Raw genomic sequence first — 55,421 nt, forward strand, 5'->3', positions numbered from 1 at the left:
AGACGGCCACGGGTAACGGTCGAGGAATGGCCATCGCCATCGACCTGCAGCGTCGCGCCGATGAACAGATCCACCGCGTACTGCCCGGCCAGTTGGCAGAACATCCGGTTGGAACGCAGCGAGCCGTCGCGGCCGGTGAAGAACACGTCGGGGCGGGCGGCGATGTAGTTTTCCATGCCCAGTTCAGTGCCGAAGCAATGCACGCTTTCGACCCAGCCGCTCTCGATCGCCGGGATCAGCGTCGGGTGCGGGTTGAGGGTCCAGTTGCGGCAGATCTTGCCTTTGAGGCCGAGGGATTCGCCGTAAGTCGGCAGGATCAGTTCGATGGCGGCGGTGTTGAAACCGATGCCGTGGTTGAGCGACTGCACGTTGTGTTTTTCGTAGATCCCGCGAATCGCCATCATCGCCATCAGCACATGCACAGGCTTGATGTGCCGTGGGTCGCGGGTGAACAACGGTTCGATGTAGAACGGCTTGTCGGCGACCACGACAAAATCGACCCATGAGGCCGGGATATCGACGCGGGGCAGTTCGCTGACGTCGTCGACCAATTGGTTGACCTGGACGATGACGATGCCGTCGCTGAACGCGGCCGGTTCGATCAGTGCGGGAGTGTCTTCGGTACTCGGGCCGGTATAGATGTTGCCGGCGCGGTCGGCCATGAAACCGGCCGAGAGCACGACGTTGGGGATCAGGTCCACCACCAGCCGCGCATAGAGTTCGATGTAGGTGTGGATCGCGCCAATTTCCAGCAAGCCGTCTTCGAGCAACTGGCTGATGCGCAGGCTCTGGGTGCCGGCGAAAGAGAAATCGAGCTTGCGGGCGATGCCGCGTTCGAACAGATCAAGGTGCTCGGAGCGACCGACGCTGGGCATGATCATGTGCAGGTCGTGGAGCTTTTCCGGGTCGGCCTTGGCCAGCGAGCGCGAGAGGAAATCCGCCTGCTTCTGGTTGTTTCCCTCCAGCACCACACGGTCGCCGGGATGGATCAGCGCTTCGAGCGCGGCGACGATCTTGTCGGTGGGCAACACCACACCGTCGGCCAGCCCGCGCACCTTGTCGAGACGCCGCTGCTTCTCGTCACGCCGCCGCGTCCAGCGCGAGTCGGGGGAAATTGTTGTTGTCATGCTCACTCCACGGGGTTCGCTGTCGTGGAGCAAAGTTAGGCGTGTGGGGTTGGAGCATCAATCAAGCGCAGTGGTGAATCATTACGCTGAGCGTAACGTTCACCGCCGCCTTCGCGAGCAGGGTCGCTCCCACAGGGGATTTCTATCGTCCGCGAAAACCGGGGGGCACTGAAGATCTAATGTGGGAGCGAGCCTGCTCGCGAAGAGGCCAGCCCAAGCGGCGTAAGTTCTGGATAAGTCCGCCGATGAGTCAGGGGGTTGGCCGGCAGGAAGTTGCTGATGCCACTGGCCCCATCGCTGGCAAGCCAGCTCCCACAGGGTTTTGTGTGGTTTACAAGATTCGAACACAACTCGGACCCTGTAAGAACCTGCAGGCCAGCTCCCACAGGATTCTGCGGCGTTCACAGATTTGAATACGACTCGGACACCGTGGAAGCTGGCTTGCCAGCGATGGGGTCTGTCAGATCACTGAAAGCTCTGGATCAATGGACCAGGCCAGCCTCCACCAACAACTTCTCCAGCCCCAACAAATCCGGCACCTTCGCTACCTGCTCTCCGACCTGCACCGCCGCCTGCTCCAGCGCACACAGCGGTACATCGACATAACTCAACTGGCTATCGAGCTTGTAAGACCGCGGAATCCCCTGCACCAGCAAGGCAATGAACTTCAACTCCGGCAATCCACCGAGCGCATTGAGAATCACGATCCGCGCCCGCTCGCCGATAACGATTTTCTGCCCGCACGCCGACTCGAAACTCAGCAGCGGAATCTGCCGCTCGCGCCACATCACCCGCCCCAGATACCAAGGAGGCGTGTCCAGGTCGAAGGCGCTGGCCTGATAGTCGATCAGCTCGGCCACCGCGACGTTGGGCAGGATCAGATTGCGATCCGCCAACGGCAGCAGCAAACCGGTGAGTTGACTGCTGCGCTGATTGTGCCGGCGCTCATGCATGTTTCTTGCTCCAGTGGGCAATGCTTTCGAGCAACACCGATTCCTGATACGGCTTGCCGAGGTAGTCGTTGACGCCGATGGCCATGGCGCGGTCGCGGTGTTTCTGGCCGGTGCGCGAGGTGATCATGATGATGGGCAGGTGTTGCAGGCGTTCGTCGTTGCGCACTTGGGTGGCGACTTCGAAGCCGTCCATGCGCGGCATTTCGATGTCGAGCAGCATCAGGTCGGGCATGTGTTCTTCGAGCAGGAGCATGGCGTCGACACCGTCCTTGGCGGTCAGCACGTTCATGCCGTGGCGTTCGAGCAAACGACTGGTGACCTTGCGCACGGTAACCGAGTCGTCGACCACCATGACCAGCAACGGCTTCTGCGGCTCGCTGTCGATGTCCGGCAGCGTCGGATACTGCGCAACTCGCGCCTGCATTGCGCGGATCGGCGCCAGCAAATCGAGAATCAGCACCACCCGGCCATCGCCGAGAATCGTCGCGCCGGACACGCCCTGCACCGCTGCGAACTGCGGGCCGAGGCTCTTCACCACAATCTCGCGAGTACCGGCCATGGTGTCGACCTGCACCGCTATGCGTCGGTCGTTGTACTGCACCAGCAACACTGGCAACGGCAGGCTCTGCCCCAGCAGTTTCGGCCGCGATGAAGTTTTCAGCAGTTCGCCCAGATAGCACAACTCATAGCGTTGGCCACCGTATTGATAGCTCGGCGGATCGAGACGGAAATGGCCGTCCAGATCATTCGGCAAGACACGGACAATACCGTCGATGGTGTTCAGCGGAATCGCATATTGATCCTCACCGCACTGCACCATCAACGCACGGTTGACCGACACGGTGAACGGCAGGCGAATACGGAAATGCACGCCCTGCCCCGGCACCGAATCAATGCTCATGCTGCCGCCCAACTGGCGGACTTCTTCGTGCACCACGTCCATGCCGACGCCACGCCCGGAAATCTGGGTGATTTTCTCGGCGGTGGAGAAACCCGGCTGAAGGATGAACTGCAATACGTCGCGGTCGCTGATCTCGGCGTCCGGCGCGAGCAATCCGCGCTTGATCGCCTTGCGCCGTACGGCGTCTAACGGCACGCCGGCTCCATCGTCGCGGATGTCGAAAACGATGTCGCCACCCTCGCGGGACAGGTCCAGCGTGATAGTACCCTGCGCCGGTTTGCCCGCCGCCAGGCGCACTTCGGCAGACTCCAGACCATGGTCGACGGCGTTGCGCAGCATGTGCTCCAGCGGTGCGGCCATGCGTTCCAGCACATTGCGATCCATCTCGCCTTCGGCATTGCCGACGACAAACGCGACGTCTTTGTTCAGCTCTTCGGCGACCTGACGGACGATGCGCTTGAGGCGCGGCAACATGCGTTCGAACGGCACCATGCGCGTACGCATCAGGCCTTCCTGCAATTCGGTGTTGATGCGGCCCTGTTGCTGCAACAGGTTCTCGGCATCGTGGTTGCGGCGGTCGAGGGTTTCCTTCAGATCAAGCAAGTCGGAAGCGGACTCGAACAACGCCCGCGACAGTTGCTGCAGCTGCGAATGCCGATCCATTTCCAGCGGATCGAATTCCTCGTAGCCGAGGCGCTCGGCATCGACTTGCTGACGGCTGAGGATACGCCCCTGGGTTTCAGTGTCGAGCCGGCGCAATTGATCGCGCATGCGCTCGATGGTGGTTTCCATCTCGTTGAGCGCGACTTGTGCGTCATTGACTTGCTGTTCGATACGACCACGGAAAATCGAGGTCTCCCCGGCCAGATTGACCAGTTCGTCGAGCAGCTCGGCAGAGACCTTGACCATGTCCGCCGCCACCTCGGCAGCGGGTGGCGCAGGCTCGGTTTTAACCGGCAAAGGCAACAGTGGCGGCGCTTCAGGCGTCAGCGGATGGCTGAAACTCTGGATCGCATTGATCAGCCGATCCGCTGGCGGACACGGTTGCCCGGCGCGCACGGCATCGAGCATTTGCGCCAGTCGGTCATGCCCGCGCTGCACCAGCGCAAACAGCTCGGTCGACGCAGGCAGCGTGCCGGCAGAAATGCTTTCGTAAAGGTATTCGAGTTCGTGAGCGAGGTCGCCGATCGGGCCGATCTCGACCATCCGCGCGCCACCCTTGAGGGTGTGCAGATCGCGCAGCAGGGTTTCCACTTCCTGGCGATTGCCCGGCTCGGCCTGCCAGCGCAGCAGCGCGGCGCCGGAGTTCTCGATGATGTCGAAACCTTCTTCGAGGAAGATTTCCAGCAACTCCGGGTCATGCCCGGCGCCTTCGTGATCGATGGCCGGTTGCGCCGTTTCGGCCGTGGCGGATGAGCCCTGACGCAGCTGTCGGATCGATTCGATCAGATCCAGCGCCGGGTTCAGCGGTTGGTGGTTTTGCAGCTGTTCAAGCAACAACGCCAAGCGGTCATGGCTCTTGTGCAGCAAACGGCCAAGGGCTTCGCTGTGACTGTAACGCCGATCAAGCAAACCTTCGTAAAGGCTTTCCAGCTCCTGGGCCAGATCGCCGATGGTCTCGACTTCGGCCATCCGCGCACCACCCTTGAGGGTGTGCAAATCGCGCTGCAACGACGACAGCGGCGCGACGTTGTCCGGGTCATTCAGCCAGCGCTGCAAGGCTTGCCCGGCGCTGTCGAGAATATCCACCGCTTCTTCGAGGAAGATCTCGACGATCTCGTCGTCAGGTTCGGACGTTACGGTTTTCTGCGCAAGCTCGGCGGTCGCCGCGCCCAGTTCGCGGATGCTCAAGGTGCGGCTGCCATCGCTGCGGATCAGGCCCATGGATGACGGATCGAGGCTTTCGTCGAGTAGCTCATGCAACGCACGAATCCGCGCAGGCTGCGGCGTGACTTCCTGGCCGGCGGCCAGTTCGTCGAGCATGTTGATCAGCGCTTCGTGGGCGTTTTGCGCCTCATGGAAAAACCGGTCGCTGACCGCGAGGCTGCTTTCTTCCACGGCGCCATAAAGATCGAGCAACGCTTCGCAGAGCACATCGACCGGCAGCAGATCCGCCAGGTGCGCACCTTCGCCGAGGGTGGTCAGTTCATCCAGCAGCGCACTGAGTTCCTGGCGTTCGCCGGGATGCTGCTGCCAGCGCTGCAAAAGGTTTTCGGCATCGAGCAGGATGTCCATGCCCTGGGCGAGGAAGTTGTTGAGCAACTGCGGATCACGCTTGATGCGCAATCCGGTGTTCGGCGCATTGAGGATCGATTCAAGACGCTCGGCGAGCAGTGTTTCGGTACGTTTGATCAGCGATTGCGCGCCGACAATCGGCGCCAGCGGATCGTGTTTGAGCTGACGCAAACCGACGCGGAACAGGCCTTCGGCTTCGAGGAGCAATTCCACTTCATCGAGATCGAGCGGCAGTTGATGCGCCTTGAACTCACGGGCCAATTGATCGAGCGGCGCTGCCAGTTCGGCAATCGGCAGTACGCCAGCCATCGACGCACTGCCCTTGAGGGTGTGCAAGGCGCGCTGCAATTCGTCGCTGGCCGGCAGCGGCACATGCTCGGCGGCTTGATCGAGGAAGCGGTTGAGACTGGCCAAGTGCGTCTCGGCTTCGTTGCGGAAGATCTCCAGCAACAACGGATCGAGCGCCGCGACATCGTTGACGTCTTCGGCGGCCAGCGGTTCATCACCCTTGGCCAAGGCGTGGGCGCGGGCGGCGAGTTGATCGACATCGCTGCGCTGGCGCTGGCTGTTGGTGGCGAATTCGCTGATCAGTTCCGGCAGCAACAGCACCGTATCGGTGAGCAGTTGCGGCACCACTGCGCCCGGCTCGACGCTTTGTTCAAGCACGCGGTTGAGCAGGTTTTCCACAGCCCAGGCCAGTTCGCCAAGAATCAGCGCACGGACCATGCGCCCGCTGCCTTTCAAGGTGTGAAAGGCGCGGCGCAGTTCGGTCAGAGCGGCGCGGTCCTGCGGATTGGCCGACCAGCGCGGCAGGTATTCGTGGAGGACTTCGAGGACCTCGTCGGTCTCTTCGAGGAACACTTCACGCAATTCGTCATCGACCGGCTCTTCATCGGCCGGCGGCGGCATCAGGCTGCCGGGGGTGATCAGCGCCGGCGGATTGACCGCCGAGACCGGGCTGGCCAACACGTCGGCCAGCGACTGCACAATCTCGGGATCGTCCAGCGCCTGCATGTCCTGCATCACCAGCGCTTCGCTGGGGCTGAGGACCTCCTCGAGAACCGGCACGTCGGGCTCTTCATCCGGAAAATAACCGAGACGGGCGAGGCTCTTTTGCGCGACGTCGAGCAATTGTTCGCTCGGGGCCTGCGGGTCGTCGCTCAGGCGTTCAAGGTAATACTCAAGGCTGCTGATGACATCGGCCAGGTGATCGAGTTGTTCCCAACCCGGCTCGTGCGGATCAAGCAGCAGATGTTCGCGGATAAAACCGTTGCAGGCCTCGACCAGGCTCGCCGCACGATTCAACGGAATCATCGCCAATGCACCGCGCACCTGAGTCAACAGCTCAGGCAACGGTTGCAGGTGCTGGCGGTCCCAATCGGCGTCGATGTAGTCGACGATCATGTCCTTGGCCTGTTGCAGGCAGATGCGCGCTTCCTTGATGACGATCTGATGGATCTGCGTCAGGTCGGTGGTGGGCAGGCGTGAGTCTTCCGGACTTTCCGGCTCGACCGTGCCAACCATTCCGGCGAGCGTCGCCTCGACATAAAGCAGCGCGCCGGCGACGTCCATCAACGTTGCATCGTTGGGTTCGCGGTGGCCCTGGGCGAGGCTTAGCACCACCGCCAGTTGATCGATGATGACCTTGCGCGGCTGGCCGAAACCGAGCACCGCGAGGGTGTCGGCGATCTGCCGCAGCGGCGCCAACAGACTTTCCAGATCCGACGCATGTTGACGGTCGCTGCGCACGAACAGATCGAGGCGTTCCTTGACCCGTACCAGTTCTTCGCACAATGCCGCCAGCACCGAGCGCATCGCATCGCGGTCGGGGCCGGCCAGGCGCGCGCGTTCTTCGTCGACCATCGCGCTGTCGGGCAACGCGTCGTCCAGGGAGTAGCGATCTTTCATGGTCAGCATCTGCCCGGTGGGATGTTCGGCCTTGGCAATATAGAACAACAGGCTTTTCAAAAGCTCCGGCGGTGGCGGCTGATTGAGGCCGCGCATGCCTTGGTCGAGCAGGCGTTTGAGTTCCTTGTCGGCGTCCTTGAACAGGCTGCGCAGCGCCGGGCTGTTGGCGATGGCGCCGTCGCGCATGCCTTCGACCAGCGCCGAGGCGACCTGCCACAACGGGCTCAGCGGCGCCTCGCCGCTCAGCGCTTCGAGGCGGCTGAAGACTTTAGCCAAGTATTCCAGGTGCGTCTGGTCATCCTGCTCACGCAGCAGACCGACCAGAGCCATTTGCAGCATCTGGCGTAATTTGCGCAGCACGTTCGGCAGCTCGGCCGGTTCCAGCAGTGCCAACGCGTCTGCACTCAGCGGCGGTAACTCGGGCAATTGCGGGCTGAACAGACTGGTTTCCGAGAGCAGGCTTTCGCCGCGAGCGCTGCGCAGATCATTGATCAGCGGCAGAACCACCAGCGGCAAATCTCGGCGAGCGCTCTGCACGCGATCGAGGTAGATCGGCAATTGTCCCAGCGCTTGCAGCAACAGGTGCAACGCTTCATCGCGATGACTGACGCGTTCGTGTTGCAGGGCTTCGACCAGATGCTCCATTTCTTCGGCGAGCAGCGCTGCGCCGTAGAACTCGACGATCTGCAGGCTGCCGTGAACCTGATGGATGTAATCCAGACACTCGTCCAGCCCGGGGAAGGCCTGCGGATCATCGAGCACGGCTTCTATCGCCTGATGCGCCAGTTTCAGCGTTTCGGCAATTTCACCTTTGACCCACTCGAGGGCCACATAGTCGTGCCGATTACCCATAACCACTCCGCTTACGCTTTATCCGTCGTCGGCGCTGCCGGCAAGGTGAAACCGGAGACCGAACGGCGCAACTGGCTGGCCATTTTCGTCAGGTTGCCGATGCTCTCGGCGGTGGCAGTGGAGCCCGACGACGTTTGCGTGGTGATCTGCTGGATCACGTTCATCGTCAGCGAGATCTGCCCGGCCGATGTCGTCTGCTGCTGCGCCGCGTTGGAGATGCTCTGAATCAGCGCCGCGAGTGTCTTCGACACGCCTTCGATTTCTTCCAGGGCCACTCCGGCATCCTGCGCCAGTCGTGCGCCGCGCACCACTTCGGTGGTGGTCTGTTCCATGGAAATGACCGCTTCATTGGTGTCGGTCTGGATCGCCCGCACCAGCGTTTCGATCTGCCGGGTGGCGGCAGACGAGCGCTCGGCCAGTCGCTGCACTTCGTCGGCAACCACGGCAAAACCGCGCCCGGCATCACCGGCCATCGACGCCTGAATCGCCGCGTTGAGGGCAAGGATGTTGGTCTGGTCGGCGATGTCGTCGATCAAGCTGACGATGTCGCCGATTTCCTGTGACGACTCGCCCAGGCGCTTGATGCGCTTGGCGGTGTCCTGAATCTGTTCGCGAATGTTGTCCATGCCGTGGATGGTGTTGTGCACCACCTCGTTGCCCTTGTTGGCGATTTCTACCGACCGCTCCGCCACCGCCGAAGACTCGGCAGCGTTGGCCGAGACCTGATCGATGGACTGGGCCATGTCGCTGATCGCCGTCGACGCTTCAGAAATCTGCTGCGCCTGATGCTCCGAGGCTTGCGCCAGATGCATGGCGGTGGCCTGGGTTTCCTGTACCGCTGCGGCGACCTGGCCGGCGGTGAGGTTGATCGTCGCGACCAGATCACGCAGTTGATCGACGGAATAGTTGATCGAGTCGGCGATGGTGCCGGTGAAGTCTTCGGTCACCGAGGCGGTCACGGTCAGATCGCCGTCGGCAAGGTCTTCGATTTCGTCGAGCAGGCGCATGATCGCGTTCTGGTTGCGCTCGTTTTTCTCGGCGGTCTCGCGCAACTGGCGGTTGGTTTCACGGACCATGACCATGCCGATCAGGATGATCGAGGCCAGCGCCAGCAAGCCCAGCACATAGCCGCCGATGGTGTCGGTGTTGCGCCCGCCGGCGAGGTTTTCGAAACCGTTGGCGAGGTGCGAGGCTTCGTCAAGCAGGGTTTGCGACAGGCTGAAGATGTTGCTTGCCGACTCACGGACCTTGAACAGCTCCGGTGAGGTTTCGAGAATTTCATCGACGGAGCCGGAGACGAACTGGAACAGCTCGGAAATCTCGCTCAAACGGGCGCGGGCATCGCGGTCTTCGACCTGGGTGATTTTCAGCGTCGGGTTGCCTTGCAGCATGCCGTTGAGCACCTGGCCGAAACGCGTGGCATCGCGGCCAAAGGCATCGGCGGCCTGCTGTGAATTTTCGTCGCCGGCGAGTACGGTGTTGACTGCGCCAAGGATGCGTTCGGCCAGCAGCGACTGACGCTGGGCCATCGCCACTTGCGCGGCCGGAGCGCCACGTTGCAGGAGGATTTCGACGACTTTTTCGTATTCGATCTGCAACTGCGGCACGGTTTCGGCCAGTGTCGCGGCGACCTGATGCAGCGACAGCACAGTCTGTTCGCTGGAGAGAATGGCGTCGGTGTTTTTCAGCAGGCGTTCCCAGTCGAGCTGCACGGCGCGCATTTCCGGGCGCACGGTGGATGGCGCGGGCGGCAGGCCGGTAGCCGGGTCGCCCTTTTTCAGGTAACCCCAGCGCTGGGCGAAATCGTTGCGCGCATCGCTGAGCAACTTGAACGCGGCAGCCTTGCCGGCGGCAGCTTCGGTGGCGTTCTTGGCGATGCGTTGCGACAGCACGCGCAGCTCACCGGCATGGCCGATGTACTGTTTGTCGTAGTTCGCCTGGGTGTTGAGGTAAGCGAAGTTGGCGAACAGCAGCATGATGAACACGATCAGTGCGATGAACAGCACGATGATCTGCGAGCGACTGCGCGATCCTTCCGCTGGCTTGCCTGTTTTTGCTTTTGTCATCGGTCCTCGCCTGTTTGAAGCTCACCGGTAGAACCTGTAGGAACTAGCCTTGGAAAGTGAAGGGATTCTGTGGCGAGGGGATTTATCCCCGATGGTTGGCGAAGCCGACCCAAAACCTACATTTGAGATGTATCAGATACAACTCATGTTCTGGGGCCGCTGCGCGGCCCATCGGGGATAAATCCCCTCACCACAGAATCCCATTACCACATGGCCCATTCCCACAATGGATTCTCTGTTGTTTCGACTAAATTGCGACACTCATGAACACCGGTGATTTAGCCAGGGCAAACAGGCTGAACACCCGCCAGTTCTGCTCGCGCCGGAAATAGCCTTTGACGAACTCGGCCTTGGAGCCCTGGCGTTTGCTGATCGAAACAGGTTCGAAACTGTCCTGCTCGAAGTGCTGCAAACCAATGACCTCGTCGACCATCAATCCAGCAAACACGTCGCCATGCTCAACCACCAGCACCCGCCGCTGCTTGCGCAAGGGCGACAGCTCATGCCCGAAGAAACCGCACAAATCCATGATCGGCAGCAGCCGCCCGCGCAGGTTAGCCACCCCTTTGACCCACGGCTTGACCCCGGGCAACTGGGTGAAGCGCGGTTCGTGCAGCACTTCGCTGACTTCGCCCATCGGCGCAACGTACCAGTGCTCGCCAAGGCGAAAACCGATACCGCTCCAGCGATCCTGGCGCGCAGGCTGCGACGGCAGGTCGGCCGCCAACAGGCGGCAGCGCTGGTCAATCTGCCAGAGCAGTTCGAACGCGGTCAGCGATTCGCTCATGGTTGCGCGATCAGCCTTTAAGCACGTTGTTCAGGGTCTTGATCAGGGTGTCTTCGTCGACCGGTTTGGTCAGGTAGTCCTTGGCGCCCTGACGGGTGCCCCAGACCTTGTCGGTTTCCTGATCCTTGGTGGTGATGATGATCACCGGGATGTGACTGGTGTCGGCATCCTTGGTCAACTGACGGGTCGCCTGGAAACCGTTGAGGCCGGGCATGACGATGTCCATCAGGACTGCATCGGGCTTTTCCTGACGGGCCAGTGCGACACCGTCGGCGCCGTTTTCAGCTTTGAGCACTTCGTGACCGTGCTTTTCGAGCATGCCGGTCAGTTTGTACATTTCAGTCGGCGAATCATCGACGATCAGGATACGTGCCATGGTTTTCCCCATTTTTCTTGTCGACCCCCGGCCCGCTGGCCGAGCGTCACTGTACGTGTCTTACTGCGGCAAAACGGCGGCGAAGCCCGGAACATGGGCTTGAATCGCGTTGAGCAGTTCTTCCTTGCTGAAAGGCTTGGTCAAAAATTGATCGGAGCCGACAATCCGCCCCTTGGCCTTGTCGAACAGCCCGTCCCTGGACGACAGCATGATCACCGGCGTGGCCTTGAACGCGCTGTTGTTCTTGATTAAAGCGCAGGTCTGATAACCATCCAGACGCGGCATCATGATGTCGACAAAAATGATCCCGGGATGGTTGTCGGCGATCTTCGCCAACGCGTCGAAACCGTCGATGGCCGTGATGACTTCACAGCCCACATTCTTCAACAGTGTTTCGGCGGTGCGACGAATCGTTTTCGAGTCATCGATCACCATGACCTTCAAGGCGCTGGACTGCTGTTCCATAAGGGGGCTCTACCGTCGCCTTTGCGAATCAAATTGTCCGTTTTGCGATGAGTAATGGCTGGAAACCCTTGATGCTCAAGGGCCAGCACGCTATGCCAGCCTTTTTAGCACAGTCTCCAGATGCAATCTATCGACGGGTTTTCCCTTGACCGAAAACCCGCCCGGCGCCACTCTGGCGGCACTTTTTTCATACCGATCCGGTAGCCAATTTTCGAGGAAAACCCAATGAGCGTTCGCGTCGGGATTGTCATGGACCCTATCGCCAGCATCTCCTATAAAAAGGATAGCTCGCTGGCCATGCTGCTGGCCGCGCAGAAGCGTGGCTGGGAGCTGTTCTACATGGAACAGCGCGACCTGTATCAGGCCGAAGGCCAGGCGCGGGCGCGCATGAAGCCGCTGAAAGTCTTCGCCAACCCGGAAAAATGGTTCGAACTGGACGACGAGCAGGACAATCTGCTGAGCGATCTGGACGTGATCCTGATGCGCAAGGATCCGCCGTTCGACATGGAGTTCGTCTATTCCACCTACCTGCTCGAACAGGCCGAAACCGCTGGCGTGCTGGTGGTCAACAAACCGCAGAGCCTGCGCGACTGCAATGAAAAGCTGTTCGCCACGCTGTTCCCGCAGTGCACCCCGCCAACCATCGTCAGCCGTCGCGCCGATGTATTGCGTGAATTCGCCGCCAAGCATGGCGACGTGATCCTCAAGCCGCTGGACGGCATGGGTGGCACGTCGATTTTCCGTCACCGCGCGGGCGATCCGAACCTGTCGGTGATTCTGGAAACCCTGACCGCCCTCGGTGGCCAGCAGATCATGGGCCAGGCCTACCTGCCGGCGATCAAGGACGGCGACAAACGCATCCTGATGATCGACGGCGAGCCGGTGGATTACTGCCTGGCGCGGATTCCGGCGCAGGGCGAAACCCGTGGCAACCTGGCGGCCGGTGGCCGTGGTGAAGCACGCCCGCTGACTGAAAAGGATCGCTGGATCGCGGCTCAAGTCGGCCCGACCCTGCGTGAGAAAGGCCTGCTGTTCGTCGGCCTGGACGTGATCGGCGAAAGCCTCACCGAAATCAACGTCACCAGCCCGACCTGCATCCGTGAAATCGACAATGCGTTTGGCACTGACATTGGCGGCATGTTGATGGATGCCATTGAAAGCAAGCTGCAAGCTGCGAGCCGCAAGCCGCAAGCTTGAAGTCAGTGGTGAGCAGCTTGTCGCTTGCCGCTTGAAGCTTGCAGCTAAAAACCAACATTGCGTTATCATGCCGAGCCCGTAAAAACGCGATGTTGGTTTTTCTGTCATGACCCTCCCGTCCGATCTGCCCGCAGAACTCGCCCATCGTGGCGTGCGCCCGGCCGATCGCCTCGGATTTACCCTGTTTCTTGCGGCGCTGATTCATTTGGCGCTGCTGCTTGGCGTCGGCTTCACGATGGTCGAGCCCAAGCAGATCAGCAAAACCCTGGAAATCACCCTCGCCACCTTCAAGAGCGAAACCAAGCCGAAAAAAGCTGATTTCCTCGCTCAGGAAAACCAGGAAGGCAGCGGCACGCTGGACAAGAAGGCGATTCCGAAGACCACCGAGGTCGCGCCGTTCCAGGACAATCAGGTGAAAAAGGTCACTCCGCCACCGGCCGCCAAACCGGAAGTGCAGGAGGCCGCGCCCAAGGCAGCGGTGACCACCGTGGCGCCGAAGCCGAAAAAGGCGCCGACCAAGAAAGAAGAAACCAAGACCGAGGTCAAACCGACCGTTGACGCGCCTGAGTTCGACAGCTCGCAACTGTCCAGCGACATCGCCAGCCTCGAAGCGGAACTGGCCAAGGAACAACAGCTGTACGCCAAGCGCCCGCGCATTCACCGTTTGAGCGCGGCGTCGACCATGCGCGACAAAGGCGCCTGGTATAAGGATGACTGGCGCAAGAAAGTCGAGCGTATCGGCAACCTCAATTACCCCGAAGAAGCGCGACGCAAGCAGATCTACGGCAATTTGCGCCTGATGGTCTCGATCAACCGCGATGGCTCGCTGTATGAAGTGCTGGTGCTCGAGTCGTCGGGCCAGCCGCTGCTGGATCAGGCGGCTCAGCGCATTGTCCGCCTGGCGGCACCGTTTGCCCCGTTTACCGGGGACTTGTCGGATATCGACCGACTGGAAATCATCCGCACCTGGAAATTCGCCCGGGGCGACAAGCTCTCGAGCAATTGAACAGTGCCGGGTGCACCTTTGTGGTGAGGGGATTTATCCCCGACGGGGTGCGAAGCGCCCCCAAAACCGAAGCCCTCGGTTTGTCAGTTGCACCGCGTACATAGATCTGACGACTGCTGCGCAGCCGGTCGGGGATAAATCCCCTCACCACAAAAGGCGCGGTTCCATCATCGGAACTGTGTAGGTGTAAGCATCCTCAGCTTGTCAGTTCGCCCCTTGAACGCCACACTATCGCTCATGAAAAACGTCAGCCCCAGCTACCTCAAGCATCACTTCCTGATCGCCATGCCGCACATGGCCGACCCGAACTTTGCCCACACCTTGACCTACATCGTCGAGCACACGGCCAATGGCGCCATGGGGATTGTGGTCAATCGACCGCAGGAGCTGAATCTGGCGGACATTCTTGAGCAACTGCGCCCGGACATCGATCCGCCGGCCCTCTGCCAGCATGTACCGATCTTCATTGGCGGCCCGGTGCAGACCGATCGCGGTTTTGTCCTGCACCCGGCGGGCAAGACCTTCCAGGCCACCGCCGAGCTTGAAGGTGACCTGGCACTGTCCACCTCACAGGACGTGCTGTTCGCCATCGCTGACGGTGTCGGCCCGGCGAAAAGCCTGATCGCCCTCGGCTACGCTGGCTGGGAAGCCGGGCAACTGGAAGCGGAACTGGCCGACAATGCGTGGCTGACCTGCCCTTACGACGCCGACATCCTGTTCAACACCAGCAGCGAATTGCGCCTCGAAGCAGCGGCCAAACACCTGGGGATCAACCTCAGCCTGCTGACCAGCCAGGCGGGGCACGCCTGATGGCCCTGCGCCTGATTCTCGGCTTCGACTACGGCACCAAACAGATCGGCGTTGCCGTCGGTCAGGTGATTACCGGCCAGGCCCGCGAGCTGTGCACCCTGAAAGCACAGAACGGCGTGCCGGACTGGAACCAGGTCGAAGCCCTTATAAAAGAATGGAAACCTGACGCCGTCGTCGTCGGCCTGCCGCTGAACATGGACGGCACACCGAGCGACATGTGCGTACGCGCCGAGAAATTCGCCCGCCGCCTCAATGGCCGCTTCAACCTGCCGTTCTATACCCACGACGAACGCCTGACCACGTTTGAAGCCAAAGGCGAGCGACTGGCCCGCGGCGGCCAGAAAGGCAGTTACCGCGACAACCCGGTGGATGCAATCGCTGCCGCTCTGCTGTTGCAGGGCTGGCTCGATGAAAACACCGCACTATTTGAATCCTGACAAGCGCTTCGGCGCTTTTCTTTTGGCTAAAAACCCAGCCATGTCCGGCAGGACGCGGCTCGGGTCAAAGAAGGAGCAACCATGAGTCTGCCCAATCCCGCCGATCTGATCAGCCAGATGGCGACCCGCCTCAAGGCGCACCTTGCCCAGCGTGGCATCAGCGAACCGCGCTACATCGGCATTCGCACTGGCGGCATCTGGGTCGCGCAAGCCCTGCTCAAGGAATTGGGCAGCGACTCGCCATTGGGCACGCTGGATGTTTCCTTCTACCGCGACGATTTCAGCCAGAACGGCCTGCACCCGCAAGTGCGCCCGTCCGCCCTGCCCTTCGAGATCGAAGGCCAGCATCTGGTGCTGATCGATGACGTACTGATGAGCGGCCGCACCATCCGCGCCGCCATGAACGAACTGTTCGACTACGGCCGCCCGGCCAGCGTGACTCTGGTCTGCCTGCTCGACCTGGACGCTGGCGAGCTGCCGATCCGCCCCAACGTGGTCGGCGCGACCTTGGCGCTGGCCGCCCACGAGCGCGTGAAGCTGTCCGGCCCCGAGCCACTGACGCTCGAACTGCAAGATTTCTCCCTTTAATCCGCCCTATTGAGAGTCCCCCTCGCGATGACGCCTCTAGATACCAAGCGCCCGCTGCAGCTCAATGATCAGGGCCAGCTGCGCCACTTCCTCTCGCTCGACGGCCTGCGCCGCGAGTTACTGACGGAAATCCTCGACACTGCCGACTCGTTCCTCGAAGTCGGTGCCCGGGCGGTGAAGAAAGTCCCGTTGCTGCGCGGCAAGACCGTGTGCAACGTGTTCTTCGAAAACTCCACACGCACCCGCACCACCTTCGAACTGGCGGCCCAGCGGCTGTCGGCGGACGTGATTACCCTGAACGTGTCGACCTCGTCGGCAAGTAAAGGTGAAACGCTGCTCGACACCCTGCGCAACCTCGAAGCCATGGCCGCCGACATGTTCGTTGTGCGCCACGGTGATTCCGGCGCCGCGCACTTCATCGCCGAACACGTTTGCCCGCAAGTGGCGATCATCAATGGCGGCGACGGCCGTCACGCCCACCCGACCCAGGGCATGCTCGACATGCTCACCATCCGTCGGCACAAGGGCAGTTTCGAAAACCTCTCGGTGGCGATCGTCGGCGACATCCTGCACTCGCGGGTGGCGCGCTCGAACATGCTCGCCCTGAAGACCCTCGGCTGCCCGGACATCCGCGTGATCGCGCCGAAAACCCTGCTGCCGATCGGCATCGAGCAATACGGCGTGAAGGTCTACACCGACATGACCGAAGGCCTCAAAGACGTCGACGTGGTGATCATGCTGCGCCTGCAGCGTGAGCGCATGACCGGCGGCCTGCTGCCGAGCGAAGGCGAGTTCTACCGCTTGTTCGGCCTGACCACCGCGCGTCTGGCCGGGGCCAAACCCGACTGCATCGTCATGCACCCGGGGCCGATCAACCGTGGCGTGGAGATCGAGTCGGCGGTGGCTGACGGTCCGCACTCGGTAATCCTCAATCAAGTGACCTACGGCATCGCCATCCGTATGGCCGTGCTGTCGATGGCCATGAGCGGGCAAACAGCGCAACGTCAATTCGAGCAGGAGAACGCCCAGTGAAGCTCAGCATTCTCGGCGCCCGCGTCATCGATCCAAGCAGCGGCCTGGATCAAATCACCGATATCCACGTTGAAGCTTGCAAGATCGTCGCCCTCGGCGCCGCTCCGGCCGGTTTCAGCGCAGTTGAAACCATTGATGCTCAAGGCCTTGTGGCCGCTCCGGGCCTCGTTGACCTTAACGTCGCCCTGCGCGAGCCGGGCTACAGCCGTAAAGGTTCGATTGCCAGCGAAACCCGCGCAGCCGCCGCCGGCGGCGTGACCAGCCTGTGCTGCCCGCCGAAAACCAAACCGGTGCTCGACACCTCCGCCGTGGCCGAACTGATCCTCGACCGCGCACGTGAGGCCGGCAACACCAAGGTGTTCCCGATTGGCGCGCTGAGCAAAGGTCTGGACGGTGAGCAACTGGCGGAACTGGTGGCGCTGCGTGACGCCGGTTGCGTGGCATTCGGCAACGGCCTGGAGAGTTTCCGCAATACCCGCACCCTGTGCCGGGCGCTGGAATACGCAGCGACGTTTGATCTGACGGTGATTTTCAACTCGCAGGATCACGATCTGGCCGAAGGTGGCCTGGCCCACGAAGGCGCCGTCGCCAGTTTCCTCGGTCTGCCGGGGATTCCGGAAACGGCGGAAACCGTAGCTTTGGCTCGGGATCTGTTGCTGGTCGAGCAAACTGGCGTGCGTGCGCACTTCAGCCAGTTGACCAGCGCTCGCGGCGTGGCGCTGATTGCCCAGGCTCAGGCTCGCGGCTTGAAGGTCACAGCAGATGTCGCGCTGTATCAACTGATCCTGACCGATGAAGCGTTGATCGACTTCAGCAGCCTCTATCACGTACAACCGCCGCTGCGCACCCGCGCTGATCGCGATGGCCTGCGTGAAGCGGTGAAGTCCGGTGTGATCTCGGCAATTTCCAGCCATCACCAGCCGCACGAGCGTGATGCCAAACTGGCACCGTTTGGCGCGACCGAGCCGGGCATCAGCAGTGTTGAACTGCTGCTGCCGTTAGCGATGACGTTGGTTGAGGATGGTTTGCTCGATCTGCCGACTTTGCTGGCTCGGTTGAGCGCAGGTCCGGCTGACGCGCTGCGTCTGCCGGCGGGCAAACTGGCGGTGGGTGGCGCGGCGGATATCGTGCTGTTCGATCCGAAGGCCTCGACCGTGGCCGGTGAAGGCTGGCTGTCGAAGGGTGAGAACTGCCCGTTCCTGGGGCACAGTCTGCCGGGCGTGGTTCGCTATACCCTGGTGGATGGGCGGATCAGCCACCAGGCGTAATCTGCTGGTGAGGGACCTTGTGGCGAGGGGATTTATCCCCGATGGGCTGCGCAGCAGCCCCAAATCAGCAACCGCGGTGGTTCAGATCATCCGCGGTTGACTATTTTCAGGGCCGCTGCGCGTCCCATCGGGGATAAATCCCCTCGCCACAGGTTACTGGAAGGCACCGCGATTCTCGGCGTTACGCACCGACACCTGATCGTTCAGCGTCCAGAAGTCATACAGCACGCCAATAAAGAACAACCCGCCCGTCAGCAGATAGATCAGCCCGCTGATCCACTTGCCCTGATACATCCGGTGCACGCCCAGCGCACCAAGAAACGTCAGCAGAATCCACGCCACGTTGTACTCGATCGGCCCTTCGGCAAAACGCAGATCCGCCTCGCGATCCATCGCCGGGATCAGGAACACGTCGATCAGCCAGCCAATTCCGAGCAAACCGAAGGTGAAAAACCAGATCGTTCCGGTCACCGGCTTGCCGTAATAAAAGCGGTGAGCACCGGTGAATCCGAAGATCCACAGCAGATAACCGATGAGTTTGCTGTGGGTGTCTTTTTCCTTCACACGGGGTAGCTGATAGCTGTTCATGAAGACCTCATTGCACTCGATAGATAAATATTCTTGAATTCTTTGTGACTTTTTTACAGGTAGCCGACGTATGGCAAATGTTACCGTTGCTACCTCCAAAGCCTTGTAGCACAGGACTTCTGTCCGACAATCGCGTCAATTTGCCGCTTATTTGGTTCCGTTGCCTCCAGAGTCAATCGACCAACGGCCTCGGAAGGGACAAAAAAGCTGTTATAAAGTTGCGCGCTATCACTGAAGAGCCACGCCTAATGCGACCATTTTTCAAGACATGGCTAACCATTTGCCTATTAATGCCACTGGCCGCCCACGCCACCAATCGTGAGCAACGTCTTCCCAACGTTAACGGTTTCACCCCTAAATCCCATGCTTCTGCTCCATCGAGCAAAAGCAAGCAAAGCAAAGTCACCACGCTGAGCAGCAAGAGCCACGGCAAGCTGGTACCGCCGATGGCGAACAAGGAAAGCAGTAACGTCCTTAGCCGCGCAGTGAACGTCCTCGGTACGCCATACCGTTGGGGCGGCAGTAGCCCAAGTAAAGGCTTCGACTGCAGCGGCCTGGTGAAATACGCGTTCAACGACGCTACGTTCGACCTGCCACGCACCTCCAATGCCATGGCCAGCGGCCACGGCGAGAAAGTCGATCGCAAGGACTTGAAGCCGGGCGACCTGATTTTCTTCAACATCAAGAGCCGCCGGGTCAATCACGTTGCCATCTACCTGGGCAACGACCGCTTTATCCACGCACCGCGCCGTGGCAAGTCGGTGAGCATCGATACGCTGAACAAGCCGTATTGGGAAAAGCATTACGTGGTGGCCAAGCGTGTGCTGCCGAAAGAACCGGCCAGCAAGCAGCTGCGCGTAGTTCAACGCTAACACCGCAGATCGTTCCCACGCTCTGCGTGGGAACGCAGCCCGGGACGCTCTGCGTCCCAAAGCGGACGCGGAGCGTCCATCGAGGCATTCCCACGCAGAGCGCGGGAACGATCATCCTCTCAGAAATTATCCGGCGTACGCGCCTTATCCCGCGCATGCTCGCGGCTGATCAAGCCCTTGGTCACCAGGTCCTTCAGACACATGTCGAGTGTCTGCATCCCCAACGCCCCACCCGTCTGAATCGCCGAATACATCTGCGCCACCTTGTCTTCGCGGATCAGGTTACGGATCGCCGACGTTCCCAGCATGATCTCGTGCGCCGCCACCCGTCCGCCGCCGATCTTCTTGATCAGCGTCTGGGACACAACTGCCAACAACGACTCCGACAGCATCGAGCGCACCATCGACTTCTCATCACCGGGGAATACGTCGACCACCCGGTCGATAGTTTTCGCCGCCGAGGTGGTGTGCAGCGTGCCGAACACCAGATGCCCGGTCTCGGCAGCGGTCAGGGCCAGGCGGATGGTTTCCAGATCACGCATCTCGCCCACCAGAATCACATCCGGATCTTCGCGCAGTGCTGAACGCAACGCGGTGGCGAAGCTGCGGGTATCGCGGTGGACTTCGCGCTGGTTGATCAGGCATTTGCGCGATTCGTGAACGAATTCGATCGGGTCTTCGATGGTGAGGATGTGGTGATGACGATGGGTATTGAGGTAGTCGATCATCGCCGCCAGCGTGGTCGACTTGCCGGAGCCGGTTGGCCCGGTGACCAGCACCAGCCCGCGCGGGGCATCGGTGATCTTGCGAAAGACGTCGCCCATGGCGAGGTCTTCCATGTTCAGCACCTTCGATGGAATGGTGCGGAACACCGCGCCGGCGCCACGGTTCTGGTTGAAGGCGTTGACCCGGAAACGTGCAACACCGGGGACCTCGAAGGAAAAATCCGTTTCCAGGTGTTTCTCGAAGTCGACGCGCTGGGTGTCGTTCATGATGTCGTAGATCAATTCGTGCACTTGCTTGTGATCCAGCGCCGGCAGATTGATCCGCCGCACATCGCCATCGACTCGAATCATCGGCGGCAGACCGGCCGACAGGTGCAGGTCGGAAGCTCCCTGTTTGGCGCTGAAGGCCAGCAGTTCAGTGATATCCATAGCGCTCCTCAATTCCAGTAGAATGCCGCGAACCTTCAGACCGCCGGCGCCTCTTGATGTCCACGATAGCAGACAACATTCAACTGGTTAGTTCGCGCATCCAGGCCGCTACCGCTGCCGCCGGGCGCCCCGAAAACAGCGTGCAGTTGCTGGCCGTGAGCAAAACCAAACCCGCTGAAGCCCTGCGCGAGGCACATGCAGCCGGCCTGCGCGATTTTGGCGAGAACTACCTGCAGGAAGCCTTGGGCAAACAGCTCGAACTGGCCGACCTGCCCTTGATCTGGCACTTCATCGGCCCCATTCAATCGAACAAGACTCGAGCCATTGCCGAGCATTTCGACTGGGTGCACTCCGTGGATCGCCTGAAAATTGCTCAACGGCTGTCCGAACAACGCCCGGCCGACCTGCCAGCGCTGAACATCTGCATTCAGGTCAACGTCAGCGGCGAGGCCAGCAAGTCCGGCTGCACCCCGGCTGATCTGCCGGCACTGGCCGCCGCCATAAACGCGCTGCCGCGCCTGAAGCTGCGCGGGCTGATGGCGATTCCCGAGCCGACCGAAGATCGCGCCGAACAGGACGCCGCATTTGCCGCCGTGCAGAAATTGCAGGCCAGCCTCGATCTGCCGCTCGACACGCTGTCCATGGGCATGAGTCACGACCTCGAGTCGGCCATTGCCCAAGGCGCCACCTGGGTTCGTATCGGTACGGCCCTGTTTGGCGCCAGAGATTATTCCCAGTCTTGAACGTTTCCAGATAAGGACCAAAACATGAGCAACACACGTATTGCGTTTATCGGTGCGGGCAACATGGCGGCCAGCCTGATTGGCGGCCTGCGCGCCAAAGGTCTGGAAGCCGCGCAGATTCGCGCCAGCGACCCGGGCGAGGAAACCCGCGCCAAGGTCAGCGCCGAACACGGCATTGAAACCTTCGCCGACAACGCTCAGGCCATCGACGGCGTCGACGTCATCGTGCTGGCGGTCAAGCCACAGGCGATGAAAGCCGTGTGCGAAGCGATTCGCCCGAGCCTGAAAGCCAATCAACTGGTGGTCTCGATTGCTGCCGGTATCACCTGCGCCAGCATGACCGCATGGCTCGGCGAACAACCGATCGTGCGCTGCATGCCGAACACTCCGGCGCTGCTGCGTCAGGGCGTCAGCGGCCTGTACGCCACGCGCGAAGTGACCGCCGAGCAGCGTCAGCAAGCCGAAGAGCTGCTGTCCGCCGTCGGCATCGCGCTGTGGCTCAACGAAGAGCAGCAACTGGACGCGGTCACTGCGGTGTCCGGTTCCGGCCCGGCCTACTTCTTCCTGCTGATCGAAGCCATGACCGCCGCCGGCGTCAAACTCGGTCTGCCAAAAGAAATCGCTGAGCAACTGACCCAGCAAACTGCCCTTGGCGCCGCGCACATGGCGGTTTCCAGTGACGTTGACGCTGCCGAACTGCGCCGCCGCGTGACTTCGCCAAACGGCACCACCGAAGCTGCCATCAAATCATTCCAGGCCAATGGCTTCGAAGCCCTGGTCGAAACCGCACTCGGCGCCGCCGCGCACCGCTCGGCCGAAATGGCCGAACAACTGGGCAAATAAGGAGCCTTACATGATTGGATTGAACACCGCAGCGGTTTACGTGCTGCAAACCCTCGGCAGTCTGTATCTGCTGATCGTGCTGCTGCGCTTCGTGCTGCAACTGGTACGGGCAAACTTCTATAACCCGCTGTGCCAGTTCATCGTTAAAGCGACCCAGCCACTGCTCAAGCCGCTGCGCCGGATCATTCCGAGCCTGTTCGGCCTCGACATGTCGTCGTTGGTGCTGGCGATTCTGGTGCAGCTGGCACTGATGGCCCTGACCCTGCTGCTGACTTACGGCACCACCGGCAACCCGCTGCAACTGTTTATCTGGTCGATCATCGGCGTAACCGCGCTGTTCCTGAAGATTTTCTTCTTCGCCCTGATCATCAGCGTGATCCTCTCGTGGGTCGCGCCGGGCAGCCACAATCCGGGTGCTGAACTGGTCAACCAGATCTGCGAACCGGCCCTGGCGCCGTTCCGCCGCTTTCTGCCAAGCATGGGCGGTCTGGACCTGTCGCCGATCTTTGCGTTTCTGGCGCTGAAGCTGATCGACATGTTGGTGATCAACAATCTGGCGGCGATGACGATGATGCCGGAAATCCTGCGCCTGCTGATGTGAGCTGGTTTCGCTGGGACGGTGACGACTTGATCCTCGAGTGTCACCTGCAACCAGCAGCCCGCAGCGATGATTTCTGCGGGCTGCACGGTGATCGCTTGAAGATCCGCCTGACCGCGCCGCCGGTCGAGGGCAAGGCCAATGCCTATCTGATGGGCTTTCTGGCCAAGGCGTTTGGGGTGTCCAAGAGCCAGGTCAGTTTGCTCAGTGGCGAGTTGAATCGGCAGAAGCGGGTGAAGATCTGTTCGCCGAAGAAGTTGCCGGATTTGCCTGATCTGGTGCGCCCGTGATCGAGTAGTGCAGCACTTGTGGCGAGGGGATTTATCCCCGATGGGTGGCGAAGCCGCCCCTTGCTTTCTTCCAGCCAGTCCGCGTCAGCAGGTTTTGCGACTGCTGCGCAGCCGATCGGGGATAAATCCCCTCGCCACAGGGGGCGCGTTCAATGAATGAATGAGGCCCGATCGTTGCTTGCCGCTAACCCCCCCGGTCTTTAGACTTACGCCTCATTTCAACGAGAGCAGGGTCGATGCCAGCTGCCTTTCCCCCCGATTCTGTTGGTCTGGTGACGCCGCAAACGGCGCACTTCAGCGAACCGCTGGCCTTGGCCTGTGGCCGTTCGCTGCCCGCCTATGACCTGATCTACGAAACCTACGGCACGCTGAACGCACAGGCGAGCAACGCCGTGCTGATCTGCCACGCCCTGTCAGGCCACCACCACGCCGCCGGCTATCACAGCCCCGACGACCGCAAACCGGGTTGGTGGGACAGCTGCATCGGCCCCGGCAAACCGATCGACACCAACAAATTCTTCGTGGTCAGCCTGAACAACCTCGGCGGCTGCAACGGCTCCACTGGCCCAAGCAGCATCAACCCGGACACCGGCAAACCGTTCGGCGCCGACTTCCCGGTGCTCACCGTTGAAGACTGGGTGCACAGTCAGGCGCGTCTCGCTGACCTGCTCGGCATCGGCCAGTGGGCTGCGGTGATTGGCGGCAGCCTCGGCGGCATGCAGGCGCTGCAATGGACCATCACGTATCCGGATCGCGTGCGCCACTGCCTGGCCATCGCCTCGGCACCCAAACTGTCGGCACAGAACATCGCCTTCAACGAAGTCGCCCGCCAGGCGATCCTCACCGACCCCGAGTTCCACGGCGGTTCGTTCCAGGAACAAGGCGTGATCCCCAAGCGCGGGCTGATGCTGGCGCGGATGGTCGGGCACATCACCTACCTGTCCGACGACTCCATGGGCGAGAAATTCGGCCGTGGCCTGAAGAGCGAAAAGCTCAACTACGACTTCCACAGTGTCGAGTTCCAGGTCGAGAGCTACCTGCGTTATCAGGGCGAGGAGTTCTCCGGGCGCTTCGATGCCAACACCTATCTGTTGATGACCAAGGCACTGGATTACTTCGATCCGGCGGCGAACTTCGACGATAACCTGGCGAAAACCTTCGAGAACGCCACGGCGAAGTTCTGCGTGATGTCGTTCACCACCGACTGGCGCTTCTCCCCTGCCCGTTCGCGTGAACTGGTCGATGCCCTGATGGCGGCGCGCAAAGACGTCAGCTATCTGGAAATCGACGCGCCGCAGGGCCACGACGCCTTCCTGATTCCGATCCCGCGCTACTTGCAGGCGTTCGGCAATTACATGAACCGAATTACGGTGTGAACAAGCCATGAGAGCTGATCTGGAAATCATCCAGGAATGGATCCCCGCCGGCAGCCGTGTCCTCGACCTCGGTTGCGGTGACGGCGAACTGCTGACCTGGCTGCGCGACAACAAGCAGGTCACCGGTTATGGCCTGGAAAACGACGCCGACAACATCGCCGAGTGCGTGGCCAAGGGTATCAACGTCATCGAGCAGGATCTGGACAAGGGGCTGGGCAACTTCGCCAGCAACAGTTTCGACATCGTCGTGATGACCCAGGCCCTGCAAGCCGTGCACTACCCGGACAAGATCCTCGACGAAATGCTGCGGGTCGGCCGCCAGTGCATCATCACCTTCCCGAACTTCGGTCACTGGCGCTGCCGCTGGTATCTGGCGAGCAAGGGCCGGATGCCGGTGTCGGAGTTTCTGCCCTACACCTGGTACAACACGCCGAACATCCACTTCTGCACCTTCGAAGACTTTGAAGAACTTTGTCGCGAACGTGATGCGAAGGTCATTGATCGGCTTGCCGTGGATCAACAGCACCGTCACGGGTGGGCCAGTAAGCTATGGCCTAATCTGTTAGGTGAGATCGGTATCTACCGCGTCAGCAGCCCGGTGCTTGCAGATCATCGGATCGCGGTCTGAGCCACGACTTTTCGAGGAGACGATCATGGGTCGTTTAGCGTTGTTGTTACTCACAGCCTGCCTGAGCGTCAGTGCCATGGCGGCCGACGTCATCAAGGGCGAACGCAAGGAAACCTTCGGCGACGTGACGGTGCACTACAACACCTTCAATTCCACGTTTCTGACCCCGGACATCGCCAAGGCAGCAGAGCTTGTCCGCAGCAAGAATCAAGGCGTGATCAACGTCTCGGTGATCAAGGACGGCAAACCACTGGTCGCCAGCGTCACCGGCACGGTCAAAGACCTGACCAGCCAGAGCGTGCCGCTGAATTTCCGCCAGGTCACCGAGCAGGGCGCGATTTACTACATCGCCCAGTACCCGGTGGAGCAGCAGGAAACCCGCACCTTTGAAATCAAGGTGCAGAACGGCGACAAGATCAACACCATCAATTTCAACCAAGAACTCTTTCCCGGCGAATGATGAACATCAAGCAGCTCGTACTGGCCAGCCATAACGCCGGCAAACTCAAAGAACTCCAGGCCATGCTCGGCGACTCGGTGCAACTGCGCTCGATTGGCGAGTGGAGCAAGGTCGAGCCGGAAGAAACCGGTCTTTCGTTTGTCGAGAACGCGATCCTCAAGGCGCGCAATGCCGCACGCATTTCCGGGCTGCCGGCGCTGGCCGATGACTCCGGCCTGGCAGTGGATTTCCTCGGCGGTGCGCCGGGCATCTACTCGGCGCGTTATGCCGACGGCAAAGGCGATGCGGCGAACAACGCCAAGCTGCTCGACGCCCTCAAAGACGTGCCGGAAGCCGAGCGCGGCGCACAGTTCGTCTGCGTGCTGGCGCTGGTGCGTCACGCTGATGATCCGCTGCCGATTCTTTGTGAAGGCCTGTGGCACGGGCGAATTCTGACCGCCGCCAGCGGCGAACACGGTTTCGGCTACGACCCGCTGTTCTGGGTGCCGGAACGTGACGTATCCAGCGCTGAACTGAGCCCGGCCGACAAGAACCAGATCAGCCACCGCGCCCGTGCAATGGATCTGCTGCGCCAGCGTCTGGGCTTGAAATGACCCGTGACTCTTCTGCGTCGTCGCTGATTGTCGGCGGCGCCGCTTCTTCACCTCGGGCGCCGCTGCCGACGCTGCCGCCCCTGGCGCTGTACATCCACATCCCGTGGTGTGTGCGCAAATGCCCGTATTGCGACTTCAACTCGCACACCGCCAGCCCGGTTTTGCCGGAGCAGGAATACGTCGACGCGTTGCTGGCTGATCTCGATCAGGACCTGCACGCGGTTTACGGCCGTGAAATCAGCTCGATCTTCTTCGGTGGCGGCACGCCGAGCCTGTTCAGCGCCGAGGCCCTAGGGCGTTTGCTGGAAGGCGTCGAGCAGCGCATTCCGTTCGCCTCCGACATCGAAATCACTCTGGAAGCCAATCCCGGCACCTTCGAACAAGAGAAGTTCGTCGCGTACCGCAAGCTGGGGATCAATCGCCTGTCGATCGGCATCCAGAGTTTCCAGCAGGAAAAACTCAAGGCGCTCGGTCGCATCCACAACGGCGATGAAGCGGTGCGCGCCGCCGGCATGGCGCGTCAGGCCGGGTTCGATAACTTCAACCTCGACTTGATGCACGGCTTGCCGGATCAGTCGCTGGACGACGCATTGAGCGATTTGCGCCAGGCCATCGAACTGAAGCCGACGCACATTTCCTGGTATCAGCTGACGCTGGAACCGAACACGGTGTTCTGGAACCAACCGCCCGTGCTACCGGAAGACGACACGCTGTGGGACATTCAGGAAGCCGGGCAAGCGCTGCTGGCCGAGCACGGTTACGCGCAATACGAAGTGTCGGCTTATGCCCAAGCCGGACGCCCGGCGCGGCATAACCTCAACTACTGGAGTTTCGGCGACTTCATCGGTATCGGTGCGGGTGCGCATGGCAAGCTCAGCCATCCGGACGGGCGCATCGTGCGCACCTGGAAAACGCGCCTGCCGAAGGACTACCTCAATCCGGCGAAAAGCTTCCAGGCCGGCGAGAAGGCCCTGACCAACGACGAAATGCCGTTCGAGTTTCTGATGAACGCTTTACGCCTGACCGCAGGTGTCGAATCGCGTCTGTATCCGGAGCGCACCGGCCTGTCGCTGGACACGCTTGCCGAAGGCCGGCGCGAGGCCGAACAAAGCGGTCTGTTGCAGGTCGAACCGTCACGTCTGGCGGCCACCGAGCGCGGACAACTGTTCCTCAACGACTTGCTGCAACAATTTCTGAACTGAGCCCAACCCTCAACTTCTGTCCCAAGGGAAAACGCATGGATTTGATACTCGACCTGCTCGCCACCGTCTCCCGCTGGAGCCGCAGCAACCTCTCGGAAATCGCCCTCGCGCTGGTTGGTTGCCTGCTGGTGCTGTTCGGCGCCGACTTCAAAGGCTGGGTCGAGCAACGCCTGGGCAGCATCGCCGGCGCCCTGCGCGTACCGCTGATGGCCCTGCTGTGCGTCATCGGCAGCGGCGCCGCACTGATCTACGCCACACCGTGGGTGATCAAGGGGCTGAGCCAGTTCAACAACTACAGCCTGGCGCCGGTGTTGTTGGTGGTGCTGGTATTGATTGGCGTCGTCGCTGACCGCCGCTAAATGCAAAACAGGGACGTTCATGAGTAAAAAACTGCTGGATGAAACAAGCAAATTTCTCAGCTACGTGCTGCGCCACGAGCCTCAAGCCATTGGCCTGACGCTGGACTCTGAAGGCTGGGCGAATATCGAAGCGCTGATCAGCGCCGCGGCGCGCGACGGTCGCACTCTCGATCGCGCACTGATCGAAACCGTCGTGGCGAGCAACGACAAGAAGCGCTTTTCGATTTCCGAGGACGGCCAGCAGATCCGCGCCGTGCAGGGTCACTCGACCAAGAGCGTGGAGCTGCAACTTGAGGCAAAGCAGCCACCAGAAACGCTGTATCACGGCACGGCGACGCGCTTCATGAACTCGATCAACCAGCAAGGCTTGATCCCCGGATCGCGGCATCACGTGCATCTCTCGGCAGAAACCACCACCGCCTCAGCCGTAGGTCAACGCTACGGCACCGTGGTCATTCTGAAAGTCGCCGCGCGGCAGATGCAGGAACAAGGCTTCAAGTTCTATCAGGCGGAAAACGGCGTCTGGCTGACAGAGCAAGTGCCGGTGCGCTTCATCTCTACCTTGTAACTTTCCGGACATCCAAAACAACTGTAGGAGTGAGCCTGCTCGCGATAGCGGTCTAACATTCAACCTCTTCGGTGACTGTCAGTCAGCTATCGCGAGCAGGCTCACTCCTACATTTTTTACTGCGTAATTTTCAGGACTGTTTTTCGAACTTCAGGTCCCAGACGCCATGGCCAAGACGTTCGCCGCGGCGTTCGAACTTGGTGATCGGGCGTTCGGCCGGGCGCGGTACGCACTTGCCGTCTTCGGCGAGGTTGCGGTAGCCCGGGGCGACGTTCATCACTTCCAGCATGTATTCGGCGTACGGTTCCCAGTCGGTGGCCATGTGCAGAATGCCGCCAACCTTCAACTTGCTGCGCACCAGTTCAGCGAACGACGCCTGAACGATGCGACGCTTGTGGTGACGGCTCTTGTGCCATGGATCCGGGAAGAACAGCATCAGGCGATCAAGGCTGTTGTCGGCGATGCAGCGGTTGAGCACTTCGATCGCGTCGCAATCGTAGACGCGCAGGTTGGTCAGACCCTGCGTCAGCACGCCGTTGAGCAGCGCGCCAACACCCGGACGGTGTACTTCAACACCGATGAAATCCTGATCCGGTGCCGCTGCGGCCATTTCCAGCAGCGAGTGACCCATGCCGAAACCGATCTCCAGCGAGCGCGGTGCCGAGCGGCCAAACACTTGATCGTAATCCACCGGCGCGTCGGCCAGTGGCAGCACGAACTTGGGCGCGCCTTGATCCAGACCGCGTTGCTGGCCTTCGGTCATGCGCCCGGCGCGCATCACGAAGCTCTTGATGCGGCGGTGTTGGCGCTCGTCGCCCTCTTCCGTCTGGATAGGCGTGTCGTTCGATTCAGTCATCAATGGCTCTTACTTGATCAGACCATCCAGCGGCGAAGAGGCGCTGGCATAGAGTTTTTTCGGCATGCGGCCGGCGAGGTAGGCCAGACGGCCCGCGACGATCGCGTGTTGCATGGCTTGCGCCATCATCACCGGTTGCCCGGCGTGGGCGATGGCCGAGTTCATCAGCACGGCATCGCAGCCCAGTTCCATGGCGATGGTGGCGTCGGAAGCAGTACCGACACCGGCATCGACCAGCACCGGAATTTTTGCTTCTTCGAGGATGATCTGCAGGTTGTACGGGTTGCAGATCCCCAGACCGGAACCGATCAGACCGGCCAGCGGCATGACTGCAATGCAGCCGATCTCCGCCAGTTGCCGGGCAATGATCGGGTCATCGCTGGTGTAAACCATCACGTCGAAGCCTTCCTTGACCAGCGTTTCGGCGGCCTTGAGGGTTTCGATCACGTTAGGGAACAGGGTTTTCTGGTCGGCCAGCACTTCCAGCTTCACCAGGTTGTGGCCGTCGAGCAGCTCACGGGCCAGACGGCAAGTGCGCACGGCTTCGATAGCGTCGTAGCAGCCGGCGGTGTTCGGCAGAAAGGTATAGCGATCCGGCGACAACACGTCGAGCAGGTTCGGCTCGCCCTCGATCTGGCCCAGGTTGGTACGGCGCACGGCGAAGGTGACGATCTCGGCACCCGAGGCTTCGATGGCCTGACGGGTTTCTTCCATGTCACGGTATTTGCCGGTACCAACCAGCAAACGCGACTGGTAAGTACGACCGGCCAAGACGAAAGGCTTGTCGCTACGAACGATGCTCATGGGGAATCCTCTTTACGGGTGAGGGTCTTGCAGAATTCTCTGCCCTTGCGGGCCGGGCGACTAGCCGCCGCCGATGGCGTGCACGACTTCGACGTTGTCGCCGTCGTTGAGCGTGGTGTCGGCATGCTGGCTGCGCGGGACGATATCCAGATTGAGTTCGACCGCTACCCGGCGTCCGGTCAGTTCCAGACGGGTCAGCAGGGCCGCAACGGTTTCACCGTCGGGCAGTTCAAGGGATTCGCCGTTCAACTGAATGCGCATGCTTAACGCCGCCATCATTTTTAGGGGCTGGCATTCTAGCCCGATCATGACCTAAAGGTCAGCACCGAGCGTCAAGCGGTGGATTGCAAGCGCCAGGCGGCGAGCCCCAGGCATACCCAACCGGCCAGAAATGCCAGACCACCGAACGGGGTGATGATGCCAAGCTTGCTAATGCCGGTGGTGGTCAGCGCGTAAAGACTGCCGGAGAACAGGACGATGCCGACGGTGAACGAAACACCGGCCCAAGTAACCAGTCGCCCCTGTATTTGCGTGGCCAGCAGCGCTACGCCGAACAACGCCAGCGTGTGCACCAGTTGATAGGTGACGCCAGTATGGAAAATCGCCAGATACTCAGACGTGAGGCGGTTTTTCAAACCGTGGGCGGCGAAAGCACCCAAGGCAACGCCGGTGAAACCAAAAAAAGCGGCCAGCATCAGAAAGCCACGCAGCATGTGGAACTCCAGTCAGACTCGATCGGCAGGGTCTGTATAATGGCCCGCTCCACCGGTTCGGCCAAGCCATCTCTATGCTGCGTACTATTTTTCGTCGTCTCACGAAGGCCCTGCTCTGGTTCGCGGGTGGCAGCGTATTGCTGGTGTTGCTGTTTCGCTTCGTGCCGCCACCGGGCACGGCATTGATGGTCGAGCGTAAAGTCGAATCCTGGGTCGACGGTGAGCCAATCGACCTGCAACGCACCTGGAAACCGTGGGACGAGATCTCCGATGACCTCAAAGTGGCCGTCATGGCTGGCGAGGATCAGAAGTTTCCCGAGCATTGGGGTTTTGATTTCGGCGCCATCCAGGCTGCACTGGCGCACAACGAACTGGGCGGCTCGATCCGAGGCGCCAGCACATTGAGCCAGCAGGTGTCGAAGAACCTGTTTCTGTGGGCCGGCCGTAGCTATCTGCGCAAAGGTCTGGAAGCGTGGTTTACCGCGCTGATCGAGGTTTTCTGGCCCAAGCAGAGGATTCTTGAGGTGTACCTGAACAGTGTCGAGTGGGATGACGGTGTGTTCGGCGCTGAAGCAGCGGCCCGCCATCACTTTGGTGTAAGCGCGAAATCACTGTCACGGCAGCAGGCGAGTTATCTGGCGGCAGTATTGCCGAATCCTCGCGTCTGGAGCGCGAGTCATCCGACGGCATACGTATTGCGCCGGGCCGGGTGGATTCGGCAGCAGATGAGTCAATTGGGTGGGACCAGTTATCTGCTGGGGCTCAATGATTCGCGCCGGGCACCTTGGGCACAATAGTCGAGCATTAACCTTCCAGACACTGATGATCCCTGTGGGAGCAACTGTCTTCACCCTGCCATTCGTCACCGCCATTCGGTGCCGTCGCGCAGCATGGCATTCAGTCTGATAAGCAGTATCNGGACTCACAGCTTGCCATCCACCCCTCTCACCCCAGAGTTTATTCCCTTACCCAGACACAAGCGGGCTTGCCCGCGATTGCGGTGGTTCAGCAGACATCTAAATGACTGACAGGACGCCATCGCTGGCAAGCCAGCTCCCACAGGGTTTGATGCAACCCCGAAACACGCGGATAAAAAAACGCCCCGATCATCGCTGATCGGGGCGTTTTTTATTGCCGTGGCGCCGGTTTAGGCGGCGATCGACAACTTGAGCTTGTTCATCGCACTCTTTTCGAGCTGACGAATACGCTCGGCCGACACGTTGTACTTCTGCGCCAGGTCGTGCAGCGTGGCTTTCTCTTCTGCCAGCCAGCGCTGGTAGAGAATGTCACGGCTGCGCTCGTCCAGCACTTCCAGCGCTTCGTGCAGGTTGTGGTTGGAGTTGTCGCTCCAGTCGGCATCTTCCAGTTGACGCGCCGGGTCGTACCGGTGGTCTTCCAGATAGTTGGCCGGCGACTGGAAAGCACTATCGTCGTCTGCTTCCGCAGCCGGGTCGAAGGCCATGTCATGGCCGGTCAGGCGACTTTCCATCTCGCGCACTTCCCGCGGCTCGACGCCAAGGCTTTCCGCCACACGGTGGACTTCCTCGTTGTTCAGCCACGCCAGACGTTTCTTCTGGCTGCGCAGGTTGAAGAACAGCTTGCGCTGGGCCTTGGTGGTCGCGACTTTCACAATGCGCCAGTTGCGCAGGATGAACTCGTGAATTTCCGCCTTGATCCAGTGCACGGCGAACGACACCAGACGCACACCCATTTCCGGGTTGAAGCGTTTGACCGCCTTCATCAGGCCGACGTTACCTTCCTGGATCAGGTCAGCCTGAGCCAGACCGTAGCCGGAATAGCTACGGGCAATGTGTACGACAAAACGCAGGTGGGCGAGCACCATCTGCCGAGCCGCCCCCAAATCCTGCTCATAGTAGAGACTCTCGGCCAGTTCACGCTCCTGCTCCGGCGTCAGCAATGGAATGCTGTTGACGGTGTGCACATAGGCTTCCAGGTTCGCACCCGGAACCAACGCGTACGCAGGTTGCAAAGAATTGGTCATGCGAAAAAACCTCCCACTTACATACTCGTGCCTCTCGGCACTGCGAAAAATTGACCGGGAATTCAAGTACAAGTTCCCAAAAAAACCGCGAGGCCAATCACGCGCAAAAAAGATTCTACTTCGGCGCCAGCTCCCTGAGATGACGTGCGACTGCAATCCATGCACCGATATAACCCAACAGCACCGCGCCAAGCAAGAGCGACAGACCGTCGGCAACTGGCACTCCGGCCAGCGCGAAATCACTGCCGTACAAGCCGGCCAGCCCAACCACCGCGTCGTTCAGCCAGTTCAGGCCGAACGCCAACACTCCCCAGGACAACAGCCCCGCACCGAAACCGTACAACGCGCCCATATAAAGGAAGGGACGCCGCACATAGCTGTCGGTGCCGCCGACGAGTTTAATCACTTCTATCTCGGTGCGGCGGTTTTCGATATGAAGACGAATGGTATTGCCTATCACCAAAAGTAATGCAGAAACCAGCAGCACTGTCAGACCGAAGACAAAACGATCGCCGAGCTTGAGGATGGCGGCCAGACGCTCGACCCAGACTAGATCAAGTTGTGCCTGTTGTACCTTGGGCAGCTCGGAAAGTTTTTGTCTTAATGCTTCCAGCGTCGACTTGTCGACCTCGTTCGGGGTGACCAGCACCACGCCCGGCAGCGGGTTTTCCGGCAGCTCGCGCAGGGCTTCACCCAATCCGGACTGCTGCTGGAACTCTTCCAGCGCCTGATCGCGGCCGACATATTCAGCATCAGCTACGCCGGGCATGCCTTTGATCTGCTCGCGCAATGACTCGCCCTGCTCCGGGCTTGCATCGAGCTGCAGGTACAGCGAAATCTGCGCCGCACGCTGCCACGAACCGCCAAGACGCTCGACATTATTGAGCAACAGTGACAAGCCCATCGGCAGGCTCAGCGCCACCGCCATTACCATGCAGGTGAAGAAGCTGCCGATCGGCTGCTTGCCGAGTCGGCGCAGGCTGTCGAGCAGGCTGGCGCGATGGCTTTCGACCCAGGCACGCAACAGCGTAGCGAAATCAGGACCATCGTCATCGTCGTGCTTTTTCTTCTTCGGCGGCTGCGGATCGGCGGCTTTCGGGGCCACGCGCTCGGAAACCTTCGGACTGCGTGTCGCACTCATACACCGGCCTCCCCGTCGCCGATCAATCGGCCACGTTGCAGGGTCAGCATGCGGTGACGCATGCGCGCGATCAGTGCCAGGTCGTGACTGGCGATCAGCACGCTGGTGCCCAGACGGTTGATGTCTTCGAACACGCCCATGATCTCGGCCGCCAGACGCGGGTCGAGGTTACCGGTCGGTTCGTCCGCCAGCAGCAGGGCCGGGCGGTGAACGATGGCGCGGGCAATGCCGACGCGCTGTTGCTGACCGGTGGACAGGTCGCCCGGGTACAGATCGGTTTTGTCCGACAGCGCCACACGCTCCAGCGCCGAATCGACACGCTTGGCGATTTCAGCCTTGGACAGTCCGAGAATCTGCAGCGGCAACGCGACGTTGTTGAACACCGTGCGATCAAACAGCAACTGGTGATTCTGGAAGACCACGCCGATCTGCCGGCGCAGGAACGGAATCTGCGCGTTGCTGATGGTGCTCAGGTCTTGCCCGGCGAGCAGCAGCTTGCCGCTGGTCGGACGCTCCATCGCCAGCAACAGGCGCAACAGTGTGGACTTACCGGCACCGGAGTGGCCGGTGACAAACAAGAACTCGCCACGACGGACTCGAAAGCTCAGCTCATGCAAGCCGACGTGACCGTTCGGGTAGCGTTTACCGACCTGTTCGAAACGAATCATGAACGCTCCCGCTCGGCAAACAGTGCCTGGACAAAGGGTTCGGCTTCAAAGGTACGCAAATCGTCGATGCCTTCACCGACGCCGATGTAACGAATCGGCAGGCCAAACTGCTTGGCCAGGGCAAAGATCACCCCGCCCTTGGCGGTGCCGTCGAGCTTGGTCAGCGCCAGGCCGGTCAGTTCGACGGTCTGGTTGAATTGCTTGGCCTGGTTGATCGCGTTCTGGCCAGTACCGGCGTCGAGCACCAGCAGCACTTCGTGCGGCGCATCGGCATCGAGCTTGCCGATCACCCGGCGAACCTTTTTCAGTTCTTCCATCAGGTTGTCTTTGGTGTGCAGACGACCGGCGGTGTCAGCGATCAGCACATCAATGCCACGGGCCTTGGCGGCTTGCACGGCGTCGAAGATCACCGAAGCCGAGTCGGCACCGGTGTGCTGGGCGATCACCGGGATCTTGTTGCGCTCGCCCCAGACCTGCAATTGCTCCACAGCGGCGGCGCGGAAGGTGTCACCGGCGGCGAGCATGACTTTCTTGCCTTCCAGTTGCAGCTTCTTCGCCAGTTTGCCGATGGTGGTGGTCTTGCCGGCGCCGTTGACGCCGACCACCAGAATCACGAATGGCTTGTTCTGCGAAACGATCTTCAGCGGCTGCTCAACCGGTTTGAGCATAGCGGCCAGCTCGGCTTGCAGGGATTTGTACAGTGCGTCGGAGTCGGCCAGTTCCTTGCGTGCGACCTTCTGGGTCAGGCGCTGGATGATCTGCGTGGTGGCTTCGACGCCAACGTCGGCGGTGAGCAGACGGGTTTCGAGGTCATCAAGCAGATCGTCATCGATGGTTTTACGACCGAGGAACAGGCTGGCCATGCCCTCGCCGATGCTGGCGCTGGTCTTCGACAGGCCTTGCTTGAGACGGGCGAAGAAACCGGCTTTGGTTTCTTCAGTGCGCGGGGCTTCGACGGGCGTTTCGGCAATCACTTCAACCGGCAATACTGGCGCAGCGACAACCGGTGCAGGTGCTGGCTGATGAATGACTGGAGCTACGGGAGCAGCAGCTACCGGGGCATCTGGCTCCGGAATCACAGGTTCCGGAACAACAGGCTCAGTTACAACCGGCGCAGGTTCGACCACCGGTGCCGGAGCCACCTCGGGAATGAACACGGCAGGCGCGGGAATCACTGGCGTGACATGCGGCGCAGCCTCTTCAACCAACGCTACCGGCTCTTCCGCGACTGGCAACGTCAGCCACGGCTCGGCTACCGGGGTCAGCGGCGCCTCGGCAATCACAGGGGTTTCAGGCTCAGGTTCGGCGGCCGGCTGCAGCACCGGCTCGGCGATCGGCAGCACGATCGGTGCCGGCTCTTCTTCTATTACCGGAGCAGGCGCCGGAACGGGCTCAGGAATCGCGGGCGGCTGTTCGACGACGGGTTCCTGCGGTTTCTTACGCAGCCATCCGAACAGGCTTTTCTTTTCGCCAGCCGCAGCTGGGGTCTTCTTGTCGTCGTTGGAACCAAACATGGAGGACGGCTATCTCACGGTAGCGACGCGCCATAAGGGCGCCCCGGCAAATAAATATTCGATGCAGAACAGACTGTGTTTCACCCAGCTTGTTCACGCGCAACATTTTGTCGAGGCGCCAAAAGCACCTCAAAGGTCGATTATTACGAAGGACTGGAACGGCATCTTCGGCGAAAACGCAGAGTTTAGCTGAGAAACTCAAAGCTTCTGCCGGTAACCCATACAACCTATCGACCGATCAATGGCTTGATAGGCGTGGCCGCCAGTAAAACGGATCAGTATCCTAGCACCCTCTCGCCCGCCGACGCTAAGACCAAGCGGGCAGCTCAACAGGTTAAAAAACGAATGAATGCTCTAGCCCGCCGCGCTGCAGGCCTGCTGCTCAGCACAGTCTGCCTGCCCCTTTCGGCCCTGGCGGCCGACCCGCAACCGACTCACGAATTCACCCTCGACAACGGTTTGAAGGTTGTCGTGCGCGAAGACCATCGCGCGCCGGTAGTGGTGTCGCAGGTCTGGTACAAGGTCGGTTCCAGCTACGAAACCCCGGGCCAGACCGGTCTGTCCCATGCGCTTGAGCACATGATGTTCAAGGGCAGCGAAAAAGTCGGTCCCGGCGAAGCTTCGCTGATCCTGCGTGATCTGGGTGCCGAAGAGAACGCGTTCACCAGCGACGACTTCACCGCTTATTACCAGGTACTGGCCCGCGATCGTCTGGGCGTGGCTTTTGAACTGGAAGCCGACCGCATGGCCAACCTGCGCCTGCCGGCCGACGAGTTCGCCAAGGAAATCGAAGTCATCAAGGAAGAACGCCGTCTGCGCACTGATGACAAGCCGATGTCCAAAGCCTACGAGCGCTACAAGGCCATGGCCTACCCGGCCAGCGGCTACCACACGCCGACCATCGGCTGGATGGCCGACCTCGACCGGATGAAAGTCGAAGAGCTGCGCCACTGGTATCAGTCCTGGTACGTGCCGAACAACGCCACCCTGGTGGTGGTCGGTGACGTCACCCCGGACGAAGTGAAAACCCTCGCCCAGCGCTACTTCGGCCCGATCGCCAAGCGCGACGTGCCACCGGCGAAGCAACCACTGGAACTGGCCGAGCCCGGCGAACGCCAGATCACCCTGCACGTGCAGACGCAACTGCCTAGCCTGATGCTCGGTTTCAACGTGCCGAGCATCGCCACTGCTGAAGACAAACGCTCGGTCAACGCTCTGCGCCTGATCTCGGCACTGCTCGACGGCGGCTACAGCGGGCGCATCCCGACGCAGTTGGAGCGCGGTGAAGAGTTGGTCTCCGGCGGTTCATCGAGCTACGACGCCTACACGCGCGGCGACAGCCTGTTTACCCTTTCGGCCACACCGAATACCCAGAAGAAAAAGACCATGGCGCAAGCCGAGGCCGGTCTGTGGAAGCTGCTCGATCAGTTGAAAACCACAGCCCCCTCCGCCGCAGAGCTTGAGCGCGTACGTGCACAAGTAATTGCCGGGCTGGTCTACGAGCGTGACTCGATCACCAGTCAGGCCACTGCCATTGGCCAACTGGAGACTGTCGGTCTGTCGTGGAAACTGATGGACACCGAACTCGCCGATCTGGAAAGCGTGACCCCGCAAGATATCCAGAATGCCGCCAAGCTGTATTTCACCCGCGAACGTCTCAGCGTCGCCCACGTCCTGCCACTGGAGACGACTCATGAGTGAGCGCAAAACCCCACGCCTGTTGCTTGGTCTGATCGCGGTTGCCGTGATCGGCTCCGCCGCGTTCTATCTGACCCCAGGCGCTAACACCAACGCCAGTGAAGCGCTGGATAACGCCAAGACCAGCCAGAAGCTGCAATCGCTGGCCGAACTCGACGGCAAGGCGCCGGCCAGCCGCAAGCTCGACGTACAGACCTGGAACACCGCCGAAGGCGCCAAGGTGCTGTTCGTAGAAGCGCATGAGCTGCCGATGTTTGACATGCGCCTGATCTTCGCCGCCGGCAGCAGCCAGGACGGCAATGCGCCGGGGCTCGCGGTGCTGACCAACGCGATGCTCAACGAAGGTGTCGCCGGCAAAGACGTCGGCGCCATCGCCCAGGGCTTTGAAGGCCTCGGCGCGGATTTCGGCAACGGTGCCTTCAAGGACATGGCGCTGGCATCGCTGCGTAGCCTGAGTGCTGTCGACCAGCGTGAACCGGCCTTGAAGCTGTTCTCGGAGGTGGTCGGCAAACCGACCTTCCCGGCCGATTCGTTCGCGCGCATCAAGAACCAGATGCTCGCCGGCTTCGAATACCAGAAACAGAACCCCGGCAAACTCGCCAGCCTCGAGCTGATGAAGCGTCTGTATGGCGATCACCCATATGCGCATTCCAGCGATGGCAACGCGCAAAGCGTGCCGAAAATCACCCTCGCGCAACTGCGTGAGTTCCATGCCAAGGCTTACGCTGCTGGCAACGTGGTGATCGCGCTGGTGGGCGACTTGTCCCGCGCCGATGCCGAGGCGATTGCCAATCAGGTGTCCGCCGCCCTGCCGAAAGGCCCGGCGCTGGCGAAAATCGCCCAGCCGCAGGATCCGCAGGCCAGCATCGGTCACATCGAGTTCCCGTCCAAGCAAACCAACCTGATGATCGCGCAACTGGGCATCGACCGCGACGACCCGGACTACGCCGCCTTGTCGATGGGTAACCAGATACTCGGCGGCGGCGGTTTCGGTACGCGTTTGATGAGTGAAGTGCGCGAGAAGCGCGGCCTGGCTTATGGCGTGTATTCCGGGTTCAGCCCGATGCAGGCTCGCGGTCCGTTCATGATCAACCTGCAGACCCGCGCGGAAATGAGCGAAGGCACCCTGAAACTGGTGCAGGACGTACTCGCCGACTACCTGAAAACCGGCCCGACGCAAAAAGAACTCGACGACGCCAAACGCGAACTCGCCGGCAGCTTCCCGCTGTCCACCGCGAGCAACGCCGACATCGTTGGCCAGCTCGGCGCCATGGGCTTCTATAATCTGCCGCTGAGCTATCTGGACGACTTCATGCGTCAGTCCCAGAGCCTGACCGTCGAGCAGGTCAAAGACGCGATGAACAAACACCTGAGCACGGACAAAATGGTCATCGTCAGCGCTGGCCCGACCGTGCCGCAAAAGCCGTTACCGGCCCCATCTGATAAACCTGCCGAGCAACCGCTCGGGGTTCCGGAGCATTAATGGCGACTCGTACCCCAAAAAAACCTGCGCACAACGTTCACAACGGTGTGAACCAGTTGCGCATCATTGGCGGCCAATGGCGCAGCCGCAAGCTGAGCTTCCCCGATGCGCCGGGCCTGCGCCCGACGCCGGATCGTGTGCGTGAAACCCTGTTCAACTGGCTCGCGCCCTACGTTGAAGGGGCCAAGGTGCTCGACCCGTTCGCCGGCAGCGGCGCGCTGTTTCTCGAAGCGCTGTCCCGTGGCGCGGCCATGGGTCAGGCGCTGGACGCCAGCAACATTGCGGTGTCCAGCCTGAAAGAACACCTCGGCACGCTACGCTGCACCAACGGGCAGGTGCAGACCGCTGACGCCCTGCGCTATCTGGAAACGCAAGTTGCCACGCCGTTTGACCTGGTGTTCCTGGACCCGCCGTTCAACCAGAACCTGCTGCCGGCGGTTTGCACTCTGCTTGAAGAACGTCAGTGGCTGGCGCCCGACTCGTGGATCTACACTGAAAGCGAAACCGCGCCTTCGACGCTGGGTCTTCCGGGCAACTGGCGCCTGCACCGCGAGCAGAAGTCCGGACGCGTTTATTACGCGCTGTGGCAACGCACGGCAGAGATAGCCGTTAACTAAAAGTTTGCGAGAAACCTGTGGCGAGGGAGCTTGCTCCCGCTGGGTCGCGAAGCGGCCCTTATTTCAGAAGCGAGGCCTGCTGCGCAGTCCAGCGGGAGCAAGCTCCCTCGCCACAAAGTGCATCGAGAACCATCGTGCCCCCTTCGTCAGAACGCTTCATTCCTGCCTTCGGCCTCGGCAATCCGCACTTGCAAACCTTGTGGGGCCCGCTGTGGCGCAAAACCGTTCACCTTGAGCGCGAGCGCGAACGGCTTTGGCTCGACGACGGCGACTTCCTTGATCTTGACTGGCACGGCCCGCATAGCGCCGACGCACCGCTGGTGTTGGTGCTACACGGGCTGACTGGCTCTTCCAATTCGCCCTACGTGGCAGGTGTCCAAAAGGCTTTGGCCGATCAAGGCTGGGCCAGCGTCGCGTTGAACTGGCGCGGCTGTTCGGGCGAACCGAATCTGTTGCCGCGCAGCTACCACTCCGGCGCCAGCGAAGACCTCGCTGAAGCCATTCGCCACCTGCGCGCCAAACGTCCGTTGGCGCCGCTGTATGCCGTCGGTTATTCCCTGGGCGGCAACGTACTGCTCAAACATCTGGGGGAAACCGGCAGCGCCAGTGGTGTGCTCGGCGCGGTGGCGGTGTCGGTGCCGTTTCGCCTCGACCAATGCGCCGACCGCATCGGCCAAGGGTTTTCCAAGGTCTATCAGGCGCACTTCATGCGCGAGATGGTCGCTTACATCAAGAACAAGCAACGTCAGTTCCAGCATGACGGACGCGACGATGGCCTCGCCGCGCTGGCGGCGCTCGGCTCGCTGGAGAACATGCGCACGCTCTGGGACTTCGATGGCAGGGTGACGGCGCCGCTTCACGGTTTCACGAATGCCGAGGATTACTACCGCCGCGCCTCGAGCCGTTACTTTCTCGGCGAAATCCGCACGCCGACCCTGATCATTCAGGCGGCGGACGATCCGTTCGTATTCCCGCACAGCCTGCCGCAAGCCAGCGAGCTGTCGGAGTGCACCGAATTCGAATTGCAGACTCGCGGCGGACACGTCGGCTTCGTCGAGGGTTCGCTGCGTCAGCCGGGTTATTACCTGGAACGGCGCATCCCGCAATGGCTGGCACGCCTGACGTCATGAACGATCAGGGCGAGTCGATCCGTTTCTGGCAAACCACGCCGCTGGCCGGAGTCGAACTGCTGTCGGCACGCTACATCGAACAACGCTTTGCCCCGCACGTTCACGATGGCTACGTGATCGGCATGATCATGGCCGGCGCTCAGCGTTATCGCTATCGCGGCGCTGAACATCTGGCGGGCAGCGGCACGCTCGTGTTGATCAATCCGGACGAATTGCACACCGGCCACAAGGGCACCGAGAACGGCTGGCTGTACCGGGCGTTTTATCCCGACACCGGCAAAGTCATGGCGTTGCTGGACGAACTGGAATTGCCCAGCGCGCCGATGCCCGCCTTTGGCGAAACGCTGTACCGCGACCCGGACCTGGTCAACGGTTTCTGTCAGTTACACCGTTTGCTGGAAAATCCGCCCACGGCGTTGCAGCAGCAAACCGTGTGGCGCGAAATGATGATTTTGCTGCTACAACGTCACGCTGCCGTGCGGATCCCCGGCAAACCCGGCAAGGAACACCGGGCGGTGGTGCGCGCCAAGGAACTCCTGCACGCACAGCTGGCGGCGCCGCCATCGCTCGAAGAATTGGCGGCGGCGGTCAATCTGTCGCCTTTTCACTTCGCCCGGGTGTTCCGCCGTGCCACCGGCATGCCGCCGCATACCTGGTTGATGCAGCAACGCATCGCCACGGCCCGGGGGTTGCTGCAAAGTGGATGTTTACCCGTGGAGGTCGCCCTGCAGTTGGGGTTTGCCGATCAGAGTCACCTGAGCCGGCAGTTCAAGCAGGTTTATGGCGTGGGGCCGGCGGCTTATCGCAGTGCCCGGCAAATCTCCCCAGACACCGCATAGCCCATATGGGAGCGAGCCTGCTCGCGAAAGCGCTCGTTCATTCAACATTGATGTCGACTGATCCGATGCCTTAGCGAACAGGCTCGCTCCCACAGAGAGGATTTGCCGTGTTTATTCGCCCGTGGCGATACCGCGCGAAGGCTCGTTGATCCACTCGCTCCACGACCCGGCGTACAGCGAGCCCAACGGATAACCCGCCAGACACAACGCAAACAGGTTGTGACACGCCGTCACACCGGAGCCGCAATACGCCACCAGATCCGCTGGCGAGCGATCACCCAGTCTGGCGGCAAAGCGCTGCTTGAGTTGCTCCGCCGGCAGGAACCGGCCATCACTCCCGAGGTTGTCAGTAAACGCCGCACATTGCGCACCGGGAATGTGCCCGGCAACCGGGTCGATCGGCTCGACTTCGCCCTTGAAGCGCGGCAAGGCTCGGGCATCGATCAAAGTCAGTGCCGGTTGACCGAGGCGCTGCTGCAATTGTTCGGCGCTGAGCAGCAAAGACATGTCCGGCTGACCACTGAAGGTTCCACGCGTGATCGTCGGCGCATCCAGACTCAGCGGCAGTCCCGCCGCATGCCAGGCCTTGAGCCCGCCATCGAGAATGAACACACCGTCACGCTTGCCCAGCCATACCAGCAACCACCACGCACGCGCCGCGTACGCACCGGGGCCATCGTCATACAAAACCACGTCGCTGTCGGCACTGATGCCCCAGGCTTGCAAGCGTTCGATCAGCGCTGCCGGCTCCGGCAACGGATGGCGCCCGGTCACGCCCTTGACCACTTTGCCGCTGAGATCACGCTCGAGATCGGCGAAGCTCGCCCCGGCAATATGCCCTTCAGCGTAGCTACGCTGCCCGTAGTCCGGGTCTTCGAGGGCAAAACGACAATCGAGAATCACCAGCCCCGGTTGCTCCTTGCGAGCATCCAGAGCGTTGGGGCTGATCAGTTGCGCAATCGGCATAACGGGCTCCTGTGGGATTTCAACAGAACGGTTTACTTCACGTCTTCGAGGGCCTGGGCCAGCGGCACGTAGAACTCCTCGAACAGCGCATTGACCTGCTCGCGCGCCTGATCGGTGACGAACCCGGCTTCCAGTACCAGCACCTGATACACGCCACGTTTAATGGCTTGCTCGCTGAGGTGGTTGGAGTTTTCCCGGGTGGTGCACAGAAAGCGCACCCAAGACGTCAGGATGATCCAGGCGTTGAGGGTCAGGGATTCGATCTGCACGCGATCCATTTCGAGGATCCCGGCGGCGACAAAACCTTCGTAGATCGCCGCGCCCTGGATCACGCAGCGCTGGGAAAAACGCCGATAACGCGCGGCCAGCTCCGGATCGCTGTCGAGCAGGTGCTCCAGATCACGGTGCAGAAAGCGGTAGCGCCACATCGCCGACAACAGCTCCTTGAGGTAGAAGCGCTTGTCTTCCACCGTCGCGGCGCGTCCCTGTGGCGGGCGCAGGAAGCTGTCGACCAGGCTTTCGTACTCACTGAACAACACGGCGATGATCGCCTGCTTGTTGGGGAAGTGGTAGTACAGGTTGCCCGGAGAAATCTCCATGTGGGCTGCAATGTGATTGGTGCTGATGCTGCGTTCGCCCTGCTGATTGAACAGCTCGAGGCTGTTCAGCACGATACGCTCGCTGGTTTTTATTCGTGGGGCCATGGCTTGAGCTTTAATTCAGAGTGCGTTGACGGGCATCTTACGACCTAACCGGAAATGGATAAAACACTGCTGTGCATGGAAGTCATTTGACTTTCTAGAGCATAGACTCTAGAAAGTTCCTCACTACAATAAATCCGGAGCCGACCATGACTGCCGACATTGCCTACCTGCAAACGCTGCAACAGCCACTGGAAGAGCTCGATCGGCAGTTCGCTGCACAACGGGCCGCATACGCCGCCAACCCGATGCCACCCGCCGCCCAGCGTCAGCAATGGCTCAAGGCGTTGCGCGATTTGCTGAGCAACGAACGTCAGGCCCTGATTGAGGCGATCAGCGCCGATTTCAGCCACCGCAGCGCCGATGAAACCCTGCTCGCCGAACTGATGCCGAGCCTGCACGGCATCCACTACGCCAGCCGTCATCTCAACGGCTGGATGAAACCATCGCGGCGCAAGGTCGGCATGGCTTTCCAGCCCGCCTCGGCGAAAGTGGTCTACCAGCCATTGGGCGTGGTGGGCGTCATCGTGCCGTGGAATTACCCGCTGTATCTGGCCATCGGCCCACTGGTCGGCGCCTTGGCGGCGGGCAACCGGGTAATGCTCAAACTCAGTGAATCGACCCCGGCCACCGGGCTGTTGCTCAAACAACTGCTGGCGCGGATTTTCCCCGAAGATCTGGTCTGCGTGGTGCTGGGCGAAGCCGATATTGGCGTGGCGTTTTCCCGTTTGCGCTTCGATCACCTGCTGTTCACCGGCGCCACCAGCATCGGCAAGCATGTGATGCGCGCCGCCGCAGAAAACCTCACGCCTGTAACCCTGGAACTGGGCGGCAAGTCGCCCGCCATCGTCTCGCGCGATGTGCCGCTCAAGGATGCGGCCGAGCGCATTGCCTTCGGCAAAACTCTCAATGCCGGGCAGACCTGCGTCGCACCTGATTACGTGCTGGTCCCGGAAGACCGGGTCGGCGGCTTCGTCGAAGCCTATCGCCAGGCAGTGCAGGGTTTTTATCCGACCCTCGCCGACAACCCGGACTACACGGCAATCATCAACGAACGCCAATTGGCCCGGCTCAACGGCTACGTCAGCGACGCCACCAGCAAAGGCGCGCTGCTGATCCCGCTGTTCGATCAGGGTCAGGGCCGGCGCATGCCGCACAGTGTGCTGTTGAACGTCAGCGACGAGATGACAGTGATGCAGGACGAAATCTTCGGCCCGCTGCTGCCGATCGTGCCGTACCGGGATCTGGAGCAGGCATTCGCTTACATCAATCAGCGGCCACGTCCTCTGGCTCTTTACTACTTTGGCTACGACAAACGCGAACAGACTCGCGTCCTGCACGAAACCCATTCCGGCGGCGTGTGCCTGAACGACACCCTGCTACATGTGGCGCAGGACGACATGCCCTTCGGCGGCATAGGTGCTTCGGGCATGGGCCATTACCACGGTCACGAGGGCTTTCTGACGTTCAGCAAAGCCAAAGGCGTGCTGGTTAAACAGCGCTTCAACGCGGCCAGACTGATTTACCCGCCCTACGGCAAATCCATTCAGAAACTGATCCAGAAGCTGTTCATTCGCTAAACCTTCGTCATCGTCGCCGGGTAATAAAAACAATGCACCCAAGCCTGACCGATACACCTGCCCTGTCGCGCCGTGGCCTGCTGAAATTCAGCCTCGGCGCCACGGCATTCCTTGCCACCGCAGGCCTCGGTGCCAGCCTCAGCGGCTGTTCGTCGAGCGTCGCCGCCAACGGTTTCGTTTCATTGCGCGACGGCGATCTGCTGTTTTTGCGCGCACTGATTCCAGTGATGCTCGACGGCGCCGTGGCGACCGAGAAAATGCCGAGTGCCGTCGACGGCACTCTCAAGTCGCTGGACTACAGCCTCGATCATCTGTCGCCGGAAATGCTCAAGCTCACCCGGCAACTGTTTGACGTGCTCGGCATGGCCGTGACGCGTGGACCGCTGACCGGCATCTGGGGCAGTTGGGAAAACGCCAGCCCCGAAGGCATGCGCCACTTCCTCGACCGCTGGCAAAACAGCTCGTTGAGCCTGCTGCGCATGGGTCACAGCTCCTTGCAACAAATGGTGCTGATGGCCTGGTACACCCGCACCGAATCCTGGGCGCATTGCGGCTACCCCGGCCCGCCTGTCGTCTGAACAGCACAAACCCTGTGGGAGCGGGCTTGCCCGCGATGCGCCAGTTGCCCCACCTCTGCATCCAGAATAATAAAAGAGAACCTGATCGATGCCCGTACCCGACCCGTTCCGCGAAGGCCTCGCCCGAGGCTGGAAAACCTACAACGGCGCCCAACTCAGCGACGATCTGACCCTTGAAACCGACGTCGCGATCATCGGCAGCGGTGCCGGTGGCGGCACCACGGCGGAAATCCTCAGTGCCGCCGGCTATAAAGTGCTACTGATCGAAGAAGGCCCGCTGAAAACCAGCACCGACTTCAAACTGCTCGAAGACCAGGCCTACAGCAGCCTCTATCAGGAAGGCATCGGCCGCATGAGCAAGGACGGCGCGATCACCATCCTGCAGGGCCGCGCAGTGGGCGGCACCACACTGATCAACTGGACATCGAGCTTCCGCACGCCGGAACCGACCCTTGAACACTGGGCCAAAGAGCACAACGTCAAAGGCCACAGCCCTGCCGAGATGGCACCGTGGTTCGAAAAAATGGAGCAGCGCCTCGGCGTCGCACCGTGGATGGTCCCGCCCAACGCTAACAACGACGTGATCCGTAAAGGCTGCGAACAACTCGGCTACAGCTGGCACGTGATCCCGCGCAACGTGCGCGGCTGCTGGAACCTTGGTTACTGCGGCATGGGCTGCCCGACCAATGCCAAGCAATCGATGATGGTCACGACCATTCCGGCAACCCTGGAAAAGGGCGGCGAGCTGCTTTATCTGGCCCGTGCGGAGAAGCTGTTGATCAACGGCGACAAAATCTCCGGCCTGCAATGCGTGGCGATGGACGAGCGCTGTGTCGAGCCGACCGGACGCAAGATCACCGTCAAGGCGCGGCACTACGTGCTGGCCGGCGGCGGTATCAACAGCCCGGCGTTGCTGCTGCGCTCGGATGCGCCGGACCCGCATCAACGCCTGGGTAAACGCACCTTCCTGCATTTGGTGAACATGTCCGCCGCACGCTTCGACGAGGTGATCAACCCGTTCTACGGTGCGCCGCAGTCGATCTACTCGGACTATTTCCAGTGGAAGGACGGCACCACCGGACCGATGGGCTACAAACTCGAAGTGCCGCCGCTGCACCCGGCGCTGGCGGCCACCCTGCTCGGTGGGTTCGGCCAGCAGAACGCCGAGCACATGGCTGATCTGCCGCACACCCACGCGATGCTGGCCCTACTGCGCGACGGCTTTCATCCGGACAGTCCCGGTGGCAGTGTCGAACTGCGCGGCGACGGCTCGCCGGTGCTCGACTATCAGGTTTCACCGTACGCTTGGGAAGGCCTGCGCCGTGCGTTCCACAGCATGGCCGAGATCCAGTTTGCCGGCGGCGCCAAAGCGGTGCTGCCGATGCACGCCGACGCGCATTACGTGAAAACCCTGGCCGAGGCGCGCAGCCTGATCGATGGTTTGAGCCTTGAGTTGTACCGCACGCGGCTGGGCAGCGCCCACGTCATGGGCGGCTGTGCGATGGGCGAAGACGCGAAAACCGCGGTTACCGACAGCCTCGGTCGCCATCATCAACTGAGTAATCTGTCGATCCACGACGGCTCGCTGTTCCCCACCAGCATCGGCGCCAACCCGCAATTGTCGGTGTATGGCCTGACCGCACAATTGGCGACATCCCTCGCCGATCGGCTGAAAAATCCATGAAAAAGCAGAATATTCCCCTCGTCTATAGTGCTTTCTTACCCAACAGGCGACTTGGCCGACCGGGACGGCTGCGATACCATCCGACTCCCCAACGGACTCCCGCCAGGACGACGCGATGAACCGAGTGTTGTACCCAGGTACCTTCGACCCTATTACCAAGGGCCATGGCGATCTGGTCGAACGCGCCTCGCGCCTGTTCGACCATGTGATCATTGCCGTCGCCGCCAGCCCCAAGAAAAACCCGCTGTTCCCGCTGGAACAACGGGTTGAACTGGCTCGCGAGGTCACCAAACACCTGCCGAACGTGGAAGTGGTCGGTTTCTCGACGCTGCTTGCGCATTTCGCCAAAGAGCAGAATGCCAACGTGTTCCTGCGTGGTTTGCGTGCGGTGTCGGACTTCGAATACGAATTTCAGCTGGCCAACATGAACCGCCAGTTGGCGCCGGACGTGGAGAGCCTGTTTCTCACGCCATCCGAGCGTTATTCGTTCATTTCTTCGACGCTGGTGCGGGAAATTGCCGCGCTGGGCGGCGATATCAGCAAGTTCGTCCACCCGGCCGTGGCCGACGCCCTGACCCTACGCTTCAAGAAGTAAGCGCTGCCAAAGGCTCGGGCTGCGATCAGACGATCTTTTGCTTTTAAAGGATTGCAGTCGCGTGCCCTTGATCGCACCCGCGTGCACTGCGCTCGCCAATGCGGCACAATTGCGCGCATTGATTTATAGCGCCCGGGCCTGCCGCCCCGGCTGGAGTTAGCATGTCCCTGATCATTACCGACGATTGCATCAACTGCGACGTCTGCGAACCCGAGTGCCCGAACGCCGCCATCTCCCAAGGCGAAGAGATCTATGTGATCGACCCGAACCTGTGCACCCAGTGCGTCGGCCACTACGACGAACCACAGTGCCAGCAGGTCTGCCCGGTGGATTGCATTCCGCTCGATGAAGCGCATCCGGAGACTGAAGAACAGTTGATGGAGAAGTACCGCAAGATCACCGGCAAGGCCTGAGTCCTTCAGCGCCTGATCCGACGCCATCGCGGGCAAGCCCGCCGCCACAGGTTTCCGTGGTGAAACACTAACCGTGTAAACACCAAAATCCCTGTGGGAGCGGGCTTGCCCGCGATTGGGCCATCAGAAACACCATTGACTCCGGAGCAGCTCACTCACGCTGCTCAAACCCCTCCCCCGTACACCCCAGACACCGCACAAACGCCGCTTTCGCCGGGGCCACGACCAGCGCCTGCCCTGCATCGCCAATCCCGCCACCCAACGCGGTAAATGGCAGCGACACAATAAACGCCCCCGCGCCAATCACCGTAGCCACCACCAGCAAAGGTCGGGCAATCAGCAAGTCGCCGATCATGGCGTAGGCCGGTGGATTCTGAATGGTGTAACGCGGATCACCACTGCCGTTTTCCGTGGCCTGAACAACCAGGCTGGAACACAGCAGCAGTGTTGCGAAGAGGACTTGCAAGGATTTCATGGCACGATCCTTCGGGCTGAACAGTGAGACAACTCACTATAGACCGTAGGACTTTTTCAGCCTTTTGCCTCAGGTCTGGCAGCGCGGGCAGAACACACTGGCGCGTTGCCCCAGCTTCACTTCGCGCAGACCGGTGCCGCAAACCTTGCAGTGTTCACCGCCACGACCGTAGACAAACAGTTCCTGCTGGAAATACCCCGGCTGCCCGTCGCCGCCGATGAAGTCACGCAACGTGGTGCCGCCACGCTCGATGGCGGCGGCGAGGATGCGCTTGATCTCGATGGCCAGCTTCAGATAGCGCGCCCGGGAAATGCCCCCGGCCTCGCGGCGCGGATCGATCCCGGCGGCAAACAGCGATTCCGTCGCGTAGATATTGCCGACCCCGACCACCACCGCGTTGTCCATGATGAACGGCTTGACCGCCATCGAACGCCCGCGTGACAGCTGGAACAGCCGCTCGCCATCGAACAGATCAGTAAGCGGCTCCGGCCCGAGGCGAATCAGCAATTCGTGATTGAGCGGATCATTGCTCCACAACATCGCGCCGAACCGCCGCGGATCGGTATAGCGCAGGGCCAGACCCGACTCCAGTTCGATATCGACATGCTCATGCTTGAGCGCCGGCAACCCGACCTCGACCAGACGCAGATTGCCCGACATGCCCAAATGGCTGATCAACGTGCCGACCTCGGCATTGATCAACAGATACTTGGCCCGGCGCTCGACCAACACGATGCGCTGCCCCGAAAGTCGCACATCGAGGTCTTCCGGGATCGGCCAGCGCAGCCGCCGGTCACGCACGATCACCCGGCTGACGCGCTGGCCTTCCAGATGCGGAGCAATGCCCCGGCGGGTGGTTTCAACTTCCGGCAGTTCAGGCATGACGTCCTCGAATCAATGCGCGCCGAGGTCGCGGATCGTTTGTTTGAGGGTTTCGAAGTCGTAGTCCGACAGCCCTACGTAATCGAGTACCAGCGGGCCGACAGCGTTCCATTCGAAATCTTCGGTCTGGTTGCCCAGCACTCGATACGAGGCGCAGATGTGCTCGGCCATCTTGAGAATCGCCAACAGGTTTTTCAGCTGACTGTTGCGCGACGACTCATCGCTGAAGATCGCCAAAGCATTGTGGTGATTGGCGATGGCTGCGCTGACATGTTCCGGCAGGCGCCAGGACTTGGCGGTGTAGTAGCCGACCACAGCGTGGTTGGTGTTGAACTCGGCGTTTTCAGTGTCCACCACACGGCATTCGGCGCTGGCATTGGCGTAAGCCTTTTCCAGTACCGACATGTAATTGGGGAACCGCTGCAACATCAACGGTACGCCGCAGTCGTGGAACAGGCCGAGAGCGTATGCCTCGTCGCCCGCCTGAGTGCCGATGCGCTTGGCCAGGGTCAGGCAAGTCATCGCCACGTCCTGCGCGGTGTCCCAGAAACGATTGAGGGTGACGATGGTGTCGTCGTTCATCTCGCCCTTGATCGATTGGGCATTGATCAGGTTGATGATCGAACGGCTGCCCAGCAGGTTTACCGCGCGCTGGATCGAAGTGATCTTGTTGCTCAAGCCGTAATACGGCGAGTTGACGATTTTCAGCAGCGCGCCGGACAGGCCGGGATCCTGGGCGATCAGCTTGGCGATCACCTCCAGATCCGGGTCGGGCATGTACTGCTCCATTTGCAGATCCACCATGATCTGCGGCTGCGCGGGCACGCTGATGCCCTGCAGGGATTGTTGAATCTGTTCGGTGGTCAGCTCTTGGGACATAAGTACACACTCTGGGACAGGCGGCGATTCTAACCCCTAAAAACCGCAAGACGACACACCAGTGGGCAATTGTCAGGAACTTTCATTCAGGCCCTGGCTTCGGACTCTGTAATGCCCGGCGGTTCATCTCGATCCCGTGGGGCGGCTATTTCCAACAGACTCAGGAGCTTATTGATGGCTACTTCACTCAACGGCAAGCGCGTCGCTTTTTTGGTAACCGATGGTTTCGAACAGGTCGAATTGACCGGTCCCAAGCAAGCGCTGGAAGAGGCCGGTGCGCAGGTCGATATCCTCTCGGCCGAGGCCGGCAAGGTTAAAGGCTGGCATCACGACAAACCGGCGGACGACTTCACCGTCGACCAGACTTTCCAGGCCGCCAGCAGCGAGCAATATGACGCGATCGTGCTGCCCGGTGGCGTCCAGAACTCCGACACGATCCGCATCGATCAGGATGCCCAGCATCTGGTCAAGACCGGCACTTCGGCCGGCAAACCGATTGCGGTGATCTGCCATGGCAGTTGGTTGCTGATCTCGTCGGGGCTGGTCAATGGCAAAACCATCACCAGCTACAAGACACTCAAGGATGATCTGGTGAATGCCGGAGCCAATTGGGTCGATCAGGAAGTGGTCAGAGACGGTCACTTGATCAGCAGCCGTCAGCCGGATGATATTCCGGCGTTCAGCCGAGAGTTGATCGACGCACTCTCTGATTGAACTGCCCTTGTGGCGAGGGGATTTATCCCCGATCGGCTGCGCAGCAGTCGCAAATCTGACAGCGCGAGATATCAGGCTTACCGTGTCAGACAGGTGCGACGGCTGCGCCTCCGTCGGGGATGAATCCCTTCGCCACCGGTAAGCCCTCTCACCATTGCTGTCGCGCCACATGTCCACTCACCAGCCAATCGGGCCGAGCAACACGGTATACTCCCGCTCTTTTTTCCGGAGCGACGTCATGTCCCTGCCTAGCTTGCGCCTCAAAGCCAACGCCGACCGTCGCCTGCGCGCCGGTCACCTGTGGGTCTACAGCAACGAAATCGATGTGGCCGCCACGCCACTGCACGGCTTCAACGCCGGCGATCAGGCGATCCTCGAAGCCGCCGGCGGCAAGCCGCTGGGCATCGTCGCGATGAGCCCGAACAACCTGATCTGCGCCCGCCTGCTGTCGCGTGACACCAAGGTCGCGCTGGACAAATCGCTGTTGGTGCACCGCCTGAACGTCGCGCTGTCCCTGCGCGAGCGTCTGTTCGACAAGCCGTTTTATCGTCTGGTATACGGTGATTCCGACCTGCTGCCGGGCCTGGTTGTCGACCGTTTCGGCGACATTCTTGTGGTGCAGATCGCCTCGGCGACCATGGAAGCGCATAAAGATGACGTGATCGCCGCACTGACCCAAGTGCTCAAGCCAAGCGGCATCCTTTTCAAGAACGACTCCGCCGCCCGTGACGCCGAAGGCCTCAACCGTTACGTCGAAACCGTATTCGGTCTGGTGCCGGAGTGGGTCGCGCTGGAAGAGAACGGCGTGAAATTCGAAGCACCGGTCATCCAGGGTCAGAAAACCGGCTGGTTCTACGACCACCGCATGAACCGCGCACGCCTGGCCCCTTACGCCAAAGGCAAACGCGTCCTCGACCTCTATAGCTACATCGGTGGCTGGGGCGTGCAGGCTGCCGCTTTCGGCGCCAGCGAAGTGTTCTGCGTCGATGCCTCGGCTTTCGCTCTCGACGGTGTCGAGCGCAACGCTGCACTGAACGGCTTCGCCGACAAGATGACCTGCATCGAAGGCGATGTTTTCGAAGCCCTGAAAGAACTGAAGGCCAGCGAAGAACGCTTCGACGTGATCGTGGCCGACCCGCCGGCGTTCATCAAACGCAAGAAAGACATGAAAAACGGCGAAGGCGCCTACCGTCGCCTGAACGAGCAAGCCATGCGCCTGCTCAACAAGGACGGCATCCTGGTCAGCGCTTCGTGCTCGATGCACCTGCCGGAAGACGATCTGCAGAACATCCTGCTGACCAGCGCCCGTCACCTGGACCGCAATATCCAGTTGCTTGAGCGTGGCGGTCAGGGCCCGGATCACCCGGTGCATCCGGCGATCGCCGAAACCCGCTACATCAAGAGCATCACCTGCCGCCTGCTGCCAAACAGCTGATCAATGCGGATGACGGGGAGCCAGCAGGCTCCCCGTTTGCTTTACGCCAGCCCATGCCAGTCAGGGCGCTATCTCTGCTTCAATAATCGACACTTCCTACACTTGCTTTCCTACTGACGTGCAGGATATTTCCTTACGCCTTTTAATTATTGAAACTTAGCCTACAAAGTCCAACTCCAGCTAAAGATCGCTCCGACAAAATTACTGGAATATTCCTACTTAATATCCACTTGCCAATAATCCATTACAAACTATTATGAAGTTGTCACCACGAGGTGACTTCGACTATCAATGAACAAGGAGTTCACATCATGAAAACCATTTATCTGGAAACCAACAAAATCGCCAACCTGGCTTTTCTGGTTGCCCCTAAAGCCCGCTAAATAGGGCAGGACGCCGGGAAGTGCCGGCAACCCGGCGTCCTTTTCGATTTTATCCAGAGTAAATAACCCACATGTACATAAACCCTTACCTGTTTATATTGCCGCGCTCGCCGGGACAAATAGTATGGAACTACAAAGATCATACCCAGCATGAACTTGACCTTGATTATTCAATTCGGCTCACGCAACTAATCAACAACCCTGACCTGTTCGACACGCACAGCATAATAGACACACAACTATTAAGTGCGGGCATCCTAACCGTTTCAAAAATAGACAATCCACAATGGGGTTGGGATGAACTGTCGAAGATCTACCATATCGGTACGCAAAACATTCCCTGCGAACACACCCCCCAGAATATTCACGAGTGGTCCAGGCAATATCTTTCTCACTGCAACGAAGTCCTGGCGACCCCGGCTCCCGTGAAAGAACGCCAGCAGCAGGAAGCCGGGCAGCGCATCGCATTGCCCCTTCCGCGTGAATTGCGCGACGACAGCCTGGTTCACGCCCTGCTCCAGCGTAAAACCTGCCGCACCTATACCGGCGCAGCGATGACACTCGAGGACGTGGGCACCCTGCTTTATCTTTCGCTCGGTTACCTGCGCGAGCGCGACGGGGACCGTGACGACAGCATCGCCGACGATCTCGGCGCACGCCGCAGCAGTCCTTCCGGTGGCGGTCTGAACGCCTGCGAAGGTTTTCTGCTGGTGCAGAACGTCGATGATCTGGAGCCCGGGATCTACGCCTATCAGCCGACCGACCATTCCATCAGTCGGGTCAATTCATTGCCTCAATGCGCGTTGGGGGTTTTGCTCGCAGGCCAGCACTTCATCAACAATCTGCCGCTGGGCCTGTTCATCACCGCCCGATTCGATCGGCTCTGGTGGAAATACGAGCACTCACGGGCCTATCGCATGGCATTCGTGGAAGCCGGTCATCTGTCGCAAACCTTTCAACTGGTCGCCACAGCACTTGGCTTCAACACCTGGTTGACCGGTGCGTTTGCCGACAGGCAAATCGAAGCACTGCTCAAGCTTGAGGGAAGCGCGGAGCAACCGCTGTTCTTTGTCGGCTGCGGCGAAAGCGACGGCCAGGCGATGTGCCAGGAAATGCACGAACTGTTGCGCGAGGTACAAGCATGACAGTCTTGATTCCGGATCCGGCCGAAGTGCCTGTGTCATGGGCGCTCAAATTTACTTTGGGGGACTGGGACAGCCGCGCCTCGGTACGCACCAGCACCCACAACTATCAATTGCCGGACGACGTGCAGCAACAACTTGAAAGCCGCTACTGGTTTCCACCCGCCTTCCTGCCTTATCTCGCTCATCCAGCGATCCAGGCCGCAGGCCGCGAGGTGCTGCACCGCCTGACCGCCAACCATCTGGTGTACTTTCTCGACTACACCACCCTGCTCGAGCATCGCATCGTCAATCGCGCGGTTGAAGTCATCGCCCATCGGGAACTTCCCATTTATGTGCCGCTGGCGATGAAGCACGCAGCGCTGCAGCTCTACACCGACGAGGGCTACCACGCGCTGTTCTCCAATCGTCTCGCCGAACAGATCGCCACGCTTTATAACGTTGGCGGGCGCCCGGCGATACCCAAGCGCATCACGCGCATGAACGCACTGGTCGCCCGTACCCCGGAAAAGCAACGTTCACTGACATGGTTTCTGCTCGGTTTCGTTTCGGAAACCATCATTGCCCGGGAACTGCTGGACGTGTGCCGCGACAGTCTCGTGTCCAGTGTGAACGACATGCTGCGCGATCATCTGGCCGACGAAGCCCGCCACAGTCGCTATTTCGCTGAAGTGTTCCATTACCTTTGGCTGTCCATGAACATTCGCCAGCGCACATTTGTGAGCAAAACGCTGCTCGAGATCATCGGCATTTTCTTCGAGGCCGACGAACGCTGGCTGCAACAGAGCCTGCGTGGAGCGGGCATTGCCGAGAGCGATGTACGGAATATTGTCGGCAGCATGGCAACAGTGCAGGCCAGCCGTGCGCGTGCAAAATCAGGCTCCATCGCTACGCTGGATGCACTGCGCAAGGCCGGTTTCTTCGCCACGCCCCATAACCAGACACTTTTTTCCAAGGCAGGACTGATCGATGGATAAAGGAAAATCCGTGGTAACCCCCCGTCAGCGTCGCGGGGCTGTCAGCCTGTTGCTGGCGATGGTGCTGCTCGGCGCGTTCCCACTGGATGTCCTGCTTCCATCGTTTCCGGCACTGGCCGCGCACTTCCAGACAACCCCGGCGGACATCGCACTGTCGATCAGCCTGTTCGCCGTGGGCATCGCCTTTGCCCAGGTACTGATCGGCCCACTGTCCGATACGATCGGTCGCAAGGGCTTGTTGCTCGCTGGCATGAGCGTCTCGATGCTCGG

58 protein-coding genes (2 of these 58 cut by a window edge) are annotated in these 55,421 nt (G+C 60.7%); 36 read left to right on the forward strand and 22 right to left on the reverse strand.

Annotation, left to right across the window (positions count from 1 at the left end; genetic code table 11):
- From mdcA to pilG, 7 genes are all read right to left on the reverse strand, one after another.
- A protein-coding gene (mdcA, locus tag ACVVH8_RS27880; RefSeq protein WP_093429846.1) for a malonate decarboxylase subunit alpha crosses the window boundary here: on the reverse strand, positions 1–1,127 show its 5' portion. It extends 544 nt beyond the left edge of the window; only the first 1,127 of its 1,671 coding nucleotides appear in the window; its start codon is at positions 1,125–1,127; the stop codon falls past the left edge of the window.
- 482 nt (positions 1,128–1,609) lie between these two features.
- Positions 1,610–2,080, reverse strand: coding sequence for a chemotaxis protein CheW (locus ACVVH8_RS27885; RefSeq protein WP_103304293.1), 471 nt, complete (start codon positions 2,078–2,080; stop codon positions 1,610–1,612).
- Positions 2,073–7,976 (reverse strand): hybrid sensor histidine kinase/response regulator, encoded by a 5,904-nt coding sequence (locus tag ACVVH8_RS27890; protein ID WP_475227401.1) that lies wholly within the window; start codon positions 7,974–7,976, stop codon positions 2,073–2,075. Before ACVVH8_RS27890 ends, ACVVH8_RS27885 begins: the two co-directional genes overlap by 8 nt.
- Positions 7,977–7,987: 11 nt before the next feature.
- Entirely contained in the window at positions 7,988–10,042 is a 2,055-nt protein-coding gene (locus ACVVH8_RS27895; protein WP_103304295.1) for a methyl-accepting chemotaxis protein, read from the reverse strand.
- Between the two features lie 247 nt (positions 10,043–10,289).
- Positions 10,290–10,829, reverse strand: a complete 540-nt coding sequence (locus tag ACVVH8_RS27900) for a chemotaxis protein CheW (protein WP_103304296.1) — start codon at positions 10,827–10,829, stop codon at positions 10,290–10,292.
- 10 nt (positions 10,830–10,839) lie between these two features.
- Positions 10,840–11,205, reverse strand: a complete 366-nt coding sequence (gene pilH, locus ACVVH8_RS27905; protein ID WP_007913674.1) for a twitching motility response regulator PilH — start codon at positions 11,203–11,205, stop codon at positions 10,840–10,842.
- A 60-nt stretch (positions 11,206–11,265) separates the two neighbouring features.
- Positions 11,266–11,670: a twitching motility response regulator PilG gene (gene pilG / locus ACVVH8_RS27910; protein ID WP_007913673.1), complete on the reverse strand. Its 405-nt coding sequence runs from the start codon at positions 11,668–11,670 to the stop codon at positions 11,266–11,268.
- Between the two features lie 225 nt (positions 11,671–11,895).
- Between pilG and gshB the strand changes: the two genes are divergently transcribed.
- From gshB to ACVVH8_RS27945, 7 genes are all read left to right on the forward strand, one after another.
- Positions 11,896–12,867 (forward strand): glutathione synthase, encoded by a 972-nt coding sequence (gene gshB, locus ACVVH8_RS27915; RefSeq protein ID WP_475227404.1) that lies wholly within the window; start codon positions 11,896–11,898, stop codon positions 12,865–12,867.
- Positions 12,868–12,973: 106 nt separating this feature from the next.
- Positions 12,974–13,873 carry an energy transducer TonB gene (locus tag ACVVH8_RS27920; RefSeq protein WP_103304298.1) on the forward strand — a complete coding sequence of 300 codons (900 nt, stop codon included), beginning with the start codon at positions 12,974–12,976 and terminating at the stop codon, positions 13,871–13,873.
- A gap of 237 nt (positions 13,874–14,110) precedes the next feature.
- Entirely contained in the window at positions 14,111–14,683 is a 573-nt protein-coding gene (locus ACVVH8_RS27925) for a YqgE/AlgH family protein (protein ID WP_103304299.1), read from the forward strand.
- Positions 14,683–15,120 (forward strand): Holliday junction resolvase RuvX, encoded by a 438-nt coding sequence (gene ruvX / locus ACVVH8_RS27930; protein WP_064589634.1) that lies wholly within the window; start codon positions 14,683–14,685, stop codon positions 15,118–15,120. Before ACVVH8_RS27925 ends, ruvX begins: the two co-directional genes overlap by 1 nt.
- Positions 15,121–15,201: 81 nt before the next feature.
- Positions 15,202–15,708 carry a bifunctional pyr operon transcriptional regulator/uracil phosphoribosyltransferase PyrR gene (gene pyrR, locus ACVVH8_RS27935; RefSeq protein ID WP_103304300.1) on the forward strand — a complete coding sequence of 169 codons (507 nt, stop codon included), beginning with the start codon at positions 15,202–15,204 and terminating at the stop codon, positions 15,706–15,708.
- 27 nt (positions 15,709–15,735) lie between these two features.
- On the forward strand, positions 15,736–16,740 hold the full coding sequence (locus ACVVH8_RS27940) for an aspartate carbamoyltransferase catalytic subunit (RefSeq protein ID WP_095164512.1): 1,005 nt from the start codon (positions 15,736–15,738) through the stop codon (positions 16,738–16,740).
- Positions 16,737–18,008, forward strand: coding sequence for a dihydroorotase (locus tag ACVVH8_RS27945; RefSeq protein ID WP_475227407.1), 1,272 nt, complete (start codon positions 16,737–16,739; stop codon positions 18,006–18,008). The genes ACVVH8_RS27940 and ACVVH8_RS27945 overlap by 4 nt, the downstream gene beginning before the upstream one ends.
- Before the next feature lie 153 nt (positions 18,009–18,161).
- On the opposite strand, the gene ACVVH8_RS27950 is transcribed toward ACVVH8_RS27945, so the two are convergent.
- On the reverse strand, positions 18,162–18,596 hold the full coding sequence (locus ACVVH8_RS27950; RefSeq protein ID WP_123532556.1) for an NINE protein: 435 nt from the start codon (positions 18,594–18,596) through the stop codon (positions 18,162–18,164).
- Between the two features lie 248 nt (positions 18,597–18,844).
- Here ACVVH8_RS27950 and ACVVH8_RS27955 point away from each other — a divergent pair, with 248 nt between their 5' ends.
- On the forward strand, positions 18,845–19,468 hold the full coding sequence (locus ACVVH8_RS27955; RefSeq protein ID WP_315445134.1) for an NlpC/P60 family protein: 624 nt from the start codon (positions 18,845–18,847) through the stop codon (positions 19,466–19,468).
- A 119-nt stretch (positions 19,469–19,587) separates the two neighbouring features.
- Here the strand turns inward: ACVVH8_RS27955 and ACVVH8_RS27960 are convergent, their stop codons facing one another.
- Positions 19,588–20,622 (reverse strand): type IV pilus twitching motility protein PilT, encoded by a 1,035-nt coding sequence (locus ACVVH8_RS27960; protein ID WP_475227409.1) that lies wholly within the window; start codon positions 20,620–20,622, stop codon positions 19,588–19,590.
- Between the two features lie 56 nt (positions 20,623–20,678).
- On the opposite strand from ACVVH8_RS27960, the gene ACVVH8_RS27965 reads away from it, so the two are divergent.
- The 11 genes from ACVVH8_RS27965 (at position 20,679) to ACVVH8_RS28015 (ending at position 28,282) form a co-directional block, all read left to right on the forward strand.
- A complete protein-coding gene (locus tag ACVVH8_RS27965) occupies positions 20,679–21,365 on the forward strand; it encodes a YggS family pyridoxal phosphate-dependent enzyme (RefSeq protein WP_475227411.1) in 687 nt (228 codons plus the stop codon).
- A gap of 24 nt (positions 21,366–21,389) precedes the next feature.
- Positions 21,390–22,208 (forward strand): pyrroline-5-carboxylate reductase, encoded by an 819-nt coding sequence (proC, locus tag ACVVH8_RS27970; RefSeq protein ID WP_103304306.1) that lies wholly within the window; start codon positions 21,390–21,392, stop codon positions 22,206–22,208.
- A gap of 10 nt (positions 22,209–22,218) precedes the next feature.
- Positions 22,219–22,809 carry a YggT family protein gene (locus ACVVH8_RS27975; RefSeq protein WP_166221515.1) on the forward strand — a complete coding sequence of 197 codons (591 nt, stop codon included), beginning with the start codon at positions 22,219–22,221 and terminating at the stop codon, positions 22,807–22,809.
- Positions 22,806–23,096, forward strand: a complete 291-nt coding sequence (locus tag ACVVH8_RS27980; protein WP_103304308.1) for a DUF167 domain-containing protein — start codon at positions 22,806–22,808, stop codon at positions 23,094–23,096. The genes ACVVH8_RS27975 and ACVVH8_RS27980 overlap by 4 nt, the downstream gene beginning before the upstream one ends.
- Positions 23,097–23,332: 236 nt before the next feature.
- Positions 23,333–24,472, forward strand: a complete 1,140-nt coding sequence (gene metX / locus ACVVH8_RS27985; protein ID WP_103304309.1) for a homoserine O-succinyltransferase MetX — start codon at positions 23,333–23,335, stop codon at positions 24,470–24,472.
- A gap of 7 nt (positions 24,473–24,479) precedes the next feature.
- Positions 24,480–25,100: a methionine biosynthesis protein MetW gene (metW, locus tag ACVVH8_RS27990; protein WP_475227414.1), complete on the forward strand. Its 621-nt coding sequence runs from the start codon at positions 24,480–24,482 to the stop codon at positions 25,098–25,100.
- Between the two features lie 25 nt (positions 25,101–25,125).
- Complete coding sequence (locus ACVVH8_RS27995) at positions 25,126–25,560, forward strand: DUF4426 domain-containing protein (RefSeq protein WP_213026848.1); 435 nt, start codon at positions 25,126–25,128, stop codon at positions 25,558–25,560.
- Positions 25,557–26,153: an RdgB/HAM1 family non-canonical purine NTP pyrophosphatase gene (rdgB, locus tag ACVVH8_RS28000; RefSeq protein WP_064116272.1), complete on the forward strand. Its 597-nt coding sequence runs from the start codon at positions 25,557–25,559 to the stop codon at positions 26,151–26,153. Before ACVVH8_RS27995 ends, rdgB begins: the two co-directional genes overlap by 4 nt.
- Complete coding sequence (gene hemW, locus ACVVH8_RS28005) at positions 26,150–27,355, forward strand: radical SAM family heme chaperone HemW (RefSeq protein ID WP_249412077.1); 1,206 nt, start codon at positions 26,150–26,152, stop codon at positions 27,353–27,355. Before rdgB ends, hemW begins: the two co-directional genes overlap by 4 nt.
- 35 nt (positions 27,356–27,390) lie before the next feature.
- Positions 27,391–27,714, forward strand: coding sequence for a DUF3392 domain-containing protein (locus tag ACVVH8_RS28010; protein ID WP_007913629.1), 324 nt, complete (start codon positions 27,391–27,393; stop codon positions 27,712–27,714).
- A 19-nt stretch (positions 27,715–27,733) separates the two neighbouring features.
- A complete protein-coding gene (locus tag ACVVH8_RS28015; protein ID WP_475227416.1) occupies positions 27,734–28,282 on the forward strand; it encodes an RNA 2'-phosphotransferase in 549 nt (182 codons plus the stop codon).
- Between the two features lie 130 nt (positions 28,283–28,412).
- Here the strand turns inward: ACVVH8_RS28015 and trmB are convergent, their stop codons facing one another.
- The 4 genes from trmB to ACVVH8_RS28035 form a co-directional block, all read right to left on the reverse strand.
- Complete coding sequence (gene trmB, locus ACVVH8_RS28020) at positions 28,413–29,138, reverse strand: tRNA (guanosine(46)-N7)-methyltransferase TrmB (RefSeq protein ID WP_123532567.1); 726 nt, start codon at positions 29,136–29,138, stop codon at positions 28,413–28,415.
- 9 nt (positions 29,139–29,147) lie between these two features.
- Positions 29,148–29,942 carry a thiazole synthase gene (locus tag ACVVH8_RS28025; RefSeq protein WP_042561554.1) on the reverse strand — a complete coding sequence of 265 codons (795 nt, stop codon included), beginning with the start codon at positions 29,940–29,942 and terminating at the stop codon, positions 29,148–29,150.
- A 60-nt stretch (positions 29,943–30,002) separates the two neighbouring features.
- The gene (gene thiS / locus ACVVH8_RS28030; protein ID WP_165557463.1) at positions 30,003–30,203 is read right to left on the reverse strand and encodes a sulfur carrier protein ThiS; all 201 of its coding nucleotides are present in this window, start codon (positions 30,201–30,203) and stop codon (positions 30,003–30,005) included.
- Between the two features lie 71 nt (positions 30,204–30,274).
- Positions 30,275–30,655: a DUF423 domain-containing protein gene (locus tag ACVVH8_RS28035; protein WP_475227418.1), complete on the reverse strand. Its 381-nt coding sequence runs from the start codon at positions 30,653–30,655 to the stop codon at positions 30,275–30,277.
- Between the two features lie 74 nt (positions 30,656–30,729).
- On the opposite strand from ACVVH8_RS28035, the gene mtgA reads away from it, so the two are divergent.
- Entirely contained in the window at positions 30,730–31,452 is a 723-nt protein-coding gene (gene mtgA / locus ACVVH8_RS28040; protein WP_475227421.1) for a monofunctional biosynthetic peptidoglycan transglycosylase, read from the forward strand.
- 350 nt (positions 31,453–31,802) lie between these two features.
- On the opposite strand, the gene rpoH is transcribed toward mtgA, so the two are convergent.
- From rpoH to ftsY, 4 genes are all read right to left on the reverse strand, one after another.
- Positions 31,803–32,657 (reverse strand): RNA polymerase sigma factor RpoH, encoded by an 855-nt coding sequence (gene rpoH / locus ACVVH8_RS28045; RefSeq protein ID WP_003229146.1) that lies wholly within the window; start codon positions 32,655–32,657, stop codon positions 31,803–31,805.
- A gap of 115 nt (positions 32,658–32,772) precedes the next feature.
- Positions 32,773–33,798: a permease-like cell division protein FtsX gene (gene ftsX, locus ACVVH8_RS28050; protein ID WP_475227424.1), complete on the reverse strand. Its 1,026-nt coding sequence runs from the start codon at positions 33,796–33,798 to the stop codon at positions 32,773–32,775.
- Positions 33,795–34,466 (reverse strand): cell division ATP-binding protein FtsE, encoded by a 672-nt coding sequence (ftsE, locus tag ACVVH8_RS28055; protein WP_003229148.1) that lies wholly within the window; start codon positions 34,464–34,466, stop codon positions 33,795–33,797. Before ftsE ends, ftsX begins: the two co-directional genes overlap by 4 nt.
- The gene (ftsY, locus tag ACVVH8_RS28060) at positions 34,463–35,980 is read right to left on the reverse strand and encodes a signal recognition particle-docking protein FtsY (RefSeq protein WP_475227427.1); all 1,518 of its coding nucleotides are present in this window, start codon (positions 35,978–35,980) and stop codon (positions 34,463–34,465) included. Before ftsY ends, ftsE begins: the two co-directional genes overlap by 4 nt.
- On the opposite strand from ftsY, the gene ACVVH8_RS28065 reads away from it, so the two are divergent.
- From ACVVH8_RS28065 to ACVVH8_RS28090, 6 genes are all read left to right on the forward strand, one after another.
- Complete coding sequence (locus tag ACVVH8_RS28065; RefSeq protein ID WP_401300455.1) at positions 35,979–36,173, forward strand: hypothetical protein; 195 nt, start codon at positions 35,979–35,981, stop codon at positions 36,171–36,173. The genes ftsY and ACVVH8_RS28065 overlap by 2 nt on opposite strands.
- Positions 36,174–36,325: 152 nt before the next feature.
- Positions 36,326–37,681: a M16 family metallopeptidase gene (locus ACVVH8_RS28070; protein ID WP_213026853.1), complete on the forward strand. Its 1,356-nt coding sequence runs from the start codon at positions 36,326–36,328 to the stop codon at positions 37,679–37,681.
- Positions 37,674–39,161, forward strand: coding sequence for an insulinase family protein (locus ACVVH8_RS28075; RefSeq protein WP_315445123.1), 1,488 nt, complete (start codon positions 37,674–37,676; stop codon positions 39,159–39,161). Before ACVVH8_RS28070 ends, ACVVH8_RS28075 begins: the two co-directional genes overlap by 8 nt.
- A complete protein-coding gene (gene rsmD, locus ACVVH8_RS28080) occupies positions 39,161–39,778 on the forward strand; it encodes a 16S rRNA (guanine(966)-N(2))-methyltransferase RsmD (RefSeq protein ID WP_475227429.1) in 618 nt (205 codons plus the stop codon). The genes ACVVH8_RS28075 and rsmD overlap by 1 nt, the downstream gene beginning before the upstream one ends.
- Positions 39,779–39,912: 134 nt before the next feature.
- Complete coding sequence (locus tag ACVVH8_RS28085; RefSeq protein ID WP_475227432.1) at positions 39,913–40,908, forward strand: hydrolase; 996 nt, start codon at positions 39,913–39,915, stop codon at positions 40,906–40,908.
- A complete protein-coding gene (locus ACVVH8_RS28090) occupies positions 40,905–41,747 on the forward strand; it encodes an AraC family transcriptional regulator (RefSeq protein ID WP_475231236.1) in 843 nt (280 codons plus the stop codon). Before ACVVH8_RS28085 ends, ACVVH8_RS28090 begins: the two co-directional genes overlap by 4 nt.
- A gap of 111 nt (positions 41,748–41,858) precedes the next feature.
- Here the strand turns inward: ACVVH8_RS28090 and ACVVH8_RS28095 are convergent, their stop codons facing one another.
- Both ACVVH8_RS28095 and ACVVH8_RS28100 read right to left on the reverse strand, forming a co-directional pair.
- A complete protein-coding gene (locus ACVVH8_RS28095; protein ID WP_213026857.1) occupies positions 41,859–42,713 on the reverse strand; it encodes a sulfurtransferase in 855 nt (284 codons plus the stop codon).
- 32 nt (positions 42,714–42,745) lie between these two features.
- Positions 42,746–43,417 carry a TetR/AcrR family transcriptional regulator gene (locus ACVVH8_RS28100; RefSeq protein WP_103304327.1) on the reverse strand — a complete coding sequence of 224 codons (672 nt, stop codon included), beginning with the start codon at positions 43,415–43,417 and terminating at the stop codon, positions 42,746–42,748.
- Between the two features lie 146 nt (positions 43,418–43,563).
- Here ACVVH8_RS28100 and ACVVH8_RS28105 point away from each other — a divergent pair, with 146 nt between their 5' ends.
- The 5 genes from ACVVH8_RS28105 (at position 43,564) to ACVVH8_RS28125 (ending at position 48,264) form a co-directional block, all read left to right on the forward strand.
- Entirely contained in the window at positions 43,564–44,994 is a 1,431-nt protein-coding gene (locus ACVVH8_RS28105; protein WP_103304328.1) for a coniferyl aldehyde dehydrogenase, read from the forward strand.
- A 32-nt stretch (positions 44,995–45,026) separates the two neighbouring features.
- Positions 45,027–45,572 carry a twin-arginine translocation pathway signal protein gene (locus ACVVH8_RS28110; protein WP_475227435.1) on the forward strand — a complete coding sequence of 182 codons (546 nt, stop codon included), beginning with the start codon at positions 45,027–45,029 and terminating at the stop codon, positions 45,570–45,572.
- Positions 45,573–45,660: 88 nt separating this feature from the next.
- A complete protein-coding gene (locus ACVVH8_RS28115) occupies positions 45,661–47,256 on the forward strand; it encodes a GMC family oxidoreductase (protein ID WP_475227438.1) in 1,596 nt (531 codons plus the stop codon).
- A 115-nt stretch (positions 47,257–47,371) separates the two neighbouring features.
- A complete protein-coding gene (gene coaD / locus ACVVH8_RS28120) occupies positions 47,372–47,851 on the forward strand; it encodes a pantetheine-phosphate adenylyltransferase (protein WP_003229157.1) in 480 nt (159 codons plus the stop codon).
- A gap of 161 nt (positions 47,852–48,012) precedes the next feature.
- Positions 48,013–48,264 carry a YfhL family 4Fe-4S dicluster ferredoxin gene (locus tag ACVVH8_RS28125; RefSeq protein WP_003195146.1) on the forward strand — a complete coding sequence of 84 codons (252 nt, stop codon included), beginning with the start codon at positions 48,013–48,015 and terminating at the stop codon, positions 48,262–48,264.
- A gap of 151 nt (positions 48,265–48,415) precedes the next feature.
- On the opposite strand, the gene ACVVH8_RS28130 is transcribed toward ACVVH8_RS28125, so the two are convergent.
- The 3 genes from ACVVH8_RS28130 to ACVVH8_RS28140 all read right to left on the reverse strand — a co-directional run bounded on the left by ACVVH8_RS28130 (position 48,416) and on the right by ACVVH8_RS28140 (position 50,446).
- Complete coding sequence (locus tag ACVVH8_RS28130; protein WP_475227440.1) at positions 48,416–48,739, reverse strand: multidrug transporter; 324 nt, start codon at positions 48,737–48,739, stop codon at positions 48,416–48,418.
- 69 nt (positions 48,740–48,808) lie between these two features.
- On the reverse strand, positions 48,809–49,621 hold the full coding sequence (gene mutM, locus ACVVH8_RS28135) for a bifunctional DNA-formamidopyrimidine glycosylase/DNA-(apurinic or apyrimidinic site) lyase (protein ID WP_475227443.1): 813 nt from the start codon (positions 49,619–49,621) through the stop codon (positions 48,809–48,811).
- 12 nt (positions 49,622–49,633) lie between these two features.
- Positions 49,634–50,446, reverse strand: coding sequence for an HDOD domain-containing protein (locus tag ACVVH8_RS28140; protein WP_177431403.1), 813 nt, complete (start codon positions 50,444–50,446; stop codon positions 49,634–49,636).
- A gap of 228 nt (positions 50,447–50,674) precedes the next feature.
- Between ACVVH8_RS28140 and ACVVH8_RS28145 the strand changes: the two genes are divergently transcribed.
- The 5 genes from ACVVH8_RS28145 to ACVVH8_RS28165 all read left to right on the forward strand — a co-directional run.
- Positions 50,675–51,214 carry a type 1 glutamine amidotransferase domain-containing protein gene (locus ACVVH8_RS28145; RefSeq protein WP_401300433.1) on the forward strand — a complete coding sequence of 180 codons (540 nt, stop codon included), beginning with the start codon at positions 50,675–50,677 and terminating at the stop codon, positions 51,212–51,214.
- 238 nt (positions 51,215–51,452) lie between these two features.
- On the forward strand, positions 51,453–52,649 hold the full coding sequence (locus ACVVH8_RS28150; RefSeq protein ID WP_007913577.1) for a class I SAM-dependent rRNA methyltransferase: 1,197 nt from the start codon (positions 51,453–51,455) through the stop codon (positions 52,647–52,649).
- Positions 52,650–53,103: 454 nt separating this feature from the next.
- Complete coding sequence (locus tag ACVVH8_RS28155) at positions 53,104–54,177, forward strand: SagB family peptide dehydrogenase (protein ID WP_475227445.1); 1,074 nt, start codon at positions 53,104–53,106, stop codon at positions 54,175–54,177.
- Positions 54,174–55,151: a diiron oxygenase gene (locus ACVVH8_RS28160; RefSeq protein ID WP_103304336.1), complete on the forward strand. Its 978-nt coding sequence runs from the start codon at positions 54,174–54,176 to the stop codon at positions 55,149–55,151. Before ACVVH8_RS28155 ends, ACVVH8_RS28160 begins: the two co-directional genes overlap by 4 nt.
- Positions 55,144–55,421 carry the 5' end (the start) of an MFS transporter gene (locus tag ACVVH8_RS28165; protein WP_475227448.1) on the forward strand. 955 nt of this gene lie beyond the right edge of the window, so only the first 278 of its 1,233 coding nucleotides appear in the window; the start codon lies at positions 55,144–55,146; its stop codon lies off the right edge, out of view. Before ACVVH8_RS28160 ends, ACVVH8_RS28165 begins: the two co-directional genes overlap by 8 nt.

It is taken from the genome of Pseudomonas trutticola BRTCR10 (assembly GCF_056155105.1).

Excerpts from the sequence above, each read along its gene's own strand:
- ACVVH8_RS27885 (WP_103304293.1), bottom strand. The coding sequence starts at position 2,080 with ATGCATGAGCGCCGGCACAATCAGCGCAGCAGTCAACTCACCGGTTTG.
- ACVVH8_RS27890 (WP_475227401.1), bottom strand. The coding sequence starts at position 7,976 with ATGGGTAATCGGCACGACTATGTGGCCCTCGAGTGGGTCAAAGGTGAA.
- ACVVH8_RS27895 (WP_103304295.1), bottom strand. The coding sequence starts at position 10,042 with ATGACAAAAGCAAAAACAGGCAAGCCAGCGGAAGGATCGCGCAGTCGC.
- ACVVH8_RS27900 (WP_103304296.1), bottom strand. The coding sequence starts at position 10,829 with ATGAGCGAATCGCTGACCGCGTTCGAACTGCTCTGGCAGATTGACCAG.
- pilH (WP_007913674.1), bottom strand. The coding sequence starts at position 11,205 with ATGGCACGTATCCTGATCGTCGATGATTCGCCGACTGAAATGTACAAA.
- pilG (WP_007913673.1), bottom strand. The coding sequence starts at position 11,670 with ATGGAACAGCAGTCCAGCGCCTTGAAGGTCATGGTGATCGATGACTCG.
- gshB (WP_475227404.1), top strand. The coding sequence starts at position 11,896 with ATGAGCGTTCGCGTCGGGATTGTCATGGACCCTATCGCCAGCATCTCC.
- ACVVH8_RS27920 (WP_103304298.1), top strand. The coding sequence starts at position 12,974 with ATGACCCTCCCGTCCGATCTGCCCGCAGAACTCGCCCATCGTGGCGTG.
- ACVVH8_RS27925 (WP_103304299.1), top strand. The coding sequence starts at position 14,111 with ATGAAAAACGTCAGCCCCAGCTACCTCAAGCATCACTTCCTGATCGCC.
- ruvX (WP_064589634.1), top strand. The coding sequence starts at position 14,683 with ATGGCCCTGCGCCTGATTCTCGGCTTCGACTACGGCACCAAACAGATC.
- pyrR (WP_103304300.1), top strand. The coding sequence starts at position 15,202 with ATGAGTCTGCCCAATCCCGCCGATCTGATCAGCCAGATGGCGACCCGC.
- ACVVH8_RS27940 (WP_095164512.1), top strand. The coding sequence starts at position 15,736 with ATGACGCCTCTAGATACCAAGCGCCCGCTGCAGCTCAATGATCAGGGC.
- ACVVH8_RS27950 (WP_123532556.1), bottom strand. The coding sequence starts at position 18,596 with ATGAACAGCTATCAGCTACCCCGTGTGAAGGAAAAAGACACCCACAGC.
- ACVVH8_RS27955 (WP_315445134.1), top strand. The coding sequence starts at position 18,845 with ATGCGACCATTTTTCAAGACATGGCTAACCATTTGCCTATTAATGCCA.
- ACVVH8_RS27960 (WP_475227409.1), bottom strand. The coding sequence starts at position 20,622 with ATGGATATCACTGAACTGCTGGCCTTCAGCGCCAAACAGGGAGCTTCC.
- ACVVH8_RS27965 (WP_475227411.1), top strand. The coding sequence starts at position 20,679 with ATGTCCACGATAGCAGACAACATTCAACTGGTTAGTTCGCGCATCCAG.
- proC (WP_103304306.1), top strand. The coding sequence starts at position 21,390 with ATGAGCAACACACGTATTGCGTTTATCGGTGCGGGCAACATGGCGGCC.
- ACVVH8_RS27975 (WP_166221515.1), top strand. The coding sequence starts at position 22,219 with ATGATTGGATTGAACACCGCAGCGGTTTACGTGCTGCAAACCCTCGGC.
- metX (WP_103304309.1), top strand. The coding sequence starts at position 23,333 with ATGCCAGCTGCCTTTCCCCCCGATTCTGTTGGTCTGGTGACGCCGCAA.
- metW (WP_475227414.1), top strand. The coding sequence starts at position 24,480 with ATGAGAGCTGATCTGGAAATCATCCAGGAATGGATCCCCGCCGGCAGC.
- ACVVH8_RS27995 (WP_213026848.1), top strand. The coding sequence starts at position 25,126 with ATGGGTCGTTTAGCGTTGTTGTTACTCACAGCCTGCCTGAGCGTCAGT.
- rdgB (WP_064116272.1), top strand. The coding sequence starts at position 25,557 with ATGATGAACATCAAGCAGCTCGTACTGGCCAGCCATAACGCCGGCAAA.
- hemW (WP_249412077.1), top strand. The coding sequence starts at position 26,150 with ATGACCCGTGACTCTTCTGCGTCGTCGCTGATTGTCGGCGGCGCCGCT.
- ACVVH8_RS28010 (WP_007913629.1), top strand. The coding sequence starts at position 27,391 with ATGGATTTGATACTCGACCTGCTCGCCACCGTCTCCCGCTGGAGCCGC.
- ACVVH8_RS28015 (WP_475227416.1), top strand. The coding sequence starts at position 27,734 with ATGAGTAAAAAACTGCTGGATGAAACAAGCAAATTTCTCAGCTACGTG.
- trmB (WP_123532567.1), bottom strand. The coding sequence starts at position 29,138 with ATGACTGAATCGAACGACACGCCTATCCAGACGGAAGAGGGCGACGAG.
- ACVVH8_RS28025 (WP_042561554.1), bottom strand. The coding sequence starts at position 29,942 with ATGAGCATCGTTCGTAGCGACAAGCCTTTCGTCTTGGCCGGTCGTACT.
- thiS (WP_165557463.1), bottom strand. The coding sequence starts at position 30,203 with ATGCGCATTCAGTTGAACGGCGAATCCCTTGAACTGCCCGACGGTGAA.
- ACVVH8_RS28035 (WP_475227418.1), bottom strand. The coding sequence starts at position 30,655 with ATGCTGCGTGGCTTTCTGATGCTGGCCGCTTTTTTTGGTTTCACCGGC.
- mtgA (WP_475227421.1), top strand. The coding sequence starts at position 30,730 with ATGCTGCGTACTATTTTTCGTCGTCTCACGAAGGCCCTGCTCTGGTTC.
- rpoH (WP_003229146.1), bottom strand. The coding sequence starts at position 32,657 with ATGACCAATTCTTTGCAACCTGCGTACGCGTTGGTTCCGGGTGCGAAC.
- ftsX (WP_475227424.1), bottom strand. The coding sequence starts at position 33,798 with ATGAGTGCGACACGCAGTCCGAAGGTTTCCGAGCGCGTGGCCCCGAAA.
- ftsE (WP_003229148.1), bottom strand. The coding sequence starts at position 34,466 with ATGATTCGTTTCGAACAGGTCGGTAAACGCTACCCGAACGGTCACGTC.
- ACVVH8_RS28065 (WP_401300455.1), top strand. The coding sequence starts at position 35,979 with ATGGAGGACGGCTATCTCACGGTAGCGACGCGCCATAAGGGCGCCCCG.
- ftsY (WP_475227427.1), bottom strand. The coding sequence starts at position 35,980 with ATGTTTGGTTCCAACGACGACAAGAAGACCCCAGCTGCGGCTGGCGAA.
- ACVVH8_RS28070 (WP_213026853.1), top strand. The coding sequence starts at position 36,326 with ATGAATGCTCTAGCCCGCCGCGCTGCAGGCCTGCTGCTCAGCACAGTC.
- ACVVH8_RS28075 (WP_315445123.1), top strand. The coding sequence starts at position 37,674 with ATGAGTGAGCGCAAAACCCCACGCCTGTTGCTTGGTCTGATCGCGGTT.
- rsmD (WP_475227429.1), top strand. The coding sequence starts at position 39,161 with ATGGCGACTCGTACCCCAAAAAAACCTGCGCACAACGTTCACAACGGT.
- ACVVH8_RS28090 (WP_475231236.1), top strand. The coding sequence starts at position 40,905 with ATGAACGATCAGGGCGAGTCGATCCGTTTCTGGCAAACCACGCCGCTG.
- ACVVH8_RS28095 (WP_213026857.1), bottom strand. The coding sequence starts at position 42,713 with ATGCCGATTGCGCAACTGATCAGCCCCAACGCTCTGGATGCTCGCAAG.
- ACVVH8_RS28100 (WP_103304327.1), bottom strand. The coding sequence starts at position 43,417 with ATGGCCCCACGAATAAAAACCAGCGAGCGTATCGTGCTGAACAGCCTC.
- ACVVH8_RS28105 (WP_103304328.1), top strand. The coding sequence starts at position 43,564 with ATGACTGCCGACATTGCCTACCTGCAAACGCTGCAACAGCCACTGGAA.
- ACVVH8_RS28110 (WP_475227435.1), top strand. The coding sequence starts at position 45,027 with ATGCACCCAAGCCTGACCGATACACCTGCCCTGTCGCGCCGTGGCCTG.
- ACVVH8_RS28115 (WP_475227438.1), top strand. The coding sequence starts at position 45,661 with ATGCCCGTACCCGACCCGTTCCGCGAAGGCCTCGCCCGAGGCTGGAAA.
- coaD (WP_003229157.1), top strand. The coding sequence starts at position 47,372 with ATGAACCGAGTGTTGTACCCAGGTACCTTCGACCCTATTACCAAGGGC.
- ACVVH8_RS28125 (WP_003195146.1), top strand. The coding sequence starts at position 48,013 with ATGTCCCTGATCATTACCGACGATTGCATCAACTGCGACGTCTGCGAA.
- ACVVH8_RS28130 (WP_475227440.1), bottom strand. The coding sequence starts at position 48,739 with ATGAAATCCTTGCAAGTCCTCTTCGCAACACTGCTGCTGTGTTCCAGC.
- mutM (WP_475227443.1), bottom strand. The coding sequence starts at position 49,621 with ATGCCTGAACTGCCGGAAGTTGAAACCACCCGCCGGGGCATTGCTCCG.
- ACVVH8_RS28145 (WP_401300433.1), top strand. The coding sequence starts at position 50,675 with ATGGCTACTTCACTCAACGGCAAGCGCGTCGCTTTTTTGGTAACCGAT.
- ACVVH8_RS28150 (WP_007913577.1), top strand. The coding sequence starts at position 51,453 with ATGTCCCTGCCTAGCTTGCGCCTCAAAGCCAACGCCGACCGTCGCCTG.
- ACVVH8_RS28155 (WP_475227445.1), top strand. The coding sequence starts at position 53,104 with ATGTACATAAACCCTTACCTGTTTATATTGCCGCGCTCGCCGGGACAA.
- ACVVH8_RS28160 (WP_103304336.1), top strand. The coding sequence starts at position 54,174 with ATGACAGTCTTGATTCCGGATCCGGCCGAAGTGCCTGTGTCATGGGCG.